This is a genomic window from Dyella flagellata (genome assembly GCF_030160275.1).
Taxonomy (GTDB): Bacteria; Pseudomonadota; Gammaproteobacteria; order Xanthomonadales; family Rhodanobacteraceae; genus Dyella_B; species Dyella_B flagellata.
The window spans coordinates 136548-194096 of record NZ_BSOA01000015.1 but is presented as its reverse complement, the minus strand read 5'-3'; the positions used below and the strand labels follow the sequence as shown (position 1 = coordinate 194096).

Here is a 57549-nt window from a genome sequence, read left to right as displayed (position 1 = left end):
GGAAGTGAGCTACACCGGTAGTCTGGTGGGTAGCACCGATGGTGCCGTCACATTGACTGCCGGTAACAACGTGCATATCACTGGCAGTGACGTGCTGAGCCAGACAGCGACCAATATCGTTGGCAAGAACGTGACCATCGATGCCGCTGTAGGTAGCCAGGATTTCACGCAAACGCAGAAGCAGAGCAGTGCCGGTATCAGCGTAGGCTTGACGGGCGGGGCAGCAACGGCTGCGCAAACGCTAGCCGCAGACGTCCATGGCGCCTCCGCCAGCAGTAGCGATTCGCGCTTGAAGGCGCTGTATGCGATGCAAGCGGCACAGACCCTATTCTCTCCCGGCGCGGGTAACGCCATGGGACTGCAAGGCCAAACCGGTGCGCAGGCGTTGAGTAGCGGTAGCACGCAAGGTATCAGCCTTCGCATCGGCATCGGTGGCGGCAGTTCCACCAGCACTGGCAAAACTCACGATGACGCTGCTTACGGTAGCAAGATCAGTAGCACTGGCGACGTCAACATCGCCGCCACCGGCGGCGACGTGAACGTGATCGGCAGCCAGATCAAGGGCAACAACGTTGCCCTGTCGGCCACCAACAATATCAACCTGCTCAGCCAGGCCGAACAGCACACGCAGAGCAACAACAGTCACAACGCCAGCGGCGAGGTGGGCCTAAGCATCGGCCAAACCACCGGCATCTACCTGAGCGCCTCGGCGGGGGAATCCATCGCTCACGGCAATGGCACCACCCATACCGATAGCGTGGTCAGCGCCCAAAACACGTTGACCATGCTCAGCGGCAACGACACCACCATCAAGGGTGCCCAGGCGACCGGCAACAGCGTATTGGCCAACATCGGTGGCAACCTCAACGTTGCCAGTGAGCAGGACACCAATGATTACGCTAGCCACAGCATCCAGGGTGGTATCACGCTGGTCTATGGCTGGGGCAGCAGTGGCGGAGTGGGCGTCAGCGGCAATCTGGCGGCCAGCAAGGCGAACAGCAACTACGCCAGCGTGACGCAGATGAGCGGTATCGGAGCCGGTAATGGTGGTTTCAATATCAATGTGGGCGGGAATACCGACCTCAAAGGGGCGGCGATCGCCAGCAGTGCCAGCGGGGAAAAAAACATTCTCGACACTGGCAGCCTGAGCTTCAGCGACATCCAGAACCATGAGAAATCCAGCGCTGAGAGCATTAGCGTAGGTGGCGGTATGGGCACTGGCGGCTTGTCTGGGATGACCGGCTTCAGCCCCGGGATAGGTATTCCACAGAACAGCAACAAGAGCAGCACTACTCAGGCGGGAATTGCGCAGGGCAGCGTCGTGGTACGTGATAATCCGAGCCAGGATCTCAGCGGGCTCAATCGCAATGTAAGCTTGGGTGACGCGAACGGGCTGACCAACACTCTTGATCCGAACAAAGTCGCGCAGAATCAGCAGGCGGGGATGTTGGCGGGACAAGTCGGCATGACCGCGGTGGGAGACATCTCCAGCTACATGGCCAATCACGCATCCACGGATGCCGAAAAGAAGGCCTGGAGTGACGGCGGTGCAAATAAGACCTTACTGCACGGTCTGGTGGGGGCTGCGACCGCAGCATTAGGCGGTGGCGACGCCCTGCAGGGAGCCCTAGGTGCGGCCGCCAGTGAGAAAGCCAGTGCAGCGATGCAGCAATATCTGGACGACCATAACATTACCGATCCGGTGCAGCGCAATCTCCTGATGCAATTGGGCAGCACCGCGATCGGTGGGGTCGTGGGTGGCGGTGCAGGAGCCTCTACAGCCCTTTCTGGCGAACTGTACAACCGAGAGCTGCATGTTGATGAAACTGCTCGACTGAAACAATTGGAACAAGGTCAAAGCCAAGAGGAAATCCAAAAGCTCCAAGCAGCAGCGTGCGCACTGACTCATTGCGCTGATGGAGTATCAACAAGCGATCCCAATTATCAAATCCTGATGGCCCTCCAGACGTTGGGAAGTTCAGATGCGCTGATTTCGGAGAGAGATTTGCTAGCCAGTCAAAGGGACGCCAGCGGCAACTTCATGTTTGGCTACAGCTTCTTCAACGGCGGGCTCTCTGACTGGAATGGTCGCAATCAAGCATCAACGCGCGCGTTAGGTGGCTTGCAAATGGTGGGTGGTAGCCTAGAGACCCTAGGTGGCGGGTTGATGGCGACAACCTGTGAAACTGGCATTGGTTGTGTGGCTGCTATGTATATAGGAGGCGCCGGTTTGGACAACGCGGCGGCCGGGGCTAACACGATGGTGACGGGGCGCTTTACCACAACCTTGGGCCAGCAAGCGCTTCAATCTCTTGGTCTATCGCCAAACGCAGCAGCTGTCATTTACGGTGCTTCACAATTGGTACCTGCCGGCGTAGAAGCTTACACCGCAAATGCTAGCGTCAATGCCTGGGCTGCTAGTAATCAAGCTGCAAAGCTTTCTTACACGTCAATTGAACAGTTTAATGCACAGGGTCTCCAGATCACGTCAGAAATCATGCAGACACCACAAGCACAGGCGATTTATAGCCAATATGTAGCCGCAGGCGTTTCTCCGGCAAAAGCTTCAGAATATACGGCGAGCTTGCTGCAAACTGGGGTTGATTTGCCAACATCAATGAATGTCGGGTCCGACTTTGAGTTGATTAAGCTCGTTCCCAAGAATGCTTCGGGCGGTGATGCTATAAGTGGACATTCCGCCTATTTCGTCACCCGAGCGCAATATGATGCTTTGTCACAACTTCCTCCGCAGCAGATAGCCAATCAACTTGGTTTGCCTGCAGAACAGGCTATTCGAGGAGGTCAACTCGGTTTTGATGTCTATGCGATGCATCCACTCCCTGGTACAGAGCAAACAGTGTTCACCAGCGAAATCGCGCCTGTGACGCAAGGTGGCTATTCAGCGTCAGGCGGAGCACAGCAAGCGTTAATTCCAAACAGATCTGGTTGGACAGACCCCAATGCCAACAAGATAGGCGAAATTTCGGGAGGCACCAGTGGACACTAAAAAATTGAAGCAATGTGCAGAACATCTCGAGGCTTCCTTGTTGTCACATCAAGGTGAGAGCAAGGACGTGGACTTCTTGATCGGTTTGACTGGTTTGAGCAAAGCAATATGCGACGCAAAAAACGAAATGATAAAAGAGCCTCGTGATCCAGGGTTGGGCATCGGTGTATGGATGCTTGAGTCCAACATCGACAAATTTGAGGACATTTCCAATCTATTGGCCGAATTCCGCATTCTTTTGAGAGGATGGGAGTTGCCCGAAAAGCCTTCTTGGGAGCATTGATCCCGGCAAAACGCGGCGACGGTAGGCCGCGCTAGCGGTTGCCCCGTCCGCGTCCGCCAAGTAGAGCGTCAAAGGGGTCAGAACCCTTTTCCGACAGGTGGCAGCGGAGTTAGCCGGCATATTTCGCGATGCACGAGGTGGCAGGCTGATCTCCCTCTCATGCTGGCAGCCTCCTCCTCATGCCACGCCAACCTCGTCTCGACATGGCAGGATTACCGCAGCATGTCGTTCAACGCGGAAACAACCGGCAACCTTGCTTCCTACGCGACCAAGATTACCGCTGCTACCATCAGCTATTGCGCGAGGCTTGCCGGCAGCAGAATTGCCTGGTGCACGCTTATGTCTTGATGACCAATCACGTACACATGCTCATTACTCCGAGTGCCAAGGGCGCGCTGTCGCGATGCATGCAAGCGCTCGGGCGACGGTACGTTACCTATTTCAATAAGACCTATCATCGAACCGGCACTTTATGGGAAGGTTGGTACAAAGCGGGTTTGGTTGATAACGAGACGTACCTTTTGACGTGTTATCGGTACATCGAACTGAACCCAGTAAGAGCTGCCATGGTTGCCAGCCCCGAGGACTATCCGTGGACGAGCTTTCACGCCAACGCCTTGGGGTTGGGTGATCCGCTGGTTCATCCACACAGCGCGTACTTAAACCTTGGGATGAACGCCGAGGAAAGGCAGGCTGCCTATCGTGAGCTATTCAAAGAAGCTCTTAGTGACGACCAATTGCTTGATATACGGACCTATCTCCAACAGCAGCGTGCACTAGGAACCAACCGTTTTCAGGTGGCCATTGAAGCCGAACTTGGCCGCGTAGCGAAAGTTCGGCCTCGTGGTAGACCTAGAAAAGTGTTCTGACCCCTTATTTCGACCCCTTATTTCTGCGGAGAGGCTTCACTATCTTTGCCGGATCGGCAAACGAGGTGATGGCCATACAGAGTGAACTAAAGTCAGTTGGCGTCGAATTTAGAATTGAACCACCTCTACCATGGTAAAAGAGCAGATTGAGCTTGGGCTTATGGCTAGGCGTCCAAATAGTGGATGGCCACGATTTCCCCGATAGGCTCATTTGATCCCTACCAGTAATCATAAGGCGTCGAATACCTCCTCCTAGGTCGTCTTTGAAGCCTCATTCTCGCAGCACGCTCAAGTTCCGCCTCAACGGCTTCACGAAACTGACGGGTTCCTAGAGTGCGTTGCAACTCGATATGTTCGCGTATCTCTTTCAGCCTTTGATCGCCGATGACCTGCCTGAAAAGCTCGCGATAGGAGGCTTGTCTTTCCTCCGGCGTTGATCCGAGTGCCAGGTACTCCTGATGAGGGCGGATCAGGCTGTCGAGCGCCCCCAATGCATTGGCGTGATAGCTGGTCCATATGTATTGCTCTGGATCGGCCACCAAGGTGGCACGCACGGGTTTGAGTTCAATGTATCGATAGCAGGTCAGCAAATAGCTTTGGATGTCGACGAAGCAGGATTTATAGCCTTCCTCCCAAAGCGGATCGTTGCGGCGGTAGGTGTGGTTGAAGTAGGTGACGTATCGATGGGCCAAGGAGCGCATGGATGCTTCTATGGCACCTTTGATATTCGCAGTGATCAGCAGGTGCACGTGGTTGCTCATGAGTGCGTAGGCATGTACCAGGCAGCCGTGTTTTTGTGTCTCCTCAAGCAGCTGGTGCAGATACCATCGATAGTCCTCCGGACGAAGAAAGCATGATTGCCCTTCGCTCCCACGTTGGACGACATGCTGGGGAACGGTTGTCATGTCAAGATGAGATAGGCTTCGCATGATGTAGGTGAAGCGGAAAGGTGGACTGAAGTCCAGTTTCTCGTCCCTTCAATCGTTTGGATGTCGGCTCTCACCGCTAATGCGGGTCGGAAAAACGACCTCGATATCTGGGTAGTCCTCAGATTACGCCTACATGTCTTTGGGACGGGACTGGAGGCGTTCCAAGTCAAACTCTCTTGGCATCGCGAAGCTTGGCGGATAGCTTCAACATTCGAGAAACGGAGAACGCTCGGCGTCGTTCTCTGCCAATGAGACCATTCGACAAACTCAGGTGTCTGGCGCCGTTCTCAAGCTTTCGGGCGGCTAAACATGGAATTTGGCATGTCTTCGTCCACTGGAAAATTTATGTGGTGGAGAATGAGCATGAGGCAAAGATCGTGTTCAGTCGCGAAAGCTCTTTGCTGCTTAATAAAGCAACGCTGCGTGTCGGCGAATTCGATGCCGCCTTTGGCGAAGCCTATGAGCACTTGGATGCCGCGTAAGAGAGAACAATTTCATAGATGGTTTCATGACCTGAGGCGTAGCGATAACACGGGGCAACACGAAATTTTCCTCACTTTTACTGGACGTCAGGTATGACAGTACGCATATCTCTCAAATCAGCCATGCTGGTAGGTGGTCGGTATCACTACCAGGGGAAATTACTTTCCGGCGTTGGCTTTGCCATCGATCAACAAGGATCGGTGGCCGCCTCGCTGATCGAAGATGGGCTCGTTGTCGGGCGTTACCGCTCCATTTGTGTGGCTGACGACCGTGGATACCCGCAAATAGATGCGCGGGGCCAGCTATTGGACTACCAGCTGATCACCTACCAAGGTGATCCTTACACGGGGGTTGCCTACGAATTCATTGGCGGTCAATGCGGAATCGAGGCCTTTGTCAGGAATGGCGTGATCTGGAATCAGGCACACTGGAGCAATGAAGGGCGCTTCATTTATCTCGATATTCCGAATGAGGAGTTTGGAGAAGCCTATCATTGGCATCCAAATGGCAGGTTGAAAACGGCGAACATATCTACCAATAGCGGATTCTTTGGCTCTATCGGTTTCGATGAACATGCCCGCATGAATCACCTGAGTGGTTACAAAGGCTTCCTCAAGTCGGTCGAATACATATCATCCAAGGCAGCGCCATTCTTCCCGTTCGAAAGCACGGCTGATATCGACCAGATGACCTTCGCATGCAAGCTGCGTCTGTCTGGCGGGGACGTGGACGATGTCTTCTTTGAATCAATAAGTCACAACAAGAGCATCGGCAGGGTTATTTCGTTGCATCTGAATAGCGTACAAATGACGTCGCCCGACTTGCGACGTTTTGTTTCCCTGGAGGAAGTGCACGTGCAAAGCACGGATCATTCGGGAATCAGCTTGGCAACGTATTTAAAGCAGGCTTATCCGACTATGCGGGTTTTAGCGGATCGAATTAAATTGTGAGCCTGGTATTGCAAGGCGGAGCCAGGTGCTACACCGTCAAGCCAAGGGGAAAGTCGAGGGGAACGCCGGGCTGGTTGAGCTGCCGGAAAGCGGCGTGACACTGGCTTGAAACTCTTCGAAGTATCGTAGGGAATGCAGCAAACGCTATGTCGTGAGCGTGTTGGGGGGATGGGGTGATCATTGGAATAGATCTGGGTACAACCAATAGCCTGGCGGCGATATGGAGAGACGGGGCGCCAGTCCTCATCCCCGAGTACTGGGTCATACGCTGACTCCCTCTTGCGTCGGATTCGCCGAGACCGGGGAGCTGCTGGTCGGTCAGGCCGCCGAGGATCGATCGCATACGCATCCCTCGCTGACCGTGGCCAACTTCAAGCGCTACATGGGTTGGCCCCGAAATATTGAGTTCGGCAAGCGGCGTGTGATCAGGATTTCGGAGCAGGTGTCGCCTGGTAAAACACGTTCTGCCATTGCCCATGGCGGTTCATCCACAGGGACGAAGCATAGTTGTCGACCTGGAATGCCTTGCCATGATCAAGTCCGTTTGCCTTGACGTGGTAGGTGATCAGCGCGGTGTCCTGGGCAACGAAGTGAACGCCGAATCCTGCCAGCTCGCAATGGTCGAAGTGGGCATCGGGGTCCATCGCGGAGGCTTCGCTGGGTACCTTACCCACTACGCCGGTACCGGTGAGGGTGAAGAAGTCCGGGGCATGCAAGGCGCGGTAGGCGACGGCATCGTGCTTGATGGCCAAATCCCAGCTTGCGCGCTCCTCGGCGACCAGGTGCTGCCCAATGGTGTCGTTTGCCGAAGCCCCGCCTGCCGTTGGTTGCCTGGCGTTGACGGTCCACGGCAAGAGCAGGCTTGCCACGGTGATGTGCGCGAAGAATATTCGTTTATTGATCATGCAAATAGAATGTGATTAGGATGGTATGACCGTCAATCGAATAGTTTTCGAAAAAATGCCCAGCGACACCGATCTGGACCGAATAGACTTCGCCATCCTGCGCCTTTTGACGAAGGATGCCTGGCTGTCGAACAAGCAGATCGCGGCCGCGGTAGGCCTTGCGCCTTCAAGCTGCCATGAACGAATCAAAGCGCTCAGGGCGCGCGGGGTACTGTTGGGTGCTCATGCCGAAGTGGATCTCCAGGCGATCGGCTTCGCTCTGCAAGCTGTGCTGTTCGTGCAGCTCGGCAAGCTGGCCATCGAGGTGGTCGATGATTTCGTCAGCGCAACCGCTGCCATCCCGGAGGTTCGCGGCGTGTTTCTAGTATCCGGCCGCACGGACTTGATTGTCGACGTTGCTGCACGAGACATGCAGCATTTGAAGGAAGTGATTTCGGAACACTTCAACCGCCATGCGGTAGTGCAGCGTGTGGAAACGTCCATGGTGTTCAATCGCCAACAACAACACGTGATCCCGCTGTAGGCTGGGATGGGAATCCCAGCATCGCGAGGCTGCAAGCATGGCAATGCGGGAACTGTCATCCCAACCTAACTGGCCTTAATGATCGTGGTGCAGGTACTCGGCTTGCCTGGGCAAGCGCAGGGCGAACAAGAAGGCAATGACCATCATCGCGACCACGTACCAATAGAAGCTGCTCTCCAACCCCAGCAGCTTGAATTTCAGCGCCACATACTCGGCGGAGCCGCCAAACGCAGCGTTGGCCACCGCGTAAGACAGGCCTACGCCTAGGGCACGTACCTGTGGCGGAAACATTTCGGCTTTCACCAGGCCAGCGATCGAGGTGTACTGGCTGACGACGGCCAGTGCCGCGGTGATCAGTGCAAAGGCCGGCAGTGGACTGGTGATGGTCCTCAGCGTAGTCAGGATTGGCACCACGCAAATCGCGCCCATTGCGCTGAACCACAGCATGGAAGCGCGCCGGCCGATCCGGTCGGACAACGCACCGAGCAATGGCTGCATGCACATGTAGCAGAACAGCGCGGCGGTCATCACATAGCTGGCAGTCTTGGCTGGCATGCCGGCGGTATTGACCAGGTATTTCTGCATGTAGGTGGTGAAGGTATAGAAGATCAGCGAACCGCCGGCGGTGTAGCCGAGCACGGTGACGAAGGCCTTCCAGTGGTGCGTGAACAAGGCCGACAGGCTGCCGGCTTGCTTGTCGCCGCGAACCTCGGCCGTAGTGGTTTCCTTCAGCGAACGACGCAGCAGCAGCGAGATCAAGGCGGTACCTGCGCCGATCACAAACGAAATGCGCCAGCCCCAGGCCTTCAGCTGGACCTCATCCAAGCACTGCTGCAGGATCACCACCACCAGTACGGCCAGCAGCTGGCCGCCAATCAAGGTTACGTACTGGAACGACGCCATGAAGCCGCGCTGGCCACGCAAGGCCACTTCCGACATATAAGTGGCGGTGGTGCCGTATTCGCCGCCCACCGACAAGCCCTGGATCAGGCGCGCCATCAGCAGCAGGGCGGGAGCCCAGGCGCCAACGGAGGCATAAGTGGGCAAGCAGGCGATGATCAACGAACCGGCGCACATCATCAGTACCGAGATCATCATCGCGCTTTTGCGTCCCCGCTGGTCGGCTATCCGGCCGAACAACCAGCCGCCCACGGGACGCATGAGGAAACCCGAGGCGAACACGCCGGCCGTGTTAAGCAACTGCACGGTAAGTTCGCGCGAAGGGAAGAACGCCTGGGCGAAATAGATCGCACAGTAGGCATAGACGTAAAAGTCGAACCATTCCACCAGGTTGCCGGAGGAGGCGCCGATGATGGCGAAGATCCGCGTGTTGCGTTCTTCACGGGTGTAGAGCATGGGCAGATCCAATCCAGGGCGGTGTGTCATGGCGCAAGTGTTGCGTCATGGATGCGCGCATTGGAATCGTCGCCCGGAGTAGGCGGGCATGGGTGCCCGCCGTCGTCTGAACCCGAGTCGGTTTCCGTTTTTCGCTCGGACGCGACCTAATGCACGCTCTCGATGACACCGCATGGCAAGCTGGGATTGTCATCCCAGCCTATGTTTTTCGATAGAACACGCTCTCAGGCGTGCGCCAGCGCAAAATCGATCGCTGCGCAAACGGCGGCCACTTGGGCAGCTATGCACTGCTCCGGACTGGTTTTCGGACTATCCGGATAAACTTCGGTGGTGGTGGTGTAGCGGGCTGGGGTAATCCCCGCGCAAAGGCCAAGCTTGCGCAGCGGGTACTCGATCACTCCAGGGGCCACCACGGGCGAGCCAATGATCTGGCCGTTCCGGTCGGCAGGGGCAATATGGGTAACTTTGGCCACGGCCGCGATCACGGCTTGCTGGAACGCCGGTTGCGGTTTCTCGCTGTCGTCGACCAGGTAAAAGCCATCCGGAACCTCGTCGGGTTCATACGCGACGCCATCGCGAGCGGCGAGCGCGGGGCGGAATTCGGATTCGTCGGTGTCGGTGGTTTCGTGCAGATCGATATGCATCAGCACTCTGTCGCGCCAATCCGCCACCAGGCGCAGCAAGGCAGCCGATTCCTGCGCCGGGCTGCCCTCGCGGAAGGAGCGGTTCGGGTCCACCGCGTGGGGATTCCAGCGATGAATCCGCTCATATGCCCATGGGCTGATGCAAGGCGCGACGACGAGATTGATGCGGCCTGCGTAGTCCGACGCATGCTGTTGTGCAAATCGCAGTGCACCGTGTACGCCGCTGGTTTCGTAGCCATGCACGCCGCCGGTTACCAGCATGCAGGGTAAATCATCCCGCCACTGACGGCTCTTGATGGCCACTAGTGGGTAGCTGTTCGGTGCGTAATCGAGCCGTCCGTATTCCACCACGTCGAAATGCGAGCGCAGTGCATCGACCACGCTCAGCACATCCTTCTCGTAGCTACGATGGCGAGTCTGCTTCGTCAGCCAGGCTGCGACCTCCGCCGAGCCCCAGGGAACGCCGGCTGTGCCGATCGGGTAAGGCGCGGGGGTCGTCATGGGAAGGCTCGCTCCAAGGCGTCGTTGGGTAGTGTTGCGAAGTGACCTAATGTAGCACTATCGAACCAAGGCACCGGGGCCGCATGGGCCGAAGGGCATGCAGATCAAAACAACGATTTTCCCCTTTTACCTAGGAGTAACTCGCTATGAAAGCAAATGCATTGACCCAAGTGTTTGCCGATCTGACCGACGAAGCGCTGCTTAAACGGTTCAACTCGGGCGCACTGACCGAGGAAGCGGAAGCGATCGCCAAAGCGGAAATTTTATCGCGGGGACTTTCGTTGCCGGGAGCGGGGGAAGCGGAGCGTACCGATGGGGAAGAAGCCCAGGAGGAAACCCCCAACGAGGACCTGATCCCGGTTGCGCGCAATTTGCTGCCCATCGATGCACGCGTGATTCAGGGCCGCCTTGAAGCGGAGGGCATCTACGCCTTCGTGGCGGACGAGAACTTGATGAGTGCGCTGCCGATCTGGGCGCACGCCGCTTATGGTGGCGGCGCGCGGGTACTGGTCAGGGCTTCCCAGGCCGAGGCGGCGGCGAAGATCCTGGCGGCCCGGCGCGCGGATGAATATCAGCTAGAGGACGAGGAAGGCGACTCTTAGGCAGACCGGGTCACGGCCTCTGTCGATTCTTTGCTCCGTGGTTCGTCGATAGGACGGGACACACCTCGGTAAGGCGGTTCAGGTCCCGAATTGGCTTTTTCCCATCGACCCTGGAGCAAGACTATGAAGAGGTTCCTCGCTGTCTATTTCGGTACCGACGCATCCATGAACGCATGGAAGGCCCTGGATGAGGCCGAGCGTCAAAAACGCGAAGCGGCAGGCATGCAGGCCTGGACCCGCTGGCTCGAAACTCACAAGGATGCGATCGTTGAAGTAGGCTCGCCGCTCGGTAAGACCTTGCGTACCTCCAAAAGTGGTGTCGAGAAGTTCAAGAACGAACTGTGCGCCTTTACCGTCGTGCAGGCCGAATCGCACGAGCAGGCGGCGAAACTGTTCGAGGGTCATCCGCACTTCACGCAGTTTCCGGGCGAATCGATCCAGATCATGGAGTGCTTGCCAATACCGTAGGTTTGCCGTCAGCGGTTGCTGGGAGTGGCGTCCTGAGCCTACGCTTGGCCGATGAATCAGCATTACAGCGTAAGCATCGGCGAAACCGGTCCTGCGCAGGCGAAGCCAACGCCTGCCCAGGCGTTCGATCTATTCCCTACGCGCATATGGCAGGTGCCGCTCAAGCAGTTGACGCCACGCTTTGCCGAATGGGTGGAGGCGATTCTCGCCATGCGGGCGGCTGCACCAGTGCCGGCGGGAAGGACCAATCGCGGCGGTTGGAACAGCGTCGACCATGCGGTCATGCACCAGCCTGTATTCGCTGATCTGCATCAGGTCGTGCGGCACTATTGCGCGCAGGCATTTGCGGAGATGGGCGTGGCTGCGCCAGCGTTTGAGTTGCAGTCGTGGGTGAATATCCATGACCGCGGCGGCTTCAATTTTCAGCATATGCACGAAGGGGCCTTGCTGAGCGGCACGTTCTACCTGCAGGTGCCGGAGGGCTCGGGTGCGCTGGTGTTCAAGGATCCGCGGGCCGGGGTGCTCAATTCCTACGCACGGGGCAATGGCGCCAACGCATACAAGGACATTCAGTTGCGGCCTTCGCCGGGCTTGCTGGTGCTGTTCCCGCATTGGCTGGAGCATTTTGTGGAGCCGCATGAGGGTCAGGTGCCGCGGATTTGTATTCCATTCAATGCGTTGAAGGCTTGAGTTCAGCTCCCTCTGCTACCTGTGCCTGATTAGCGTTATGCCTCAGCTTCGCGATGTGTAGCTCCTTCCCCTACTACACGTAGGGGAGGGAGCTGAGCTCAAGCCACTTCACAAAACCGTCATAACTGCGCCATAGTCTCTGTAACCCTCTAGCTCGTGCGTAGCCTCTTTCGGCTAATGCGGTTGAAGGAGGCTCGATGCGTGAAAGGCATGCAACGTGGTCGGCGTTGTTCGCGGAAAAGCGCGCGACGTTGAGCAGCTATTTCCTGCGCCGCGTGGCGCACCGCTGGGATGCGCAGGATCTGGTGCAGGAGGTCTACCTGCGCCTGCTGCGGATCGAGCCGGCGGATGCGGCGAACATTCGCAGCCCGGAGGCGTACCTGTTCACGGTCGCCGCCAACTTGGTGAAAGAGCACGCGCTCTTGCGCCAGCAGCAGCCTTTGGGCAGCGACGAGTTGGAGCAGGTGGTGGAGCAGCTGGTGTCGCCCACCAACCTGGAAGCGGACATGGATAGCCAGTCGCGCCAGCAGCGGCTGGGTGCGCTGATCGACCGGCTCTCGCCCAAGTGCAAGGCGGTGCTGATCATGCACTACCGCGACGAGCTTTCGTATCGAGAGATCGCCGAACGCATGTCGATCTCGACCAACATGGTGAAGAAGTACATCGTGAAAGGACTGGCAGCCTGCAGGCAGAGGATGGCCGAATATGAATGAATCGACGCATTTCGATGCGGTCCGTCAGGCTCGCCGCATCACCGAACAGGCGGTCGGCTGGTACATCGAGCAGCAGGAGCCGTTGAGCGAGCGCCAGCGCGCGGCGTTCCTGGACTGGTTGCGTGCGTCACCCAATCACGTCGCCGAGTATTTCGCCGTGGTGCAGATGCACGGCGACATGAAGGCGGCCGCTGCGCTGAAGCAGATAACGGCGACGGAACTGGTGGAGCAGGCACGGCGCGACAATCCGATCGTGATGTTCCCGCACATGGAAAAAGCCATGCCGGAGCAGCGTCCGGTGCACTCCAAGCGCAGTACGCGCAGCCGCCATCTGCTGGCCGGTGCCGCAAGCATCGCCGCCCTCGCCCTGGTCTGGCTGGGCATGGCTCATTGGCGCACGGCCGAGGTGCGCCCCCAGCAGGCGCGTATGGAGCACTACGCAGCTACCGACACAGCGCAGTCGCTGGCCCTGGCCGATGGCACCCTGATCCATCTGGATCGCAACAGCGATATCGACGTGCGTTTCGACGATCGCTACCGCCGCATCGAGGTCAGGCGCGGCCATGCCTTGTTCGACGTCGGTAAGGATCCGGCGCGGCCGATGCTGGTTAACGTCGGGGGCCATGTGCTGCAGGATATCGGCACCATTTTCGAAGTCCGGCGCGACTCCGGTGGCGATACGTTGACCGTCATCAGTGGCCGTGTGCGCGTACTGGACGCCCAGAAAGCCTCATCGAAAGGCGATGACCTGCCGTTGCCTGGCGTTGCGATCGCGGACCTTAGCGCCGGCCAGCAGATCGAACTAGACGCTTCCGGTGCGAGTCCGGTGCATCCGGCACAGATCGCCCAGACCACCGCGTGGCTGCCTGCCAACATCAGTTTCGAACACGAAACCATCGCCAACGTGGCGCGCAGCTTCAACGCCTACACCAGCACGCCACTGGAAATCGAGGGCGAACAGCTAGCCCAGAAGCGCATCAGCGGCGTGTTCCATGCGGACAACCCGCAAGCGTTCGTGGCATATCTGTCCACTTTGCCGAATGTGCGCATCATCCGTGACGCCGATCGCATTCGCGTGGTATCCGCCAATCAAACTGAAACCAAATCCGGCCACCTGTAAGAAAAGATTCACTGAAATGGCGGTACCCGGTTTGGCGCCGGGAGACTCTTGTAAAGGTATAGGCAGGCGATACGCGCGAGATATGGCGGGTTGCCTGCACCGCTTATCCTCCCAGGGGTTTTCTCCGCATGCGTAACCGTTTAGCGCTACATATCGCCCTTGTGCTCGGCACGGGCATGCCTTTGGCTGCGTTCGCGCAAGCCGCCACGACGACGCACACCACGGCCATTGCGCCGATGCCGCTGGCCAAGGCCTTGCAGACCTTGTCGCACGAGGCTGGCCTGCAGATCGTGTATGGCTCGGAGATCGCCGACAGCATCCGCAGCCCGGGTGCTGACGCGGGACTGACGCCGGAGCAGCAGCTGCGCCAGCTGCTGGCCGGCACCGGTCTCAACTATCGTTTCGTAACCCCGAACACGGTGACGATCATCTCGGGAAACGTGGCAGCCAATGCGGGCAATCCGGCCTCCGCTGCGGTAGCGACGGCCGGTAGTGCAGGCGCAGAGGCGGTCAATCGCAACACGGTCTCGACCGGCAACGACAAGACCGCCAAAGACCTCGAACGCGTGGTGGTCACGGCGCGTTCCGGCGTGGACGTGCGTACGCGAGCGCAAACCAGCTACTCCATTACCACCATCGATGAAGACCGCCTGCGCATGCAGGCGCCCACCAGCGTGACCGAGGCGGTGAAATCCGTGCCGGGCTTCTGGGTGGAAGCTTCCGGCGGCGAAGCCAGCGGCAATATCCGCGCGCGCGGCATTCCGGTCGACGGTTTCGGCTCGGTGACCTTGTTGGAAGACGGTGTTCCCGTCCAGCACGATCCGGCGCTGGGCTATCTCAACGCCGACCAGGCGTTCCGCCTGGACGAAACGATCGAGCGCGTAGAAGTGGTACGCGGCGGTCCTTCCTCGATTTTCTATTCGAACGCACCGGCCGGCGCGATCAACTTCATTCCGCGCCAGGTCGACGACATGGCCGAAGGGTTGGTCAAGTACACCGCCGGCAACTACGGCCTGGGCCGGCTCGACTTCTGGTACGGCACGCCGATCGGCGATGGCTGGAAGCTGAGCACCGGCGGCTTCTTCCGTGTCGACCACAATATCCGCGATCCTGGATTCAACGGCGACAACGGCGGGCAATTGCGCGCCACGCTGTCCAAGCAGTTCGAGAACGGCGACTTCAGCTTCGACGTGAAGCGCCTGGATGACCGGGTCTATTTCGACCTGGGCCTGCCGTTGTACCGCAACACCAGTGGCGACCTGGTGGCGGTGCCCGGCTTCAACGGCAACTACGGCACAGTGGCTGGTCCGGAAACGGAGCACATGCAGCTGCAGCAAGGCAACGGCAGCTACTACAACTTCGACAACACGGTCGGCACTGACGTGAAGCGCACCCAGCTCACGCTGAAGTTCGACTACAAGCTGTGGGGCGGCTGGAAGCTCGCCGAAGACGTGCGCTACAGCGACACCGACACGCAGCGCAATGGCGTATACCCGAACGCAATCGAGACGCCCGCGGTGCTTGACGCTTCGGCGTTGGCGCGGTTGAAGAAGTACTACCCGACCGCCACCGGTATGCAGTTGCAGTATGTGGATAGCGGCGCGGTGTTCGGCCCCAACCAGAACGGCAACGGCCTGGTGATGCTCGGCGGCCTGCGTGGCATCACCATGCCGGTGACCGAGGCGACCAGCAATACGCGCATGATGCGCAAGTTCGAATTCGGCGACCAGACCCATGACGTGACGCTGGGCTACTACCACGCGTACTTCAAGCAGAGTTTCGATCGTTACTCCTCGGTGGTGTTGCTGGATACGGAAAACAACTCCAAGCTGTTGAACTTGGAGGCGGTGAACGCTGCCGGCCAGGCGCTAGGCCCGCTGACCAGCGACGGCATCTACAACAACGGTTACGAATGGGCGCATGCGCACGGCACGTCCAAGACCGACGCGTTCTATGCCTCCGACGAATGGCAGATCAACGACAAGCTGCGCATCGACGGCGGCGCACGCTGGGAGCACGTGAACACAACTGGCTGGACCGAGTCGCCCGCCACGGTGAACCTGGGTACGCCGTGGAGTTCGAGCATCACCACCGGCAGCGGCCAGTACGCTTCCTACGATGACAACTTCCACAAGCTTGGCTGGACGATAGGTGCGAACTACCAGTTCAGCGATCACCAGGGCGTGTTCGCGCGCTACACCTCCACCTTCCGCCTGCCCAATCTCAGCTCCTACATCACCACGCCGACCGCCACGCCGGTCACGCAGACCATGCTGCTGCCGGAAGTGGGCTACAAGTACGCCAATCGCTACATCGAAACCTACGAGACGTTCTTCTACACCAAGTACAACAACGTCGGCTTCAGCAACTACGTGTTCAACCCAAACACCGGTGCGTCCACCGCGCAAACCGGCTACGCCAACACCGAGACCTACGGCCTGGAACTGGAAGGCACGATCTATCCGACCAAGTGGTTCGACCTGCAATACAGCGCCACCTTGCAAGACCCGCGCTACAAAGGCTTGCGCTACACCACCATCCAGGCGGGCGCGCCGGTGTTGCTCGACTACAACGACAACCAGCTGATTCGCGTGCCCAGGAAGGGTGTGCGCCTGGTGCCGGGCGTGAACCTGCTCGACAACAAGCTGCGCCTGCAGCTCACCTATGAGTACGAAGGCAAGCGCTATTCCGATACGGCCAATTCGGTGGTGCTGCCGCAGTACAACGTGCTCAGCTTCAGCGCGCGCTACCAGGCCTCGCAGAACCTCACGTTCTTCGTGTACGCGGACAATCTCACCAATTCGCTGGGCCTGACCGAGGGCAACCCGCGCTCGGGTGAGTTGAAGAGTTCCGATGCGGGTGCGACGGTGTTCATTGCGCGGCCATTGCTGGGGCGGTCGTTCAGGGCGTCGGTGATGTATCGGTTCTGAGGCATGTGGCTCCCTCCCTTGGGTTGGCAAGGGAGGGAGCGTTCCGTCGCAGAGGTGTCGGCAAAGCGCATGAAATCACCACTCCTACGCATCTATCTTCCCCTGCTGGCTTTGATGATCCTGCTTATGTGCCTGGCCTGCACGGCCCGCGCGGACGGCAACGCGCCCGACCTGGTATTGCAAGGCCAGATCCACGCGAACGAAAACCACACCTATCACCTGGTTCCCTTCACGGTTCCGGCCAACGTCAATCGCATTACGGTCCAATTCGACTACAGCGGTCGCAAGGACCACACCACTATCGACCTGGGCCTGCTCGGCCCGGATGGTTTTCGCGGCCAGGATGGCTTCCGTGGCTGGAGCGGTGGCAGCAAGAAGCTCTTCACCATCAGTGCGACCGACGCCACGCCATCGTTCCTGCCGGGAGCGATCCGTCCCGGACGCTGGACCTTGCTGCTGGGCATTCCCAATATCCGCCCGAATCTAAGCGCCGACTTCACGGCAAAGATCTGGTTCGGACGCCCCGGCGATCCGGCGTGGCTGCCGGAGGTGCTCAATCCACCGCTGCGCAGCGAAGCGGGCTGGTATCGAGGCGACCTGCACATGCATGGCGCGCATAGCGATGGCAGTTGTGTCAGCCAGAGCGGCAAGCAGCGCGTGCCGTGTCCGCTGTTCCTGACCATCGATGCCGCACTCCAGCGCGGGCTGGACTTCATCGCGCTCAGCGACCACAACTCGGTTTCACAAGCGAACGATATCCGCGAGCTGCAGCCATATTACGATCAACTGCTGCTGATGCCGGCACGCGAGATCACTACCTTCAGCGGTCACGCGAACCTGTTCGGCTCGGATGAGCCACTGGATTTCCGCGTCGGCAGCGCAAGTGTGCCGGATTGGAACGCCCTGCTGCGCGCAGCGGCCAAGTTGCATGGACTGGTTTCCATCAATCATCCGATCCGCCCGGATGACGAAACCTGCATGGGTTGCGGCTGGGCGCCGGACAAACCGGTCGACATGCAGCTGGTGCGAGCCATTGAAGCGGTAAACGGGGTGGACGCGATGCTGCCCGATTCGGGCATCCCGTTCTGGCAGCGCCTGCTCGACCAGGGCTATCGCCTGACCGGCGTGGGCGGCAGCGACAATCATGATGCCAAACAGGTGCTGGGCGGCCTGGTCGGCACGCCCACCACGGTGGTGCACGCCAGCGAGCTGTCGATGCCGGCCGTTCTTGCCGGCATCCGCGCCGGCCACGTGTTTATCGACGTCCAGGGTACGCGCGACCGCATGCTCGATCTGACCGCCAGCGCCGGGGCGCAGACGGCCGAAATGGGCGATGAGATCGGCGTGGCCGCCGGTCAAAAGCTGCGGCTTACCGTCACTGCCACCGCGCCGGAAGGCGCTCGTGCGGAAATGATCGTCGACGGCAAGCCATGGCAACCGGGGGCCGATCTCGCCGTGAACGGCAAGCTGAAGCAATCGTTCGACTGGCCCAGTGACGGCAAGCGTCACTGGATACGCGCCAATGTCCGGGGCGGCGGCGGGGTGCTGTTGTTGGTAGGAAACCCCATCTATATCAACCACTAATGCCCAGTCGTGCCGCGTAGGCTGGGATGCCAATCCCAGCTTTGCCTGAGGTCTACGGATGCTGAGATTGTCATCCCAGCCTACGCACCGAGACCTTTTTCTGTGACGGAGTAGGCATTTTGGCAGGACCCTTGCTTCGTACAAAGGCAAGTGGGGTTGGCCCGCCATCGAAGGACCCAAGCACCATGCTCGCCAAGCGCGATACGCATGGCCTATGGCCACTGTTCGCTGCGTTCGCCCTTTCCGGAGGCCTGTCGCTCTACGCGCTGGCGCTGGCAAGGGCGAATCACAGCCCGGTAGCCTTGTGGCTGGCCAATGGCGCGTTGGTCGGTTGGCTGGTGCAGCGTCCGCTCGTTCGCGCGTGGCCGGTGTTGCTGGCGTCCTTCGTCGGTATCTTTGCCGCCAAACTGTACCTGGACGATCCGCTATTGCAGTGCTTGCTGCTGGGCGCGTGCAACGTGCTGGAAACGGCGATCGTCTGCCACGTCATCCAGCGTCGCTTTCCGAACATCACCCCGGACACCCGCTTCACCGATCTCGCACGCGTAGGCGTGCTCGCTGCGCTAGCCGCCAGCCTGCTGTGTTCGCTGGCCATGATGTGCATCCTGAACTGGTGGACCCAGATGGATGTGTTGATGGTCGCCAATACGCTGTTTCGTGCGCATTTCGTTGGCATGGTGTTATCCGGCAGTACCTCACTGGTGATCGTCACGCCTTACCTGTGGCGTGCCCCATTGGCCAGAATCGGAATCTTGGCGCGCGACCTGGGCATGCTGGCGGCTATTACCGCAGGCGTGCTGGTCGAGCCGCGCGTACCGCTGGTCTTTCTCGTCTATCCGCCGCTGTTGTGGCTGGTGTTCCGTCATCGTTTCGTCGGCATGGTGATCGGCGTGGCGATCATTGCCTTGGGGGTCAGCCTTGCCACCACCTTGGGCATCGGGCCGTTCAACCTCGTTGTCGGCGTCACGCCGGCGTTTCGCGCGGTGATGGGGCAGGTATTCATTGGCGTCACCTGCCTGGTGGCGCTGCCGGTCGCGCTGGCGCTGTCCGAGCAGGATCGGCTGCGCAAGCAGATGCAGGAAAGCGAACTGCGCTACCGCTTGCTGGCCGACAACAGCGGGGATCTGGTGATGCGCATCCGCGCCAATGGCGATCGCATGTACGTATCGCCGTCAGTGAAGGATCTGCTCGGCTGGGAAGTGGATCAATTCCAGCGGCCACGGCCGGACCTGATTCATCCGGACGACCGCGAGCGCATTGCCGCCGAAGTGGTCAGGTTGCGCATGCATGGCGGCACCACCACCGCCACGTACCGGCTGCAGCACAAAGACGGCCACTATCTGTGGATCGAGGCGTTCGCGCGCCTGGTACCCAGTCCAGACGGCGACGGCGCGATGGACATCATCTATACCGGCCGCGACGTGACCGAGCGTGTACGCATCGAGCAAGCCTTGATGGAAAGCCAGTCGCAGTTGCGCACCGTCACCGACAACATTCCCGCAGTGATAGCGCGCATCGACATGAACGAGCGCTACACCTACGTCAATCGCTACGTCGAACACGTCTCCGGCGAAGTCCCCGCGGAGATCATTGGCAGGACGGTTCACGAAGTGCGCGGCAACGCGCTGTACGACCGCCTGAAACCGTATCTGGAACGCGCCTACGCCGGCCACACCGTGATGTTCGAGTACGAGACCACGTATCGCGGAAAGCCCATGCACTTCCAGTGCCATTACGTGCCGGACCGCGATGCGCAAGGCAAGGTGCGCGGCGTATACGCGCTGACCAACGAAATCACCCATATCAAGAACACGGAACGTGAGCTGCTGCGCATCGCGCATCAGGATTCGCTCACCGGCCTGGCGAACCGGCGCTACTTCAGCGAACGCGTGCCGGCCTTCCTCAAGCAGGCGCAACAGCACGACATCGCCGTATTGTTGGCACTGGTGGATATCGACAATTTCAAGACCATCAACGACACCTACGGCCACGCGGTTGGCGACGTCGTACTGGCCGAAGTGGGCCAATGCCTGCAAAAGCTGATACGCGAAGGTGAAATCGTGGCGCGTATTGGTGGCGACGAATTCGTGGTGCTTTGCAATGATATCAACAATATCAAGCAGGCCCAGGCATTCGTGCAGTCGCTGTGGGAGCGCCTGCACATGACGATCGATACCGGCGTTGCGCAAGTGACGGTGAGCATGAGTGTGGGTGCAGCCATCTGCATGAACGAGCTTTCCGCCGACGCGGTGATGAAATTCGCGGACGATGCCTTGTACAAGGCCAAGGAAGCAGGCAGGGATACGTACCGCTTCCTTGCTCACGGCTTCGGCGACAATGACGGTAACGACGGCAACAGCGGTAACGAGCAAATCAAGCTCCGTCGCGTGCAATAAGCGCACAAGCGCATGCTCCGAAGCTTGGATGTGTTCTTCACCTGGTTTGCACTGCCCGCTATCTGACACCTCAGCATGATGGATGCTCGTTTCTGAACATGGGAGGCAAGCATGGACAAGAATCGCGTGGAAGGCAGCAAACACGAAATCAAGGGAGCCGCGAAAGAAGCGGCCGGCAAAATGACCGGTAATCCGGCGCGCGAAGCAGCTGGCAAGCTCGAAAAGGAAGCCGGCAAACTTCAAAAGGAAATAGGAAAAAACAAGGACGAAATGCATAAGCACCACGATCACTAGCGTCGCATCGCGGCGTTGCAAATCTCCAAGGGAGCAAACTAACCCATGGATCGAGTCGGAAGAGGGCGCGTGCAGCGCCCTCTTTGTTGTGCAGCGGACTGGCTGCACCGCGAGATGATCGAATCTTGCCGTTTGACTCACGCCGCCATGGCTAACGTGATCGCACTCGACGACTGATCAGGAGATCCGCATCATGCGTGCAACCCGTGTACTTCTTGCCGCTTTCGTGCTGGCCGGGATGACGACAGGCGGACAAGCGCTTGCCCAGACCACCGGTACCGCTGCCAATCCGCAAACCAATGGCTCAGGCATGCCGCCAGGCAGCATGCAGCAGAGCGCGCCGCCCCAAACCATGCAGCCCAGCACCAGCCCACAACAAAGCATGCCGTCCAATAGCGGCGCGTCGAGTACGTACCATCATAAGCATTCGATGAAGAAAAAGCGGGAGACGACGAACTCCGATATGGGTGGCAGCAATCCCGCGACGAGCGGCACTTCGCATTGATCCCAAAAGCCTAGTATCCCCACGCTTTTCTGCTCAAGACCATCTTCAAAAGAGATAGCGGTAGTAGAGCCTATGATTTTGCGCGTCATTCCGGCGAAGGCCGGAATCCATGCTTCGTATTTGCCATGGATTCCGGCCTTCGCCGGAATGACGACCCGCTCGGAAACGGCATCAGCGAAGGGTCCAGTTTTGCGAAGGAGCTGTGGACGGCACATTGCGCCTTGCCCCTAAGTCCAATTCCGCCGACTTCTCTTTGGTGTTCTCCTAAATCAGCAACAACCGGCATGCGTTTGCCGAACACCATCCGGCTTCCAGGGGTGCCGGATGCACGCGGCTGCGCGATTCCAACCTGCGTATCTGATTTAAGGAGGGCGTCGTCATGGTGTCGAGATTCACCAGGCTTTCGATGCGAATGCTGCTGCTTGGCGTTGCGCTGCTGCTTTCTCCATGGGCGTGGGCCGCTTCCCCACTCGGCGCCTATAACATTGCGCCGTCTTCGGTCACCGTTGCCGGCATCTCTTCCGGTGGTTATATGGCCGTTCAATTGCAGGTGGCCTATTCCCAGGCCATTTTCGGCACCGCCGTGATGGCCGGTGGCGCTTACTACTGCGCGCAAAACAACGAAGCGTATTGGGGCAGCGCCTGCGCCACAGGCAATGGCGTGCCCGTGTCTTCGCTGGTGGACTACACCAATCAGCAAGCGGCGGCGGGCACGATCGATCCCACCGGCAACATCGCCGGCAAGCCGATCTATATGTTCAGCGGCATGCTGGATACGGTGAACTACCAGGCGGCCATGGACGATCTCTACAGCTACTACCAGAGCTTCACCTCCACGGCGAACATCACTTACAACAACTACACTGCCGCCGAGCACGCATGGATCACGCCTGACTCGGTGGTCGCTTGCTCGTACCTTGCCGCGCCATACATGAACAACTGCGGTTTCGATGCCGAGCAGACCTTCCTAGGCCAGTTCTACGGACAGCTCAACGCGCGCAATGACGGGACGCTCGGCGGCAGCTTCATCCAGTTCGACCAGGATGCGTTCTGTCCGGACAGCAACTGTGCCGCCATTTCCATGGATAGCAGCGGCTGGGTCTACGTGCCGCAAAATTGCGCGCAAGGGCAGTCCTGCCGATTGCTGGTGGCCTTGCATGGTTGCTCGCAAAACCAGGAAACCATCGGCACCACGTTCGTGCAGTATGCCGGCATCAACGAATGGGCTGATACCAACAACATCATCGTGCTGTATCCGCAGACCATCAATGCGACAGTGCCTTACAACCCCTATGGATGCTGGGATTGGTGGGGCTACACCGGTGGCAACTACGCGCTGAAGTCAGGCCCGCAGATGGCGGCGATCATGGCCGAGGTGAATCAGTTGGCGGGCGGTACGCTGCAGTTCTAAAAGGGCGCTTATTCGTGCACGCAGGTTGGTGGGCTGACCTGCGTGCGTAAATGCCAAGTGACGAGGAAGTGATATCAGCGCGCCATGGCATCCATGCGCGCCGCTGCAATTGAAACGTAGCGCAAACTTCACCGCGCGCTAAGCCAATGCTAAGAAGAAAGGCATAGGGTCGAGTTGGCGTGAGTGGAAACATGCCAAGGCAGTGGATGGCGTGTCGTGATTGCAGTGCTTTCTAGGCATCATTTTTGGTCGCTGGCGATATTGTGCGCAGCATGCTTGTGGCCGAACAGCGCATGGGCAGGCGGCGGCTTTCTTGGCATCGACCATCGCGTCGCGTACGACAATTCCGGCGTATGGAATCGCAATATTCAGAGCGGCGTGTTGTACGGAACCATTGCTTCCGTCGGCATCGGGGCGCTGGCCTTCGGCGACCACGACCAGTTTGGCGATACGCTGTGGCGTTCGGTGGATGCGTTGGCGTTCACCGGAGTTACCACCGAGGCGATGAAATACGCTTTCCAACGCGAACGGCCCTCGCAAACGTCCAATCCGGACCTGTTTTTCCGCGGCACGCGCGCGAAGAGCTTTCCGAGTGGCGAGGTGGCGGCGATCTCTGCCGCGGTAACTCCTTTCATGGCCAGCTACGGCGAAGAGCATCCGGCGGTGTACGCACTGGCCTTACTACCGGCTTATGACGCGGTGGCGCGAGTGAAGACGCGTGGCCACTGGCAGAGCGACGCGCTGGTCGGTGCGGCGGTGGGCGTGGGGTTCGGCATTTACGCATCGCGCCGCCAATCGCCCCTGATCATCAGCTGGCTACCCGGCGGGTTCAAGATCGGCTTCATCCACTATTTCCAGTAGGCTGGGATGACAATCCCAGCATTGCCATGCCCGCCTATCGCGGTATTGGGGCCAGTGTGCCGGGATTGTCATTCCAGCCTACGAACGCCGGCGTACTGTTGCACGCGCCCTTGTCTTCTCGTTTTGTCTTCGATTAGTTTGCGCGCGTTCGCCGCTGGGGAGCGGCGAACGATTTCGTCGAGGGAGTTCCATGCCATGCATTCATCCAAGCCTGCGTTCAAGCGGGTGGGGGAGATGCGTGCCCGGCGAAAGCAAGCTTAATCGTAGAGGTGTGTGGTACGGGTCCCGCTGAACGGTGTGAACCCTGCACGTTACGCCGTGGCGGGTACTTTCCTTATTTCACTTTTCCGAGGGGAAATACATGCACGATTACGCAAAGCGCGGCCTGCTGAAAACGATGGCAGTCTCCGCCTTGTTCGCTGTTTCAACCATGGCGGCGTCGGCAACCGACGTCGCGCCGGTCAGCAATCCATATTCGCCGGCGTATGGACATGGTTACCGCCATGGCGCGGTGCCGACCCAGGAAGCCCTGCATCGCATGAATGCGTACGAGAAATTGCAGGGCGCCAACGCGTCGACGACGACCAGTACGAAAACGCTCTCCTATGGCGGCGGCGTAGATGGCATCGGCGTCACCAGCGGTCAGCCGAAGGTGTATCTGGTGGTTTATGGCAGCCAGTGGGGAACCGCCGGTACCGATGCCAACGGCAATATGACCCTGTCCGGGGACGCGGCCGGTGCGGTGCCCCATCTACAGCAGATGTTCAAGGGCCTGGGCACCAATGGCGAGCTGTGGTCCGGCACGATGACGCAATATTGCGATGGCTCGCTGGTGGGAACCGGTGCTACCTCGTGTCCGTCGGCCGCCGCGCATGTCGGCTATCCGGCGGCCGGCACGGTCTACGCGGGCATCTGGTACGACAACTCCGTCGCTTCGCCCTCCCAAGCGACCGGTGCGCAGTTGGCGCAGGAAGCAATCAACGCGGCAGCGCATTTCGGCAATACCACCGCGGCCTCCAATCGCTACGTGCAATACGTCATCCTGTCGCCTTCGGGCACGCATCCGGATGGATTCAATACCACCAGCGGCAATTTCTGCGCGTGGCACGACTATAACGGCGACACCACGCTGTCCGGTGGCGCGGTGTCATCGCCTTACGGCGACGTCGCCTTCACCAACATGCCGTATGTGTTGGACATGACGACCAGCTGCGGCGAGAACTACGTCAATAGCGGTTCGGCCGGCGTGGTGGATGGCTTCTCGATCGTCAACGGACACGAATACGCCGAAACCGTTACCGACCAGAATCCGGCCGGAGGCTGGACCAACCATCAGCGCCACAGCCGTTCCAACGGCGAGGAAAACGCTGACGAATGCGCGTGGATCGCGCCGGGCACGGTCGGCGGTGCGGCGAACGTGGCAATGGCGACGGGCAGCTTTGCGATGCAGGCTACCTGGTCCAATGACACCAATAGCTGTGCTATCTCCCATCCAGTCGTGCAGTAGTGACTGGCAACCGCCTCTCGAAGGAGAGGCGGTTGCGTAAGCCGGATAAGCGTTCAACGTGTCACGCTCGCCTGCAAATTCGCGTCCTGCAGTGCCAACCCCAGCCGCAACGACTGCGCCCGCGCCACCGAAGCCGCCAGGGCCAGGCCAAGCCCGGTATGCACGCCGGCCTCCTTGCCCTTGCGCCAGAACCGCTGCTTCATGTGGGCGACATCTTGTTCGGTCAGCTCAGGCGCTGGATTGGTCACCGACCAGCTGAGCGCCGTACAGCGCAGCATGATGGTGCTGCCGGCGGGAGCGTAAGCTAACGCGTTGCCGAGCAGATTGCCCAGCAATACATCCAGCAAGGTGGCATCGGCTCTCCACATGACCTGCGGCTCGATTTCCACCTGCAATTGCAGCGCCCGTTCGTGCAAGCGCTGCCGATACCGATCGAGCAGCGCGTGGGTAAGAGCACCAACATCCACCGGTTGCAGGGAGAGCTGCTCGATGCCCGCTTCGATACGCGTCAACAGCAACAGGGCCGTTACGATGCGTTCCATTTTTGCGCCGATGTCGCCGAGATCCGCCAGCACTTCCCGCACGTCGCGGTCGCTGGGATAGCGCAGTTCCACTTCGATGGCGGTACGCAGTTCCGCCAAGGGCGTGCGCAATTCGTGCGCCACGCCGCTGGCGAACTGGCGCTCGCGCAGCAAGCCTTCCTCCATGCGCGATAGCACCGCGTTGAAGCGTGCGATCAGCGGCGCGAGTTCGCGAATCCTGGTGCTCTGCAGCCGCATGCTCGGCGTATCGGGACCGATCTGGTCCATCGCCAGGGCCAGGCCCGCCAGCGGGCGCAGGCTGCGCGTAACCAGCAGGGGCGTGAGAATGGCGACGATCAGGAAGCCCAGCACCACGCAACCGAATTCAATGTGGTCCAGGGAGCGTTGGAAATCCAGCGCTTCGCTACGATCAGCCGCCAGTCCCAGCAGGCAATCGGGCGCAGCCGTCGATTCATTCGCCGCAGCGCCGGAATCGGCGGGCGCATCATGCATGGCGTCGAGGTCGGGAAAAAAGCGCAGGGCGATCGCGCGTAGCTTGGTGCCGTGATGATCGGCCGCGTCCGCGAACGCCATGGACTGGCCCTGCGTGGGCGTAGGCCAGGCGAGCGATGCGACTTCGTCGGACGACATAACATGCTGGCCACGGCAGTCGATGCGGAAATAGAGGGTGCCGTCATCGGCCAGGAACGAAGGAATCCAATGCGAAGGAAAGGTTTGGCCGGAGGCCTTGGTGCGCGCGGTGAAGATGTCTGCCAGCGCTTGCGCATGCTCCAGCAGGTCGGTATCCGCGCGCTGCGCCACCTCGTTGTCCACGCGAATGTCGATCACCAGCGTGGCGGTGCCCAGCACCACCACGATCGCCGCGATCACCAGCAGGGTGGTGCGAAAGCGCAGCGATGTCCTGCGCAGGGCGGTGGCAGGGTGCATCGCTCAGCCTTTGGGGATCAGATAGCCGAAGCCGCGGCGGGTGTGGATCAGTTCGCCAATGCCAGCATGCTCCAGCTTGCGCCGCAGACCGAATACCAGCACTTCCACGCTGCGGTCCGAGGCAGTGGATTCGCAGCCGGCCAGGCGTTCGAGTATTTCGCTGCGCGAAAACGCCCGGCCGCGATGGCGCATCAGCAATTCGAGCAGGGAAAATTCGCGCGGCGTAAGCGTCACCGGCTCGTCTTGTACGTGCACGGTGCGCGTGACCGGGTCCAGGCTGAGCGTGCCGATGGCCAACTGCGGCGTCTGGGCGTCCTTGGACCGGCGCGCCAGTGCATGCAGCCGCGCCACCAGTTCGTCGAAGGAAAACGGCTTGACCAGGTAATCGTCTGCCCCGCGATTGAGCGCATCGATGCGATCGGAAAGCTGGTCGCGCGCCGACAGCACCAGCACACGAGGGCGTGAGCTGCGGGCCTGGATATGGCGCAGCACGCCAAGCCCATCCATGCCGGGCAGCCCCAGGTCCAGCACGATCAGTTCGTAGTCGTAGGTATCCAGGTGCTGGCAGGCCAGGATGCCGTTGGCCACACTGTCCACGGTAAACCCGGACGCGGTCAGGCCCCGCCCGAGTGACTCGCGCAAGCGCATCGAATCTTCAACGACAAGTATGTTCAGAGCCGCTCCCTTCGATGCATGCAGGGCAGGCTCGCCGGGGCTGTATGCCTCCGGTTCCGCGGCCTGCCTTTCAATAAGCTGGCGGCGTGCTTTGCGTTCGAGGTCGCCGGCAGCACCAGGGTGTGCGGCGAATATAGCAGTGAGCGCGGCGCAGCCAAGTCAAGCGGAACGGGCACTCACAGTCGGCAAAAGTGACGGAATGTCTGCGTTCGTGAATGAATCACAGAATTATAACGTACGCATAAGTATCACCTAAGTTTGTGCTTCCACACTCTTTAATTCCACCACCAGGGATGGCCGCGGCGGACTTTGAAACCCCCACTAGCCACGCCTGGAGGTATCCCATTGGGCGCGTTCACTGCCGATCCTTGCGGCGAAAGCCTTCCTCGCGAGGGGATACATCGCATCCTGGTGTGCCGGCCTAATCATCGGCTGGGCAACATGCTGCTGATGACGCCGCTGATCGCGGAGCTGGAGCGCCTGTACAAGGGGGCGGAAATCGACGTCGTGGCGGAAGGCCCGCTGGCCGCCGACGTGTTCGCCACGTACTTCAGTGTCAAGCACATCTATTGCCTGCCGCGCCGCGGCTTCAAGCACCCGTTGAGCTTCCTTTCGCTGATCTTCCGCATTCGCCGGACCCGCTACGACCTGATCATCGATCCGTGCCTGCGCTCCGGTTTCAGCCGCACCCTGGCGCGCGTTTTCCGCGCACGCTACAAGCTTGGTTTTGACGCCCAGCAGTCATCGACGACGCTCACACACGTCGTACCGGAGAGCATGGCCCCGCATCACATGGCGCAGCGGCCGGTCGCGTTGGCGCGCTGGCATGCGTCGCCGGCGCCGGACGCAAGCCCGGGCTTTCCCGCCATGGATATCCGTCTCAGCGAGGATGAGCGCACCTGCGGCAAGACCGTGGTGCGTGAACTGTTGGCGGAGCAGCCACAAGGAAAGGCGCGCTGCACCGTCGGCATCTTCGCCGACGCCACCGGCGACAAATGCTACCCGGCCCCATGGTGGAGCGAATTTCTGGCGACCCTGCGCGAATCTTCGCCGCGCTGCGCGATCGTGGAAATTGTCCCCATGCACGGCCGCTCGATGCTCGGCTCGCGCTGGCCCAGCTATTACTCCAGCAGCATCCGCCGCATGGGCGCGGTGATGGCGGCGATGGATCTGGTGATCAGCGCCGACTGCGGCGTGATGCATCTGGCGGTGGCCTCACAGGTGCCGACGATGGGCCTGTTTTGCGTGACTGACGCGAAGGTGTACGGACCGTACGGTACGCGTAGCGGCTCGCTGCTCACCCATGACCTGTCGGCACCCGAGGCCGCGAGGCGGGTGGCGGCGGCCTTCCCGGATTTGTTCGGTGCGCCCGCGCCGCAGCCGGGGGGCGTGGTTCCAGCCCCGATGCGGTTGGTGGGACGGTAGGCTGGGATGACAATCCCAGCTTTCGCGTAGCTTCCTGATGCTGGGATTGTCATCCCAGCCTACGCGAGGGTGAGGGAGTCCGGCCCTCCCGTCGCTTACAATCTCCTCAGTGACCCTTGCGCCCAGCGCGCAGAACCCCAGACCACCACCTCCGTCTGCCGGTACCTCCACGGCAAGCGGCGCTTTATCCGGACCCTCCCATGCCGAACGACCGCACCCAGGAACATCGCCTGCGGCCCAACGCCACGCACACCTCGCGCTGGCCGCTCATCGCCCTGATCTGTTTCGGGCTGCTGCTCGGCTTTGCGTTCCAGGGCACGCGTGGCCTGTGGAGCCCGGACGAAGGGCGCTACACCGTAGCCGCGCTGCAGATGCTCGATACCGGCAACTACTTGGCGCCGGCCTACAGCCCGGACGAGGTCAACTTCTCCAAGCCGCCGACCACCTACTGGGTGATCGCCGCGTCGATCAAGCTGTTCGGCCGCAACAGCTGGGCGGTGCGCGTGCCGTATGCGCTGGCCTTCGTGCTGACCCTGCTGCTGCTGTACGTGGCCGGCCGCCGCATGGTCCCGGAAAAGCCCTGGCTGCCGGGACTGGTCTACGGCTGTGCGGCGGCGCCGTTCATGGCCGGCAACATCGTCAGTACCGATGCCTTCCTCACGCTGTGCGAAGCGCTGGCCATGTTGGGCTTTCTGCGCGCGGCCTTCGATGAAAACGAACGTGGCCGCCAGCGCTATGTGCTGCTGATGTGGCTGGGTTGGGGACTGGCCTTTCTTACCAAGGGGCCACCCGGTCTGATCCCGCTGCTGGCGGTGATCCCGTTCATCGTGCGCCGCGATGGCTGGCCCGGACTGCGGCGGTTTTTCCCGCTGAGCGGCATCGTGCTGTTCCTGGCGGTTGGCTTGTCCTGGTATGCGGTCGTGGTGCTGCGCTACGCCGGGTTGCTGCACTACTTCCTGCACCAGGAAGTGTACAACCGCGTGTTCACCGCCGCGCACAAGCGCAATGCGGGATGGTTCGGCTGGATCAAGATCTATCTGCCCGTGCTCGGCCTCGGGCTGCTGCCGTGGTGGCCAGCGACCGGCCGCTTGATCCGCCGCTGGGTGTCCGCCGAGCGCTGGGGCGCCAAAGCCAGCCCCAGTGTCGAGTTATTGCTGGTGCTGTGGTTCCTGCTGCCGTTCGTGCTGTTCTGCCTGGTGCAGTCGCGCCTGCCGCTATACATGCTGCCGCTGTTCCTGCCGCTGTCCTTGTTGATCGCGTTGGAACTGCGCGATCGCGTCGACCTTCACCAGACCCGGCAGCAGGTGTTGTTGGCGCTATGGGTCGTGGTGCTGCTGGGAGTAAAGGCCGGGGTCGCGTATGGCTGGCACCCCAAGTACGACAACCGCCAGATGGCCGCCGAATTGCGCGCGGCCACCTCCCCAGAGCAATACCAGGCGCTGATCTTCGTCGAGAACACCGACGCGGACTACACCATTGAGGAGGCCACTCCCTGGGGCTTGCGTATGTATCTGGGCAAGACGGTGTATGGCATTCCCTGGCTGGCCCCGCAGGGCGCCGAAGCGCTGTGTCATGCCTTGCACAACGAGGGCCGGGCGCTGGTGGTGATCGATCCCGCGCTTGGGCCGGAGGCGATCAAGCCAGCCCTGCAGCGCTGTCCCGGACACGTGACCGACGTGGGCACGTGGCGAGGGAACGCCTTGAAACGGGTGGAGTTTTAGCCGGCTTCACACCCTGTCGAGCCCTGCCTCCACCCCCTTCCTTTACAATGCTCCGTTGGGCTGCCACGCCCCCCGGAATCGATCAGAGCCCCTACATGTGTGGAATTTGCGGAATCTTGAGTCGGGATGCAGGACACCCGCAGCCGCACCTGGAACAGCAAGCGAGCATGATGCTGGACGCCCTGGCCCATCGCGGGCCGCATGGCGATGCCTTCGTTTCGCGGCCCAACCTTGCCATGGCCACCAATCGCCTGGCGATCCGCGGCGTGGATCAGCACCAGCCGCCGCTGCTGGAATATGAAGCCGGCGTGGTGGTGGCCTGCAACGGCGAAATCGACAATCACCGCGAGCTGCGCCGTTCGCTCGCCGAGGCCGGGCACGCCATCACGCACAGCACCGACGTTGCCGTGCTGGCGCCGCTGTATCTGGAACACGGGTTGTCCTTCCTCGAACACGTACAGGGCGTGTTCGCACTAGCGTTGTGGGACAGCCGCCATCAGCGGCTGATCCTGGCACGCGATCGCGCCGGTGAGCGTCATCTGTACTATGCCGTGATCGGCCAGACCGTGTATTTCGCTTCGGAGCTGGCTGCATTGGTGAAAGCGTGCAAGCCTGACATCGAAGTCGATGCCGCCGGCCTTGCCCACTATCTGCGCTCCGGCTACTGCCCCGCGCCGAGCAGCCCGCTCAAGCACATCCACAAGCTGTGCCCGGGCGAGATGGTGGTGATCGAGCCGGCGGGTATCCGCCATCAGCGTTACTGGGATATGCCGGCGGAAAAAGCCGCCAGCGTGCCGTCGCTGCACACGTTCGATCCGATCTTCCGCGAAGCCGTGCGGCGGCAAAGCGATATCGACGTGGATTATGGCGTGCTGCTCAGCGGCGGCATCGATTCCGCGCTGATGACGGCGGTGGCGCGCAGCATACGGCCGGAAAAGAAACTCTCCGCTTATTGCATCCGTTTCTCCGAAGCATCTTTTGACGAAGGACAGCACGCGGCTCAGCTTGCCCGTCAGCTGGGCTGCGACTTTGTCGAGGTGAACGTATCCGCGCAAGACGTACCGAGCACGTTGCGCGAATTGATCCGCGCCAACGGCGAACCGCTCGCCGATCCGGCGTGGATTCCGCTTTCGCTGGTGACCAAGCGCGCTTCGCAAGACGTGCGCCTGTTGCTGGCGGGCGAGGGCGCGGACGAATTGTTCGGCGGCTACCCCACCTATCTGGGTGCGCGTTGGGCGAGTCTTTACGCCAACCTGCCGCCGCCGGTGAAAGCACTTGCGCGGCGGGCGATTGAAGCGCTGCCCACCAGCGACAAGAAGGTCACGCTCTCGTTCCTGTTGAAGCGTTTCATTCGCGGACAGGAACTGGACGGCCTGGCGCGGCACCTGTTGTGGACGGCGAGCATTCCGCCGATATGGCAGCGGAAGCTCGGCATCGCCCCACCCGTCGATGACACCCGGCACGATGCCTCGCGCCTGATCGATACCATCCAACGCTACGACTTCGGCCACTCGCTGCCGGATGCGCTGATGGCGAAAGCCGATCGTGGCGCGATGCTGCATGGCGTGGAAATCCGCGCGCCCTTCCTGGACCAGAGCGTGATCGAATTCGCGGCCGGCTTGCCGCTGGAAGCGCGCGTGCGCGGTCTTACCACCAAGGTGTTCCTCAAGCGTTATGCGCTGGATTACCTGCCCAAGGAAGTGGTGACGCGCCGCAAGCGCGGATTATCGGTACCGCTTGCCGCGTGGTTGCGTGGACCTTTGCGCGATTGGGCACAGGCGCATCTTGCCAGCGCCGGTCTTGCCGCGGTGGGCATCGATACCCAAGCCGCACAAGCCTTGTTTGCCGAACACCAGGCGCGCGCCAGCGATCATGCGCGCGCGATCTGGACGCTGGTCGTGTTGAGCGAGTGGTTGCAATGGCTCGATAGCGAGCGTGTGGCTGCGGCGGTGAAGGAAGAACCGGTGCTAGTGCCGGTGCCGCAGCCCTGATACGAAGTTAAGCGCCCCTCTCTTTGGGAGAGGGGCGCTTGCGTCAAGCGTGCCGCGAGCTCAATGCCCCAGCAACTCGTTCACGATCAAGCCCGTCGCTATCGCAACGAGTACATACTGCCCATCATCGCCTTGTATCCATACATAGCCGGGCGGCGGCGCGTACAAGTGGTAGCGGCCGTAATCCTCCACGTAGTACTCCCGTACGCGATAACGCTCCGGCAGATATTCGCCACGGCGATAATGCTTGTCCCAGCCCTCGTGGCGGCCATGATCATGATGATCGTCGTCGTGCCAGCCATGATCGTGGTCACGATGGTCGCGATCCTGCCCACGATCATCGTCATGCCGGTCCCAGCCATGGTCGTGGTCGTGATAGTCCTGCGCAAAAGCGGCAGTCGTAGTCATCACCATGGGTAGTCCGGACAGCAGGGCCAATACAAAAAGATGTCGTTTCATACGGGTTGCCCGTGTAGGTGACTCGGCCTTAGTGCCGCAGGAGAAAGACTAGCCGGATCACCTGAACGGCCTCCGTCCCGGGCTTTGCTGCAGTTGCGAACGGTTTCGCAGTTTTCGGGAATGCGCGGAGCCGCCCCCCCCTGGCGGTACAGGGGAGGGGCGGTTCGCCGCAAACATGAACGATTCACTCCTGGTCGAAATCGAACGGCGGCGTCAAGCCGGTGAAGTCGCCGATCTGCTTGGCGTCATACGGGCCGTTGAGGTCGTTGAAGCCATCGCCCGCGATGTTGGTATCGCCCTGGTGGAACACGATCTTGCCGGCCGGCGTAACCTCGATCACGCGATCGTTGAACTGGTCGCTGATCAGCGTATCGCCATTGTGCAGGCGTATCGCGCGCGTCGGCAGCGGAGCTGGATTGCTGTTCGGCTGGGTATTGGTGACGTACTTCCACACAATATGATCGTTGCCGTTTACCTCGATGGCGCGATTGTTGTTCGAGTCGGTGATCAAGGTATCGCCGTTCGGAAGACGACTGGCGAATGCCGCGCCGCTGACCGTTCCACCAGCGGTGAATTGCTTGACCAGTTGCCCATTGGGGCGGATCTCGATCACGCGATTGTTGTTTTCATCGGCGATTAGGATGTGGCCGTTTTCCAGCGCTTCGGCGCTGTTCGGGTTGTTGAGCTGATTCGAGCCCATGCCGCTCATGCCGGTGGTGCCGTACTGCCATACGATCTGGTGATGCAGGTTGACCAGGATGATGCGCTCGTTGACCTGGTCCGTGATCAGCACGTGCGGTCCGGGGTGCCCGGGGAAGTTGATCAGGAACAGCGCCTGCACCGGCGTGTTCAATTGATTCGGACCCGATCCCCCGACACCGGCCTGGCCGTACTGCCAGATGATATTGCCGTCATGATCCACAATGAACACACGGTTGTCCGGGCAGCCGTTCATCTGGTCGCCGCATCCCGGCAGACCCGGCGGGGTGCCGGTACCGGAAATCAGCGTAAGCGAACCAAAGCGTTCCGCATCGTTGGTGCCGACCACGCTATGCGGGCCAGGCAGATCCGAACCGTTGCCGAAATGCCACACGATCTGGTGCGTCGCGCGGTCGACTTCGATTACGCGATTGTTGAACTGATCGGCGATCAGAATGTGGCCAGTGTCGCTCTGCGCAGCCGCGGCCTTCGGGTACAGCAGGCCGACCGCGACCCCCGCGACGACCAAGCTCGCGACGATGGAATGAAGCAGCTTCTTTTTGAACAGAGTACGTCTCATGTCAACTCCCTCCTAAGGGATGAACGATGCGCCCGAAGACGCGAATCCCCCTGCTTCCCATGCAGGGCATGGGAAGTACGTGCGCCGAAGCGCCTGCCATTCAGATCAGCCCGATGCCCACGCCCATAGCATCACCACGCGTACGAGATGCTCAGAACCCAGGCGTTGCGGTTCGCGTTCGCAGCGGATGGGTAGTCGAATGCGGCATCGGGCGCGCCGCGCGTCGTGGTCCAGCTCAACTGGAAATTCCACGGCGGCGGGGCAAACCCGATGCCGGCCTTGAAATCGGAACGAAAGCGGCTGGCTTGGTACTCGGTCACGTTGCCCGCTCGCCGCAGGCAACCGGCATGCGCGAGCGCATACCACTGCCCGGACAAAGCGAAGCTGTCGTTGACTTCGGCGTACCACACCGCCACGCCGCCATTGAAGTAACTCGGCGCGTAGTAGATGCGGCCGACCAGCTGCCGGAACGTGAGGCCGGTATAGGCTTCCGCGTAGGCATAGGATTCGTGGCCGGTAAAACGCGAATAGCGCACGCCGCCTTCCCAGCTGATGTCCGCATTCAAGCGATGCACGTAGCCGGCATAGCCGAGCAGTTGGGCAGCGTGGCGCGAATCGGCTCTTACATTGGCCATCATGCCTCCCGCATACCAGCCGCTGGCCGGCCAGTCGTAGTCGAACGACAGCTGTGCGGACGGCCGGTCATCGCTGAGCGATACACCGCGAAAGCGGTAGTCGGAAACAAAGGTCGCGCTGCCGGTCATCTGCGCCCGGGCCTGTACCGCGAACAAGGCGAGAAGGACTGCCATGGCGACTCGCAACGCTAGGCCCACTCATTGGCGCGGCACTCCCACGGAAGCATGCGCCACGGCACAGTCGCAGGTACACCGATGACTCACCCGCGCTACGGCGGCGCATGCATCGATCGACATCGGCCGCATTGTGGCCAAGCCTAGCGCAGTCCTTGCGAGCAAAGCGTCATGCAGCTGCGCCAGCGTAATGCCAGGTGACATTTCACGCAGCAGCGCAGCCAGGCCACTGACTTCGGCTGCCGCAAATGACGATCCGTTCACTAGGTTCCAGCGCGCGCCGGGCTGGGTGGTGGGAATATCTTCGGCCGGCGCCAGCCACGCGTTGGCCGGATGGGTCGTGCTGTGTTCACCAGCCACCGCCAGCACCCCGGGATAGGAGGCCGGAAAGCCGCCGTCGGCAGCACCGTCGTCCACCGCGCTCACTACGGTAGTGCCCCGTGCCAGTGCTGTGTCCAGCAAACGTTGCAGCAGACGGTCATTTGGCCCGGCCAGGCTCAGGTTGATGATCTGTACGTGCTTTTCCACGGCGTATTGCAGCGCCTTGGCCAGGGTGAAGCTGTCACAGGCCGACGCCGCGCTACCGTCGGCAAGCTGCCAGCAAGCACGCAAAGCGAGCAGGCGCGCTTGCGGCGCGACACCCACGATACCCACACCATTGCCTTCGCGGGCGACGATGATGCCAGCCACTTCGGTGCCGTGCAGTTCGGCGCGATACGCGCCGTCATCCACGAAATTGCGTTGCTCAACTACCTGGCCGGCCAGATCCGGGTTGGTCGTATCCACGCCGCTGTCCACTTCGGCGATCACTACGTTTCGTCCGGTCGCCATCGCATGCAATTGGACGAGATGCCAAAGTTTGGCGGTCGGTTGCAGCGAATACAGCGGATCGTCGTTGGCCAGGGTGTGAAACGTTTGGCGAGATTCGGCCGACTCCACTCGCGTGTCGTGCGAAAGCGCTTGCACAACGTTGCTTGCCGACATGCCGGACGGAAGCCGCATGACGAAACAATCCAGCCCGAGTGCCGGCATCGGCCAGCTGTCGACAAGTTGCAGGCCGTATTGCCGCGCAAGCGAACGCGCGATGTGCCTGCGCGCTGCTTCGCCAGGCGAAGCGGTATAGCCCACCGCATAACCGTCAGCGCCACGCAAATGCGGCGCGGGTGCGCGCAGCATGACCAGCACTTGCGAAGGCTGTTGCGTTTCCGCACACACTGCAGTGCAAAAGCCCAGTGCGCTCAGGACGGCAACGAGCAGCCAGGTGCGCATCATGGATTGCCACCCGAGCTTAAATCTTCCACCAGCGTGACCTGTGGCGAGCTGGCCAGCATTTTGCGGGCGGCCGCTTCGTGCGCATCGGCTACGCGCAGTACGTAAGCGCCTTCCGCCGTAGGGCCACCCACGATGCGCGCACCGCTTTCGCGCACCAGTTCGCGCATTTGCGCTTCGTGGGTTTGCGCATCGAAGACCACCACCAGCAGGGCACCCTTGTCACTGGGCGCGCTCAAGGTGTGGTAGGGCACGTGCTGCTGATGGAGCAGTACTACGGCCAAGGCGAGAATGACGGCCGCCTGCAATGCCGCGAGCCAGGCCAATCGCCTTTCGCGCCGGTGCCAGGCGAGAGCGAAGGATGATGCACCGCGCCGCTTTTGCATGCGGCGATGCAGATGCCGCATCTTCGGCGATACATCATCCTGCTCGGCTTGGGTGGCGAATTCTTCCCGCACCGTGCGCAACCATGCCAGTTCCTGCTGGCAGGCTGCGCACTCCACCAGGTGCCGTTCGACTTGCAGGCGCTCATCGTCCTGAAGCGTTCCGTTCACGTACCACGGCAGCAGCCGGTCGGCTTGCGCGTGGACCGAACCTTCGAACTTGATGACATGACCGTTCATATGGCCTCCCGCTGCGCTGCCAGTGACGATCTCAGCTTGCGCCGTGCGTAGAACATGCGGGTTTTCACTGTATCGACGGGACAGCCCATGATTTCAGCGATTTCCCGGCAGGCGTAACCAAAGTAATAGGTCAGTTCCATCACCGCACGCTGCTCGGGCGACAGCTTGTCGAGCGCATGCTCCAGATGCTCATGCACCTCCTGCTGCTGCAGGGCGTCGTCGGGACCGGGCACGGCAAGATCCTCGCGCTCGCAGAACTCGGCATCCTGCCGTTGGCCCAGGCGCTTGAGCGCCTTCAGCGACTGGCGATAGGCAATGGCGAGAATCCAGGTGGATACCTTCGAGCTTTGGTTGAAGGTATAGGCCTTGCGCCACACCACCATCATGGTGTCGTCCAGAATCTCTTCCACCAGCGCCGGCTGCTTGGTCACGCCATGTACAAAGCGCTGCAGGCGTGGGTTGTACAGGCGATACAGCGCCTCGAAGGCGTCCTTCTCTTCAGCCGCCACACGGCTGAGCAAGGCGACTTCCTCGTCCGCCGGGACGCCGCCCACTTCCCCTGCCGGATTCGCCCGCTTCTGGCGCATGGCTGTGCCCCAAATATTGGTGCTTATGGCTGTTCATACCCCGCCAGGGTGGTTCGGTTCAATTGCCGCGAGGCCCGTAGGCTTAAGTTGCCAAACCCAGCACTGCCATGTGAGCCCCACGTGATGCTGGGATTGTCATCCCAACCTACGCAAGTTTCAGTAGGGAGGGGGTAAATTTCACGGTTCACGCCGCTATCTCGCGCTGTTTCCGCCGCGTTATAAATTAGGGAAACCAGGCTCCTCAGGATGAAACGATGGCAAAACACTTGATCGTTGTGGTCGGCATGGCGGCATGGCTCGCGTCAGCGGCATCTATCGCCACCGACCAAGCTTTGCGCGTCGAAAAGAGCCGTCCGGGCGATTTCGTGGATGTGGGCAGGGCGATCCCGTCCATGCAGTTCGATATCCGATACGACTCCGCACACAACTTCGTCGGGCGCAGGATTCATGGCTATGAACAGGCGGCATGCCTGCTCACCGAACCGGCGGTTGCCGCCCTCAAGAAGGTCGAGGACGAACTGCTCGCGATGGGGCTTACGCTCAAGGCGTACGACTGCTACCGCCCGCAAAGCGCCGTCGATGATTTCGTCAGCTGGGCCGCCGATGCTAAGCAGTTGCGCATGCAGGCGGAGTTCTATCCCAGCGTGCCCAAGGATCGCCTGTTCGAGCAAGGCTATATCGCTGCGCATTCGGGCCACAGCCGTGGCAGCACGATCGACCTCACCATTGTTCCGGTGGACAGCGTCGTCTCCAGCGTTGCGGCAGACGCACCGTTGCAAGATTGTGCCGCGCCGAAGGAAAAGCGGGCGCCGGACAACAGCCTGGATTTCGGCACCGGCTTCGATTGCTTCAGTCCGGTTGCGCATCCGTCCTACCAGGCGATATCACCGCAAGCAAAGGCCAATCGGCTGTTATTGCAAACGCTGATGACGAATGCCGGCTTCGTGCCGCTGGAAACGGAGTGGTGGCATTTCACGCTGAAGAACGAGCCTTATCCGCGGACGTATTTCGATTTTCCGGTAAGGCATGGTTCGCCATGATGGCCAAATATGACAGCGAATTTGAGCTGTTATAACGTCACCCCCACTCCCGAAAATCGGGAGTAGAATGCGCGCCATCCAAGGTCAACCGACTGGCCGACATGAACCACATCTTTCAGTGTCCCACCCAACCGGACGCATCGCGAAAGACCGCTAGCACCTAGCGTCCTGTTCAACAGGGGCAAATCCTCCACTCCTTTCATGAAGCAGGTACGACTGCAGAGCGTTCGCTCGCTCGTGGTCATCGCCATGTTCACTGCCTTTCCCGCGTTTCCCATGACAGCTCGGCGGTTGCCGGGTGGATGGCGTTCGGATCGACGACGACCTCCCTAGCCGCACGCGTCACCTGCCACTCAAAACCCATCACCAACAACCCGTTACACCGGGTTGCGGCTTCTTGCGACCTAAGAACGGCCCTGACCCAAGTGTCAGGTTTCTTTTCATCAAGGATATGCAGCAATGACCATGCTGATTGCTTTGGCAGTAACAGTAGTTGTCCTGGTGGCGTTGACTTACGTCTCCAACGCCATCGTCTACATCCCCAACGACCGTGTCGGTATCGTGGAACGGCTGTGGGGTGCGCCGTCGCTCAGCCGCGGCCTGATTGCCCTGGACAGTGAAGTGGGCTTCCAGCCGTATGTCCTGCGTGGTGGCTTGCATTACTTCTTTCCGTTCCAGTATCGCGTGCACAAGGTCGACCTGGTGACCATTCCGCAAGGCGAACTCGGCTACATCTTTGCGCGCGATGGGCATGAGCTGGTGGATGGCCAGACCCTGGGCGGGATTGTCGATGCAGGCGTTGAAGACGCTGCGGCGTTCCTGAAGGCCGGCGGCCAGAAAGGCCCGCAACGCGCGATCCTGCGTGAGGGTACCCACGCCATCAACGTAGCGCAGTTCGCCATCATCACGGCGGCCCGCGTGCACGGCTTGCTGCTTTCCGACGAGGAAAAGGGCACTATCGACCAGATGGGTAAGGTGCTGCGCGATCGCAACGGCTTCCAGCCGGTGGTGATCGGTGGCCAGGCATCCACCGTTGCGATGGAGAAGCCTGACCAGCCGGAGGGCGATCCCCGCGATGTGCTCGGCGTGGTGACTGTGCACGATGGCCCGGTCTTGCCGCCGGATGAAATCGTGGCGGCGCGCGTGGGCGATGATCCGCTCAACAAGGCCACCTTCCACAACAACTTTCAGAACATCAATGCGTTCCTGCGCGCGGGCGGCCGCCGTGGCCGGCAGCACCAGGTGCTGGTTGAAGGCACTTACTACCTCAACCGCTTGTTCGCAACGGTCGAGTTCATTCGCAAAACGATGGTGCCGGTGGGCAGCGTAGGTGTGGTGGTTTCGTATTTCGGCAAGGCCGGCGCCGACCGCTCGGGCGATGGCTATTCGCACGGCGAACTGGTAGACAACGGTTGCCGTGGCGTGTGGAAGGAGCCGTTGTTGCCGGGCAAGTACGCGTTCAACACTTACGCCGGCAAGGTGCTGCTGGTGCCGACCACCAACTTCATCCTGAAGTGGTCGACGGAAGTCACCAACGCGCACAAATATGACGAAAACCTGTCCGAGGTCGCGCTGATCACCAAGGATGCGTTCGAGCCGTTGCTGCCGCTGTCGGTGGTGGTGCACATCGACTACCGCAAGGCCCCGCTAGTGGTTCAGCGCTTCGGCGACATCAAGCGTCTGGTCGACCAGACGCTTGATCCGATGGTTTCGGCTTACTTCAAGAACACCGGACAAACCAAGACGCTGATCGAACTGCTGCAGGAGCGTTCGGCGATCCAGGAGAAATCGAGCATCGACATGAAGGAACGCTTCGCCGCCTATAACCTGGAGCTGCAGGAAGTCCTGATCGGTACACCCCATGGCGAGCCGGGAGCCACCTCCGGCCAGCGCATCGACACTATCCTGAACCAGTTGCGCGATCGCCAGGTGGCGAAGGAACAGATGGAAACCTACGACCAGCAACAGCAGGCGGCCATCAAGGAACGTACGCTGCGCGAGGCGCAGGCCAGGAACCAGATCCAGACCGAGCTGACCAAGTCGGAAATCAACGTGAAGATCAAGACCAACGAAGGCGACGCCGCCATCGCCGCTGCTGTCAAGGAGGCGGAAGTGATCAACATTAACGCCGAGGCGGAACGCAGGCGCCAGATCGCGGTGGGCGAAGGCAAGGCTGCTGCCACCGAGGCGGTCGGCAAGGCCGAAGCCAACGCAATCCGCGCCAAGGCCGATGCGCTCACCGGCGAAGGTGCCCGAATGCAGCTGGTCAACGATCTCGGCCGCCAGTTTACCGATGCCTTGCGCGAAGGCCAGATCGCCATCGTGCCGAAGATCGCCCTGGGCTCGGATGGCGGCAACGCGCTCTCCACGCTGGCCCAGCTGGCGAACGCGTTCATGGCGGAAAAGCTCGAAGGACCGGCCGGCGAGATTGGGCAGAGCTGGTTCAACGGCCAGCGTCCCGAGGATCATGCCTAAGCGCTCGGGGGTGATGGAGCGCCCCTACCCAGGTTGTAAGCCGAATCCCGTTATCCCGGCTCTGCGCCGGGATAACAGGGAATTTGTCAGTTTTGCGACAGTTTAGCCGCCTTCCCTCGCCGGCAGCAGGCGCGTGTCAAATGAACGCCACAGGCCATCCTGCCCTTCGATGCTGATGATCGCGTTGTTCGTTAGCAGCCTTTCGTCGCGAAAATACTCCATCACGAAGGTCAGCGCGGCCTTCCGGGAAGGAAAATGCAAGGCTTGGTCGCCGTGCACCAGGATGCTGTCAGGGGCATTGTCCCTGGAGTAGGGGAGATAGAACTTAGGCAAGGCGCTGCAACTTATGTGCGTAACCTGCCGGGTACTCTGGCAATGGGCTTATCGAACCCTTGTGAAAACCACGTGTTTCGCAAACGAACGAGCTGAACCGTAAGCCCTCGCTACGGCGAGGCAGCACGGGGACTTTCGATGATCTCGGATCTTTGCGGGATGGTGCAGACGACGCGATAGGTATTCGCTGCGACCTGCTTGTACACACAGCTGCCATCGCGTGCGGCCAGCTGTTCCACGATTCGACACCAGGTACTGCCCTTCCTGGCCGGCGCGGTGGCCACCCTGCAGGCCAGCTTGATGCCTTGCCGAAGTCCCTGGATGCCTTGCAACTCCGGCATTTCATCCATCGTGATCTCAAACAGGTGGCGGCCACCATGATTGAGGAATTCATCGAAACGCAGCACGTTTGTTAAATGCGTGACTGTCACTCGTGCACCCCGCGTCATCACGTTGTTGATCTGTCGAGAATACAGTCACAAGGTTTACACGCAGATTAACCATGAAAATCCCTAGTAGCAGACGGTTCACGTAAATGAACCTGTCGCGTCACGTTCACCCATGCCATCAGGATCAAGCGAACGATCACGTCACTACGACACGACACTGGTAAAGGTATTCGTCACCGAGCTTAGGCGTCGTCCGCAAGACTCCGTTTGGACCTCGGAAGCGGTTCGGGCATTCGCGTGATTGGCCTTCCCTTGGCAGAGAGTCGTCTTCGGGGACGCATGTTGTATGGACATCGATTTGGACGTGGGCCTACATCCAACCGTCCACAAGGCGGTCTCCGCCCTGCAGGCTGGCGATAAGCTGACGTGGCTGACTTGCTTCACCGCCTCGGCCAAACTGTTCGACAACGGCAAGCGCAGCAGCTTCCACCAATTCGCGCGCGACAACGTTGGCGTGATGTACTTCACCACCATCGAGCATATTGACAGCGATGGCCGTGGCATACGCGGATGGCTTCGCCTTGACGGCCATGAAGAGGTCGTCGCCTATTTCAAATTCCGCATCGATACCACCGAGATGTGCAGCCGGCTCGATGTTGCGCGCCTGGAGGGCGGACAGCATCTTGCCTTGCAGGAAGCAAGGTAGTGCCCAGTAGGCTGGGATGACAATCCCAGCATCGGGATGCCATGAAAGAAAGCTGGGATTAGCATCCCAGCCTACGCGCTATCGGCAGACGGCAAACTTTGCTCTTTCCGCGCTAATGCTCCAGCGAGCGCAACCAATACCGCAGCAAATGACGACTAGGCTCGGCTTGCCCTAGTTCCCGCCAGGAAAGTTCGCAGAACAGGTCGTGCTGGCGGCGATAGCCGCGCTTGGCCCAGAACGCGTCATTTGGGCGGTAATCGGGCGGGCGGCGCGGATCATGCTCGTCGCGCTCTACCGCGCAGAATGCCGCGAGCTTGAAGCCATTGCGCCGCGCATGTGCTTCGCGTTCATCGAAAAAGCGATGGCCGATGCCTCTTCCTCGATAGGGGTGCAGCAGCACCGATTCGCCGAGGTAGAAGATCTGCTCCAGCGCCAACCCCTTTTTGCGGAACGGCAGCTGGAACGCGGTCTGGTCGTCCAGCAATGGCATGCCGGTGGCTGCGCCCACGACCTCATTGTCATCCAGCGCCAGCACGAAGATGCTGCGCGGCGAGCGCGCGTAGGCGGCGAGATAGTCGCCTTCGGAATCCGTGCCGCCCTCATACAGATAGGGATAATCGTGGAACACCGTGCTGCGCAGTCGCGCAAGATCCTCCAGGTACGGCTCCACCGCTTCGCCGGCGCAGTTGATGATGTGCAGCGTCATCGTTTCATTCCCGCATTCAGGCGAAGAATTGAGTGATCCGGTAGCTAGCTTAAAACATCGTGCCGTGCATGTAGCGCGTGAATTTGTGCCTGAATCCACTGCCGAATCGTCCCGATTGATCAAGACGTCGCCGCCTGCCTTGCACTAGCTTGCGAGGTTGGCGATTTCGAGTGACTGCTGCAGGCCTGGGAGGGACTGCTCATGTCCACTTGCCGATAAAGCATCGAAGGCGCCAGCGGGGACCAGCTGACAGCTTATCGCAAACCATGCGGGCCACGGGCCGGTATGGAGGGGCGCTTGTTACCTCCAGTGCTGCATGGATGTGTCGCCTCCTCGTTCCATCTCAATACTCACAAATCACGAGGGAACACCCATGAGACTATCCAGACTCCTGCCCGGACTTGTGTTGCTTGCCTTCTGGGCAAATGCGGCCGTCGGTCAAACGTGGACGCCGCTGAATAACGCGCCGCCGATCGACATCGGCTACATGGCGTTGGCTACCGATGGCAGCGTGCTGGCGCACGCCAGGACTTATTCCGCCGCCGATGCGCAGTGGTACAAGCTCACGCCCGACATCAACGGCAGCTACGTCAACGGCACTTGGAGCCAGCTCGCCTCGATGCCTACCGGCTATGCACCGATCGACTTCGCCGGCGGCGTGCTGGCCGATGGCAAGCTGCTGGTCGAGGGCGGCGAGTACAACAACGCGCAGGACGTGGAGTCGAACCTCGGCGCCATTTACGACCCGGTGGCCAATACCTGGACCTCTGTTTCGCCGCCCTCCGGCTGGAGCCAGATCGGCGATGCGTCCGGCGTGATCCTGGCCAACGGCACGTTCATGATGGGGCAGCAAGGGCTGTTCAACGCTGCGTTGTTCAACGAGGCCAATCTCAGCTGGAGCATTACCGGCACCAACAAGCCCGATTACAACATCGAGGAAAACTGGATCCTGCTGCCCAGTGGCAAGGTGCTGAACGTCGAAATCTATGCCTACTCGCTGTACAACCCCACCGGCACCGGATCGGAGCTCTACGATCCGAACACCGGGCAGTGGAGCGATGCCGGCAGCACCGGCGTGCAGCTGTGGGATTCCGCCGCCAGCTGCGGCGGTGCGAACTCCGCCAGCTATGAAATCGGACCGATGGTGCTGCGACCGGACGGAACCGTCTTCGCCACCGGCGCCAACTCATGCGGCGCCGGCCACACGGCGATCTACAACACAGCCACTGGCACCTGGACAGCAGGCCCGGACTTCCCCAACGGCCTGGATATCGCCGATGGCCCGGCGGCAGTGGAAACCAATGGCAACGTGCTGATGATGGCCAGCCCCGGCGCCTACAATACACCGTCGACCTTCCTTGAGTGGAACGGCAGCACGCTGAGCGTGGTGCCGGCACCTTCCACTGCAAGCGGCGATTCCTCCTGGTATGGCGCGATGCTGGAATTGCCGAACGGCCAGATCCTGTTCTCCGACCTCAGTCAAAACCTGCAGGTGTGGACCCCGACCGGTACCTATCAAGCCGCGTGGCAACCCACCGTCAACTCTGTCGCCACCTCATTGATGCCGGGCAGCACCTATCCCATTTCCGGTACGCAGTTCAACGGCCTGTCCGAAGGCGCCGCCTATGGCGACGATCAGCAGATGGCGAGCAACTATCCGCTGGTACGCATCGTCAACACGGCTACCGGCCACGTGTTCTATGCCCGTACGCATGACCATAGCAGCATGGGTGTGGCTACGGGCAATGCCACCGTATCGACAAACTTCGACGTGCCTGCAAATATCGAGACGGGTGCCAGCAAGCTGTATGTCGTAGCCAACGGCATCCCGTCAAACCCCGTGGCGGTAGTCGTCGGCGGCGGCAGTTCCGGTGGTTCTGCAGCGCTAAGCCCAAGCAGCATCGATTTCGGCAACGTAGCCGTCAATGGATATAGCAATTGGCAATCGCTGACGCTGACCAACAACGGGAACGTCCCCGTATCGATCAGCAGCGTCGCGCTTGATGGCGCAGCCTATACCGATGTCAGCTATTGCACGGGCGCAATTGCACCCGGCGCGCAGTGCGTAATCTATGTGTCGTTCCACCCAACGGCGAACGGAGCGTTCAATGGCACCGTTACCGTCAACGATGACGCGTCCAACAGCCCGCAAGTCGCCACCTTGACCGGCAACACGGGTACTACTGGCGGCGGCAACATCAATTTCTCCGGCAATATGGCGGCCCAAGGCGACTATACCTTTACGTCCAATTTTACGAGCGCCGCGGGAACGGTGACGGCTACGCTCAACGTTCCCGCCGGAACCAACTGGCGATTCGTGGCGGATGATGCCACCACCAATCAGTCCATAGCCGAGCAAGACGGTAGTGGTCCGCTAACGATCACGTACACGGCCAAGGCGGGGGACAATTACAACTTCTTCGTGCAAGCCACCTCGGGATCGGGGGCGTGGTCGATCACCGGCTCGCATCCCTGAAACCTCGTCGGTCACGATCTGGCGGCACCCTCTCCGGCTTGCAGGGGAGGGTGTTGTTTCCGGTTCGACTGCCGCGCCGCTGCAAAGCTTGCTTGTAAAGCAAATGCGCCGCTTCTCTTACGCCAATGCCGTCGCCAGGCTGCCATTCCCGGTATCGGCAACGACACGATTGCGCCCATTTCGCTTTGCCTTGTACAACGCCGCATCTGCATCCCTGCACAGCCGATGCAAGTCATAACCGGATGGATTGATACTCGCCAAGCCAAAGCTCGCCGAAAAAGTTACGACTACGCCGTCGATGTCCAGCAGTGTCGCTTCGATGGCCATGCGAATGCTTTCGGCTAGCGCGATGCCCTGGTCGCGGTCGCAGTCCAGCAGCAGGATGCAGAATTCTTCGCCGCCGAGCCGGCCGAACAGGTCGGACCGGCGTAGTTGCTGTTGGCAAATGGCGACAGTGCGCCTCAGCACGGTGTCACCCAGCGCGTGGCCGTGGGTATCGTTGATCTGCTTGAAGTGATCCAGATCGATGGCGATGAGGCAGGCGCTGCCGCCTCTTTTTTCCAGCAGCTGCAAGGCACCTTGGGCCTCGCCGATGAAATGCTGATGGTGGGAGATGCCAGTAAGTCCATCCAGGCAGGACAATTGCTTGAAGCGCAGCTGTGAGCGCTTGATCCGCAACAGCCAGAAGACCACCGAGATCAGTACCACCAGCAGCAAGGCGATGGACAGCCGGCCGCTCTCGATCGCCTTGGTCGTCAGCGACTGCTGCAACTTCAGGATGCTGTTCTGCTTGCTCAGGCGCTCGGCCTGCATCTTTTGGACCAGGAAGTGTTGCTCGGCCATGTCGTAGGCCAGCGCCTTGGTGCGCAGGTCGTCGAGATGACTCTTCTCCTGGGACGAGTAGTGTTCGTAGTAGGCGAGGGCGGCAGCGTCATGCCCCTGCTGCTTCTCCACCTGATAGAGCACCTGATAGTCGTCCGTCAGCCACTCGCCGGTGTCGTCGGGCTGGCTGATGGCCAGGGCCTCCAGGGCGGCCTTTTTGGCCTCGCTGACATGACCCAGCTTGAGGTAGGCCTGGGCGCGCTCCACGCGGGAGGACAGCATATGGGGGTAGTAATGATTGCTGCGCACGGAGGGCGCGACCCGATCGAGCAGAGCAAGGGCTTGCTCAGGGTGGCCTTCATCGATATAGAGGCTGCCAAGCATAAGCCGCATGGAATTGGCGAGGACCGGGTCGTGGTCCGCCAGGCAGGCATCGATGGCTCGTTGCAGTTCCGGGCTGGCCGAGGTCAGTCGTTTGCCGTTATAGAGCGCCGCGGCTTCCGCGGCGAGGGGCCGGCACGGGCTCTCGCCGGCAGGAATGGCTTCCTGTGCCATAAGCGCGTACTGCACCGCCAGATCGGTCTGGCCGGCGAAATCCAGCATCTGGGACAAGTTGGTCAGCAGGGGGAAGCGAACTTGTGGATTCTTGATCGCGCTCAGATTCGATGCCAGGCGGTTGGCCAGCGCAAAAGCTTCCTCATAGCGGCGGTTGATCGACAAGTTGCTCAACAGCAGGCCCGATGCCTTGGCGATCAGGACCGGGTCGCCGGACTGCTCGATGATCTGGTGAAACGCCGCCTCGGATTTCAGGTAATTCCCTTCGAACATGGTTTCCCACGCGTCGAGGTAGCGCAGATGCCACTGCTCGGCTTCGGACAGCTGTGGCCCTTCGCGGTGGATCCGCTCCAGCATTTGCAAGAATTGCGGATGGTCCTTGGTGCGCAGCCGTTCGGCCTGGTCGAGGAACTCGCCAGGATGCGCGATCGAGGTCGCCCCGTGGACAACCGGCACGAGCAGGCACCACGCCATGGCCAGCCATGCGCAGAGGCGGCTTGGCGCATTAACGCGAGCTTGCGCGCATCCCGGCTGGCTGGGCTTCGGCTGGATCAACATGCTCCCCACTTGCTACAAGCCGGTTGCGTCCAGTCCGTTTGGCCCTATAGAGCGCCGCATCCGCATCTTTGCTCAGGCGCTGCAAGTCATAACCGGATTTATGCGTACAGGCCAGCCCGAGGCTGGCAGAAAACGATATGAATGCTCCTTCGGCGTCCACCAGCGTTGCTTCGATGACCGCGCGGATGCGCTCGGCCATGGCCATGCCCTGCTCGCGCCGGCAATCGACCAGCAGGATGCAGAATTCCTCGCCGCCAAGCCGGCCGAACAAATCATATGGGCGCAGTTGCTGCCGGCAAATGGCCACCGTGCGCTTGAGCACGATGTCACCTAGTGCATGGCCGTGCGCATCGTTGATCTGCTTGAAATGATCCAGATCGATGGCTATCAGACAGGCGTTGCCCTGTCTTTTTTCCAGCGACTGCAAGATACGTTCGGCTTCACCGACAAAGTGTTGATGGTTGGAAATGCTGGTGAGCCCGTCCAGGCAGGACAGCTCCTTGAAACGAAGCTGCGAGCGCTTGAGCCGGAACAGCCAGAACACCACCGATACCAACAGCACCAGTAGCAAGGCGATGTAGAGCCGGCTGGTCTCGACCGCCTTGCTGCTCAGTGCCTCACGCAACTTCAGGATGCTGTTCTGTTTGCTCAGGCTTTCTGCCTGCATTTTCTGCAGCAGCAAGTTTTGCTCGACCATATCGTAGGCGAGAGCCCGGGTATGGATGTCGTCGAGATGACTCTTGTTCAGGGCGGAATAGTGTTCGTAGTAGGCGAGTGCGGCGACCGTATGGCCTTGATTCTTCTCGACCTGGTAGAGCACCTGATAGTCGTCCATCAGGCGCTCGCTGAGGTCGTCTGGCTGGCTCATGGCCAAGACTGCCAGTCCGGCCTTTTTGGCCTCCTCATCGTCGCCTAATTTGAGGTAGGCCTGCGCGCGCTTTACCTGGAAGGACAGCATGTGCTCGTAATAATGAGCAGTCTGGATAGAGGGGGCGATCTGGTCGAGCAAGGCCATGGCCTTCTTTGGCTGGCTTTCCTCCAAATAAAGGTCGACCAGGATGAGCCACATGGCATTGGCGACCACTGGTTGCCGGGCGTTCGTGCAGACATCGATGGCTTGGCGCAGTTCCGAGCTGGTTGATGTCAGCCGTTTGCCGTTGTAGAGCGCGGCGGCCTGGAATGCGAGTGGACGACATGCCGTCTCTCCAGGTGGGATGGCTTCCCCCGCCATGCGTGCGTACTGGACCGCCAGATCGGTCTGGTCGGCAAAATCCAAGGTCTGTGACAGATTGGTCAGCAGGAGGAAGCGTATGGATGGGTCCTTGACCTCGGGCAGGATGGAAGCCAGGTGATTGGCCAGCGCAAAGGCTTCCTCGTAGCGCCTGTTGGTCGACAGGATTTTCAACATCAACGAGGACGCTTTGGCGATCAGCGCCGGGTCACCCGAGCGGTCGATGATCTGGTGAAGCTCAGGCTCCGATTTGCCAGAGCTGCCCTCATAGATGGATTCCCATGCATTGAGGTAGCGCAGATGCCATTGCTCGCTTTCGGACAAAGCATGGGCTTGGGGCTGGATCTGTTCCAGCATCCGCACAAATTGCGCGTGGTCTTGCAGTCGCAGGCTTTCGGCCTGGTCGAGAAACTTGGAGGAGTCCGTTATCGGGGTATTCGCGTATCCAGGTTGCGCGAGCGCGCACCATGCCACAGCCATCATGGTGGGCCAGAAGCGGGTGCGGCTCGGCAATCCGGGCACGTGCGTGTCGCCTATTTTTGGGACGGCAATGGGTTTGCGTCGGGAACCGGTGCTTCCAGCGGGTCTTCTTCTTCCGGTTCGTCCTCGCGTGCCGGGGACAGGATGCCTTCCGGAGTTTTATTCTGCATGAGTCCGAATTCCGCGGACAGGCGTGTACTGTCCCCCGACGCCACTGCTGCGGTCAGCGCCTCGGATGCCTGTGCCTGAGCCAGCACTTTGCCCAGGTCTTCCGCCGAAGCATGGCGCAACGAAGCATCCTGGCCGATGGCTTCCAGTAAATCGATTGTGTCAGTCATGACATTTCTCCCCTGTTTTTCTATTTGGTAATGGTGGTGCAGCAGGACAGCGCACGCAGGTGCTTGCTGTCATGCCTAGGCATCGCCCCCAGGCCATTATCGCGCCTGATTATGGCGATGCGCACATCGGGTGCCGCGATGCCACGATGCACGGCGGCCTAAGCAAATATCATTCCTCGGCAAAGCACTTAGGCTTGCACCTCCTTGCCTGCTTTCTCCAGGGCGTCCAACGCATCCAGCCGCTCCCGCATCGCCAGGTTCAACCTCAAGGGTTCCGCCGGGGGCAGGACGACCGTTTCCTCGACGGTCAACGGGATATTGGGTAGGTCACACAGGGCGACGCGACGGACGCGCGGCTTCTCGATCGGCAGGGTTGCGCCTCGGTAAACAATCACCTCGTGATCGAGCGGGTAGTCCTGACTCAACCGATCCACCAGCACCTGGCGGTACGCGGGTCCCGTCTGGAACCGCGCCAGCGACCAATCACCTACCAGTCCGACCTGCCACAGCACCAGGTAGCCGGCCGGATCGATGCGCCGCTCATAGAACAGCAACTGGCTAGCCTCGAAGTGCTGGCAGCCGAAGCGGCCGGGGTCGATCCCCAGGTCGGCATAAAGGCAGTCCTCGGCGGAGATGCCCGGCTCCATATGTGCCTCGTAACCTTCCGCCCGCGCCATCTCGATGGCCTTGTGCGGCGACCACGCAAAGATGCCGGGATGACCGTAGAACACGCCGCAAACCCGTTTGCCGGCACGCACCTCGGCCATTATCAGAGCTACCCACTCCCGATAGGTTTTCAATCGGGACTTGCCCTCCTGGTAGTAAGGCTGAAGGCTGCGCACATCCGGATGCAGGCGTTGCAGCCACTTTTCCACGATCCCATCCGAAAGCGCCGCGAACACCACATCCGCGCGCTCGATATGGCTGCGCGCCAACGGCGTGAGATGGGAGCCCAAAGTCATACCCATGCCGACGCAGGCCAAGCTGCCGCGGCAGGTATTGTTCGAATGTGTCAAGGCGGAAGTATCCATGGCAGATGCCTGTGCAGTTTGTAAAGTGGCGTGCGAAAACAAACCAAGAGCAAAGCAACATACATGCCCAATGTTAAGAAGCAGGTGCTTTGCCACTTATGGGGAGTCGCGTCTCCTGCCCACGGGTGTATACATGTCATGAGTTCCAAGCCGGGCAGAGTCGATGAACACCAATCCCTTTGTGCGTCCCAGTGCCTTGGTCCCCGTGCTGATGTCCTTGGCCGCCTTGGCCATGGTGCTCGGTTATATCGCCCAGTTTGGCGCGGCGCACCAAGCCGATGAAGGCGCCGCCGCTCATCTATTCCAGCTGCTGATGGTCTGTCAGCTCCCCATCATTGCGTACTTTGCCATCCAATGGCTGCCCCGCATGCCCAGGCGTGCGCTGGCCGTTCTGTCCACCCAGGCGCTCGCCGGTTTGGCAGCATGTGCCCCGGTTTGGTACTTCCATTTGTAATACGTCACCCGCAACCCCTCGTGCGACCAACCGCCGTGTCCGTCTTAAGTCCGTAGGACTTCGTTGAGCGGGAAGCTGCCGAGTTGGTGACAGGCCACGCGTCAGGCCATCAGGAGCTTTCAACCGGCCGCACCACGCCGTCGGCGCAAGTGAGTGAATTCCGAAAACTCCCAGCGGCGGAAGGCTACGATCGCGCTGCAGCCGTCGCGAACCGTCAGGGGGAGGCGGGCATCGGCGCGCGCCAACTGCTCGAACTCCTCGATCAGGTGAGCCATGGCAGCCTGCATGCGTGCCCGTGACCCTTCCGACAGGGTGGCGCCGACAAAATGAAAAGCATCGCCCGCGCCGTCGAACCGTTCACCGAAAAATTCGGGCAGCACGCGCGCCATGAAGAACCGATGCACCGGCCCATCCTTGCGCCAGGAGAAGTTGCGTGCCGTCAGCTTGCGGATGCGGGTGGGTGGCCGGTAGTCAATGATTTTCAGGGCATCGAGCTTCAACAACAGCGAAACCAGTTCGTTCTCGTCGATGCGGAAGGTCGACATGATTTCGCCGAAGCGCCAGTTGTTGAGGATGAGATAGGTCGTCAGCAGCAGCTTTGGATCGGCGATCAGCGAGGATTCCTGCTTATGGCTGAGTTCGGTGATCGCGGTGGCGGCGGAGCGCTCGGCCTTGATCAGGTCTTCCAGGCTCAAACCCAGCACGTCACAAATGCTGTCCAGGCGCTGCAGGGTAAAGCCGCCACGGCTGAGATCACGTTTGATGGTGGGTTCGCTGACTCCGAGCATGGCGGCCAGTTCGCGATAGGTGATTCCGCGCTGACGCAACTCGGCGCGAATGGCATGCACGAGTAGGGCGGACGCCGACATTTCATTGGCCTTGATGCCTGATTGAAAGAAGGTATCACAATTTGATACCTGTGGTTTCGTGGTGCGACCGCTTGGAATCAGTGCATTGCTCGCAGAAAGCGCCTGGCGCAAGCTGATTTCCGGCGCTGGTTCGCCAGGCCCACAAAGAGGGGAAGTCAATCTCCATGCCGTCAATCCCGGCCCACGGGACGGATGAGCGTGTGCGTAGCAAACCATCAAAAGGAGCACGGAAGATGTCTATGCTTGCCATCGTAGCGACGTTTTTTCGGATACGTGGCCGCATCACGCGCAGTGAATGGCTGTCACGACTCATTATGGCAGCACTTTTTTGCAGCGCGTTCGGCGGTTTGTTTGGCCATTTCTTCGGCGACTTTGGATCCGGATCGTTCGCTGTCCTGTTCATCGGGTGCGCGATTGCCCTGGCGGTGCGACGCCTGCATGACGTCGATCGATCGGGTTTGGCTGTAGCCGCGGCAATCGTGCCGGTGATAGGGCCGATCTGGCTGTTCATCCAATTGCTACGGCGTGGTGTGGCGCACGAAAACCGATATGGCGTCGATCCGGCCAGCCATGCGGACTATCTCAAAGTCGATATCGCAAGGTGACCGGCCGATGGCTACCGTCAATGACGTCACTCAGCTCAACCGTATTGCGGTCTTCTCCGTAGCCACGCCAACCACCACGCAAGAGGTGGTCGACGTACTGCGTCAAACGCAGCTCCCGATATCCATCGGTGGCGGCCACTTCAGCATGGGCGGGCAAACCGCCAGCCCAGGCAGCCTGCATCTCGACCTGCGCCAGCTCAATCGTGTACTTCGTTTCGATCCCGTGGCTGCCGTCATACGTGTTCAGGCGGGCATCCGCTGGTGCGACATCCAGCGCTTCATCGATCCGCATGGGCTGGCCGTAAAGATCATGCAAACCTATGCCAACTTCACGGTCGGTGGCGCTCTGTCGGTCAATGCACACGGCCGCTACATGGGACTTGGTCCGGTCGTTCTGTCCGTTCGCGCGATTACTCTCGTACTTGCCAATGGCGACGTCGTCGAGGCAAGTCGGCAAGAGAACGCCAAGTTGTTCCATGCCGCCATCGGTGGTTACGGAGGCATTGGCATCATCGTCGAGGCTGAGCTCGAACTGGTGCCGAACACGCGCGTCGCAAGGACGGACGTGAAGATGCCCATGGCGGACTACAAAGCCTGGTTCGAGGCCAACATTCGCGCACGGCAAGAGGTCGTGTTCCATAACTTCGACCTGTATCCGCCGACTTACTCGCGTGGCCGGGCCGTCAGTTGGACGATTACCGATAAACGCGCCACGGCACCTCGCTTGCAGCCGCTGAAGCGCGGCTTCTGGCTGGCCAAATACCTGCTCTGGGCGATCACGGAAACACCGCTGGGAAAATTCCGGCGCGAGTTTCTGTATGACCCGATCCTGCACTTGGGGAAAAAGGTCCACTGGCGAAATTACGAGGCGGGCTATGACGTTGCCGAGCTGGAACCCTTGGGCCGTTTCGATCGCACCTACGTCTTGCAGGAATACTTCGTGCCAGTCGTCGCCGTCGCCGAATTTGCCGCGGCGATGGGCAAGGTGTTGTCGAGGAACAAGGTAAACGTCGTCAATATTTCCATTCGCCACGCCTCGGCGGACGACGGCACGGTGATGGCATGGGCTCGCGGGGAGACCTTCGCCTTCGTGCTGTATTACAAACAGCGCACGGACGACGGCGCCAGGGACCATGTGGCGGTATGGACGCGCGAGCTTATCGATGCCGTGCTCGCCGTGGGGGGCACCTACTACCTCCCATATCAACTGCACGCCACGCCGGAGCAGTTCCATCAAGCCTACCCGCGAGCGAAAGAAATGTTCCGTTTGAAAGCGGAGCTGGACCCGCGTTACCGGCTGCGCGGGGCTCTTTGGGACCGTTACTACACGCCGATGCTCGAATTTGCCGTCCCCCCCTCGCCGTCCCCCGCCCAGGCCTCGCAGTTCAAGAGAGTCTATGGGGATGAGCGCGCTGCTGATCGCTTCTATGCTTTCCTGCAAAACATCTTCCACGTGCTGCCGGAAGAGCGACTACACGCCCTCATCAAATCGCAGGTGGCCAAGCATGGCAACGACGAGGCTGTCTATCGAAGTATCCAGGCGGGTCTGAGGTCGATCACGCCGGTCCTGGCGATGCTGACGCATGCGCTGCCTTCGCTCGCCGCGCAGAAGGAAGAAATGGCTCGCCAAACGGCTACGCTGATTGGCAGCGCTTCCCTGCGCGACTATGTGGAAATCGGCACGACCGGCCGCTATGCGCGTGCGTTGCGCAAACATCTGAAACTCAAGGGCAACCTGAGCCTGGTGCACGATGTGGCTCCAGGTATGAGCCCGGTGGATATCGTGGAGCGCGGACAGTTGCGCAAGCTGGGCGACTTTGTGCCATTGAAAGACTACGCCCCGATTGCGTTGCCGCCGAAGAGCGCGGATCTGGTGAGCTGCTTTGTGGGTCTGCACCATATGGCGTCCGACAAACTCGCGCCGTTCCTGCAATCCATCGCGGACATCGTGCGTCCGGGAGGGTTTTTCGTCGTTCGAGACCACGATGTCACCACGCCGGAAATGGATGCATTCGTTTCGCTCGCGCATACCGTCTTCAACGCAGTCCTGGGTGAGACATGGGAGACGAATCAGCGGGAGCTGCGCAACTTTGCAAGCATTGAGCATTGGATCGGGTGCATCGAGGCAGCGGGCTTTCGTCACACGGGGCCGCGTCTGCGACAGGCTGGGGACCCCTCCGACAACCTGCTGTTGGCGTTCCAGCGGATAGGAGATCAAGCATGAAGCGCAAAGTCCAATGCATGCTGCTTGCCTTGCTGGCAGCGGTGGCAGCCACGGTGGCGACAGCCGGTGTCCTGCCAGCTGAAAGCGCCGTACCGCCGGACGCTCGACGCGGTGCCGAGCAAACCCTGCTTACGTTTCCAGAATGGTATCTCGTGCATAGCCCGGCCGAGTACGCGCGTATCGTGCAGGCCCAGCCTTCGCATGTGTTTCCCTTTTTGCAGCAGATCGGCCAGCTCTGGTCGAGTTACGCAACGGTCAGCAGGGAGCAGATCCGCGAGCACTACCCGCTCAACCCTGGTTATCACGTCATGATCTGGGTCATCGCCTCCAGCACCACCGTGGAATACGCTCTACGTTCGGCCTATGAGAATTCGATCGGGCGCGCGAGCTGGTTGCTTGGCGGCCGAAAACTTACGGACGAGGACCGCTATGCGGCCAGGGCGGCGCAGGAGTACGTCGACTTCATCAGGCAGCAACCCTGGTATCTGTTTGACTTCACTTCGAGGCTGCGGCATCTATGGACCGACGTGCCGCTGTCAGGCCCCTGCCTGCTGCGCAAGTGGGAGCGCCGCTACGTACTCACAACTGAATATGCCGTCAAGGCTGTCTATGCCAAGCTCATCGAGAAGGCGACGCGCGCGGCTTATACGCCAGCTTTGATGACCACCGATGTAGTCGTCGATCACCTGCCTGAAAACTGGAAAGCGCCGCCCGAAGTCACGCTTATCCAACGATTGTCGAATGGTCGCGCGCTGCTCGCTTTGCCGCGCTATTACGACTTTCGCATCGCCGCAACCGCACTGGCGCGACAAGACATTCGACTCGAAGACATCGCCGGCAATGCTTCGACGATACTCGTTTCCGTATGGGTACGAGGCACTGGTCCGGAGCCTCCTGGCAACTGGAGGCTGTTGTTCGAGCAGCCGCTTACCATGCCCGCGCAGACACGGCGACTTGCCTTGCTGGTGCCGGTCCGCCAGTTATCGAAGTTCCTGGTGGATGCGCCGGCCAAGGGAATGACCGTGGAGCATGTCTATGACTATTAAGCTCAATCCGGCGGCAGCCTCGCCGGCCGAATCACCTTAGTGCGAACCGAGAAGATAGAAAAAGCACGCCAGGCTGAAGCAGCCGAAGGGAATCACGATCAGCCAAAACAGCACTGGATTCCTTGCTCGCGAAAGCATGGTGCCCCTGACATTTATCTGGCCACTGTAGACGCCGCGCCCAACCCAGGAGGCGAGCATGATGCCCAAGAGCGCGAAAGCCAGTTTGGGTGGAGGAGTGTGCCCGCCTCCTGAGATCTGCGCTATCAAGATCAGTACGAAGACACCCAAGACGGCAACGAGGATCAGTCCGTCGTTGATCGTGCCCCATAGTTTGTCCAGCGGCTTTGGCGCTTCGTCACTTTCATTCTTCACTACACCACCCTCGGGCATCAAGGCGAGCCACCAAGCATGAAGCCCGGCCTGGTGCCGGGCTTCCCTTTTTTTGCGGATCGGCGGAACGGAACGAGCGGCTAGTCGTCCTTGCCGAACAGCCCGCCGAGCACCGAACCGATCACGCCGCCGGCAATGGCTCCGCCGATCGAATTGCCGGAGTCGCCGCCGATAATGGGCGAACTCGACCCTGCCTCACGTGCAAGATAAGGTTCCAGCGAGTGTGCCAGGTTCGGCATGGTAAGGGTCTGTAGCCAGATCTGGCCCGGTCCGGTGAGGTTCGCGATGAACAGGCCATCCCCGCCGAACAGCTTGTTCTTCAAGCCGGGCAGCAGGGTGATTTCGAAGTTCACCGAGCCTTCGAACATGCCGATGTGCCCGGGGTGCACCTGCAGCGTTTCGCCGGGGGCCAGCGTGTAGTTGACGATTTCGCCGCCCAGCTCCACCCAGGCCCGGGCGTTGCCGGTGAGCTTTTGCAGCACGAAGCCTTCGCCACCGAAGATGCCGGCACCGAGCGAGCGCTGGAAGCCGATCGCCAGCTCCACGCCTTCCGTGCCGCATAGAAAGCCATGGCGATGGATGTAATAGGTCTGCCCGGCGTTCACCTGTACTTCCACGATCGATCCGGGCACTTTCGCCGCGAAGGCAACCATGCCCGGCGAGCCCGAAGTCTCGTATTCGTTCATGAACAGGCCGCCGCCCGACAAGGCGCGCCCGACCACGCCGAGAAAGCCTTTCGCACCTGCGGTGCGCGCCGAAGTCTGCAGCACGACATTGCGGGTCATCCAGGAAAACCGGCCCGGCTCTGAAATGATTCTGTCACCCTGCTCCAGGCCCACTTCCAGGACCGGCAAGGTCGTTCCCACCGTACGAGTCTTCATTGCATTGTTCCCCTACATGGATATGTATCTGCCGGGTACGCCGGCAGGGTCTTGCTGTGCATCCATTCTTGCCGAACAAGCTCCCTTGGGCGAGTGCCATCA

52 protein-coding genes and 1 pseudogene (1 of these 53 cut by a window edge) are annotated in these 57549 nt (G+C 60.4%); 31 read left to right on the top strand and 22 right to left on the bottom strand.

Annotated features, from left to right (window positions below):
* From QQJ96_RS09845 to QQJ96_RS09835, 3 genes are all read left to right on the top strand, one after another.
* Positions 1 to 3007 carry the end of a beta strand repeat-containing protein gene (locus QQJ96_RS09845; RefSeq protein ID WP_284331818.1) on the top strand. The gene continues 11069 nt to the left of window position 1, outside the view, so 3007 of the gene's 14076 nt are visible here — the last part of the coding sequence; its start codon lies off the left edge, out of view; the stop codon is at positions 3005 to 3007.
* Positions 2997 to 3290, top strand: coding sequence for a hypothetical protein (locus QQJ96_RS09840; RefSeq protein ID WP_284331817.1), 294 nt, complete (start codon positions 2997 to 2999; stop codon positions 3288 to 3290). The genes QQJ96_RS09845 and QQJ96_RS09840 overlap by 11 nt, the downstream gene beginning before the upstream one ends.
* Before the next feature lie 179 nt (positions 3291 to 3469).
* On the top strand, positions 3470 to 4159 hold the full coding sequence (locus tag QQJ96_RS09835) for a transposase (protein WP_284331816.1): 690 nt from the start codon (positions 3470 to 3472) through the stop codon (positions 4157 to 4159).
* Between the two features lie 218 nt (positions 4160 to 4377).
* On the opposite strand, the gene QQJ96_RS09830 is transcribed toward QQJ96_RS09835, so the two are convergent.
* A complete protein-coding gene (locus QQJ96_RS09830; RefSeq protein WP_284331815.1) occupies positions 4378 to 5064 on the bottom strand; it encodes a transposase in 687 nt (228 codons plus the stop codon).
* Between the two features lie 272 nt (positions 5065 to 5336).
* Between QQJ96_RS09830 and QQJ96_RS09825 the strand changes: the two genes are divergently transcribed.
* From QQJ96_RS09825 to QQJ96_RS09815, 3 genes and pseudogenes are all read left to right on the top strand, one after another.
* Positions 5337 to 5570, top strand: coding sequence for a hypothetical protein (locus QQJ96_RS09825; RefSeq protein WP_284331814.1), 234 nt, complete (start codon positions 5337 to 5339; stop codon positions 5568 to 5570).
* 93 nt (positions 5571 to 5663) lie between these two features.
* A complete protein-coding gene (locus tag QQJ96_RS09820; protein ID WP_284331813.1) occupies positions 5664 to 6521 on the top strand; it encodes a hypothetical protein in 858 nt (285 codons plus the stop codon).
* Positions 6522 to 6741: 220 nt separating this feature from the next.
* Positions 6742 to 6906: pseudogene (locus QQJ96_RS09815) on the top strand (Hsp70 family protein); the annotation flags it as partial.
* Between the two features lie 40 nt (positions 6907 to 6946).
* Here the strand turns inward: QQJ96_RS09815 and QQJ96_RS09810 are convergent.
* Complete coding sequence (locus tag QQJ96_RS09810; RefSeq protein ID WP_284331812.1) at positions 6947 to 7426, bottom strand: nuclear transport factor 2 family protein; 480 nt, start codon at positions 7424 to 7426, stop codon at positions 6947 to 6949.
* A gap of 25 nt (positions 7427 to 7451) precedes the next feature.
* On the opposite strand from QQJ96_RS09810, the gene QQJ96_RS09805 reads away from it, so the two are divergent.
* Positions 7452 to 7949: an Lrp/AsnC family transcriptional regulator gene (locus QQJ96_RS09805; protein ID WP_284331811.1), complete on the top strand. Its 498-nt coding sequence runs from the start codon at positions 7452 to 7454 to the stop codon at positions 7947 to 7949.
* Between the two features lie 75 nt (positions 7950 to 8024).
* Here the strand turns inward: QQJ96_RS09805 and QQJ96_RS09800 are convergent, their stop codons facing one another.
* Both QQJ96_RS09800 and QQJ96_RS09795 read right to left on the bottom strand, forming a co-directional pair.
* Entirely contained in the window at positions 8025 to 9305 is a 1281-nt protein-coding gene (locus tag QQJ96_RS09800; protein ID WP_284331810.1) for an MFS family transporter, read from the bottom strand.
* A 224-nt stretch (positions 9306 to 9529) separates the two neighbouring features.
* Complete coding sequence (locus QQJ96_RS09795; protein WP_284331809.1) at positions 9530 to 10450, bottom strand: M14 family metallopeptidase; 921 nt, start codon at positions 10448 to 10450, stop codon at positions 9530 to 9532.
* A 146-nt stretch (positions 10451 to 10596) separates the two neighbouring features.
* On the opposite strand from QQJ96_RS09795, the gene QQJ96_RS09790 reads away from it, so the two are divergent.
* The 13 genes from QQJ96_RS09790 (at position 10597) to QQJ96_RS09730 (ending at position 25531) form a co-directional block, all read left to right on the top strand.
* Positions 10597 to 11052: a putative signal transducing protein gene (locus QQJ96_RS09790; RefSeq protein WP_284331808.1), complete on the top strand. Its 456-nt coding sequence runs from the start codon at positions 10597 to 10599 to the stop codon at positions 11050 to 11052.
* 123 nt (positions 11053 to 11175) lie between these two features.
* A complete protein-coding gene (locus QQJ96_RS09785) occupies positions 11176 to 11520 on the top strand; it encodes a hypothetical protein (RefSeq protein ID WP_284331807.1) in 345 nt (114 codons plus the stop codon).
* Positions 11521 to 11571: 51 nt separating this feature from the next.
* A complete protein-coding gene (locus tag QQJ96_RS09780; protein WP_284331806.1) occupies positions 11572 to 12210 on the top strand; it encodes a TIGR02466 family protein in 639 nt (212 codons plus the stop codon).
* 197 nt (positions 12211 to 12407) lie between these two features.
* A complete protein-coding gene (locus tag QQJ96_RS09775) occupies positions 12408 to 12923 on the top strand; it encodes an RNA polymerase sigma factor (RefSeq protein WP_284331805.1) in 516 nt (171 codons plus the stop codon).
* Positions 12916 to 14043 carry a FecR family protein gene (locus tag QQJ96_RS09770; protein WP_284331804.1) on the top strand — a complete coding sequence of 376 codons (1128 nt, stop codon included), beginning with the start codon at positions 12916 to 12918 and terminating at the stop codon, positions 14041 to 14043. The genes QQJ96_RS09775 and QQJ96_RS09770 overlap by 8 nt, the downstream gene beginning before the upstream one ends.
* 128 nt (positions 14044 to 14171) lie before the next feature.
* Positions 14172 to 16973, top strand: a complete 2802-nt coding sequence (locus tag QQJ96_RS09765; protein ID WP_284331803.1) for a TonB-dependent receptor — start codon at positions 14172 to 14174, stop codon at positions 16971 to 16973.
* Between the two features lie 69 nt (positions 16974 to 17042).
* Complete coding sequence (locus QQJ96_RS09760; RefSeq protein WP_284331802.1) at positions 17043 to 18557, top strand: CehA/McbA family metallohydrolase; 1515 nt, start codon at positions 17043 to 17045, stop codon at positions 18555 to 18557.
* A gap of 185 nt (positions 18558 to 18742) precedes the next feature.
* Positions 18743 to 20953: a sensor domain-containing diguanylate cyclase gene (locus QQJ96_RS09755; RefSeq protein ID WP_284331801.1), complete on the top strand. Its 2211-nt coding sequence runs from the start codon at positions 18743 to 18745 to the stop codon at positions 20951 to 20953.
* Between the two features lie 111 nt (positions 20954 to 21064).
* Positions 21065 to 21247: a CsbD family protein gene (locus tag QQJ96_RS09750; protein WP_284331800.1), complete on the top strand. Its 183-nt coding sequence runs from the start codon at positions 21065 to 21067 to the stop codon at positions 21245 to 21247.
* Positions 21248 to 21440: 193 nt separating this feature from the next.
* Positions 21441 to 21752 (top strand): hypothetical protein, encoded by a 312-nt coding sequence (locus QQJ96_RS09745; RefSeq protein ID WP_284331799.1) that lies wholly within the window; start codon positions 21441 to 21443, stop codon positions 21750 to 21752.
* 379 nt (positions 21753 to 22131) lie between these two features.
* Positions 22132 to 23163: an extracellular catalytic domain type 2 short-chain-length polyhydroxyalkanoate depolymerase gene (locus tag QQJ96_RS09740; RefSeq protein ID WP_284331798.1), complete on the top strand. Its 1032-nt coding sequence runs from the start codon at positions 22132 to 22134 to the stop codon at positions 23161 to 23163.
* A gap of 276 nt (positions 23164 to 23439) precedes the next feature.
* Positions 23440 to 24024, top strand: coding sequence for a phosphatase PAP2 family protein (locus tag QQJ96_RS09735; protein ID WP_284331797.1), 585 nt, complete (start codon positions 23440 to 23442; stop codon positions 24022 to 24024).
* Between the two features lie 361 nt (positions 24025 to 24385).
* Positions 24386 to 25531: a hypothetical protein gene (locus tag QQJ96_RS09730; RefSeq protein ID WP_284331796.1), complete on the top strand. Its 1146-nt coding sequence runs from the start codon at positions 24386 to 24388 to the stop codon at positions 25529 to 25531.
* Between the two features lie 53 nt (positions 25532 to 25584).
* Here QQJ96_RS09730 and QQJ96_RS09725 read toward each other — a convergent pair whose 3' ends face one another.
* The gene (locus QQJ96_RS09725) at positions 25585 to 27000 is read right to left on the bottom strand and encodes a histidine kinase dimerization/phospho-acceptor domain-containing protein (RefSeq protein ID WP_284331795.1); all 1416 of its coding nucleotides are present in this window, start codon (positions 26998 to 27000) and stop codon (positions 25585 to 25587) included.
* 3 nt (positions 27001 to 27003) lie between these two features.
* Positions 27004 to 27669, bottom strand: a complete 666-nt coding sequence (locus tag QQJ96_RS09720) for a response regulator transcription factor (RefSeq protein ID WP_284331913.1) — start codon at positions 27667 to 27669, stop codon at positions 27004 to 27006.
* 351 nt (positions 27670 to 28020) lie between these two features.
* Between QQJ96_RS09720 and QQJ96_RS09715 the strand changes: the two genes are divergently transcribed.
* The 3 genes from QQJ96_RS09715 to asnB all read left to right on the top strand — a co-directional run bounded on the left by QQJ96_RS09715 (position 28021) and on the right by asnB (position 32812).
* Positions 28021 to 29100: a glycosyltransferase family 9 protein gene (locus QQJ96_RS09715; RefSeq protein WP_284331794.1), complete on the top strand. Its 1080-nt coding sequence runs from the start codon at positions 28021 to 28023 to the stop codon at positions 29098 to 29100.
* Between the two features lie 200 nt (positions 29101 to 29300).
* On the top strand, positions 29301 to 30821 hold the full coding sequence (locus tag QQJ96_RS09710) for an ArnT family glycosyltransferase (RefSeq protein WP_284331793.1): 1521 nt from the start codon (positions 29301 to 29303) through the stop codon (positions 30819 to 30821).
* Positions 30822 to 30868: 47 nt separating this feature from the next.
* Positions 30869 to 32812 (top strand): asparagine synthase (glutamine-hydrolyzing), encoded by a 1944-nt coding sequence (gene asnB, locus QQJ96_RS09705; protein ID WP_345782704.1) that lies wholly within the window; start codon positions 30869 to 30871, stop codon positions 32810 to 32812.
* 60 nt (positions 32813 to 32872) lie between these two features.
* On the opposite strand, the gene QQJ96_RS09700 is transcribed toward asnB, so the two are convergent.
* The 6 genes from QQJ96_RS09700 to QQJ96_RS09675 form a co-directional block, all read right to left on the bottom strand.
* On the bottom strand, positions 32873 to 33271 hold the full coding sequence (locus QQJ96_RS09700) for an RcnB family protein (protein WP_284331791.1): 399 nt from the start codon (positions 33269 to 33271) through the stop codon (positions 32873 to 32875).
* Positions 33272 to 33455: 184 nt separating this feature from the next.
* On the bottom strand, positions 33456 to 34550 hold the full coding sequence (locus QQJ96_RS09695; protein ID WP_284331790.1) for an NHL repeat-containing protein: 1095 nt from the start codon (positions 34548 to 34550) through the stop codon (positions 33456 to 33458).
* A 131-nt stretch (positions 34551 to 34681) separates the two neighbouring features.
* Complete coding sequence (locus tag QQJ96_RS09690; RefSeq protein WP_284331789.1) at positions 34682 to 35359, bottom strand: TorF family putative porin; 678 nt, start codon at positions 35357 to 35359, stop codon at positions 34682 to 34684.
* 24 nt (positions 35360 to 35383) lie between these two features.
* Positions 35384 to 36631, bottom strand: coding sequence for a S8 family peptidase (locus QQJ96_RS09685; RefSeq protein ID WP_284331788.1), 1248 nt, complete (start codon positions 36629 to 36631; stop codon positions 35384 to 35386).
* Complete coding sequence (locus tag QQJ96_RS09680) at positions 36628 to 37251, bottom strand: zf-HC2 domain-containing protein (protein WP_284331787.1); 624 nt, start codon at positions 37249 to 37251, stop codon at positions 36628 to 36630. The genes QQJ96_RS09685 and QQJ96_RS09680 overlap by 4 nt, the downstream gene beginning before the upstream one ends.
* Positions 37248 to 37838 carry an RNA polymerase sigma factor gene (locus QQJ96_RS09675; protein WP_284331786.1) on the bottom strand — a complete coding sequence of 197 codons (591 nt, stop codon included), beginning with the start codon at positions 37836 to 37838 and terminating at the stop codon, positions 37248 to 37250. The genes QQJ96_RS09680 and QQJ96_RS09675 overlap by 4 nt, the downstream gene beginning before the upstream one ends.
* A 254-nt stretch (positions 37839 to 38092) precedes the next feature.
* Here QQJ96_RS09675 and QQJ96_RS09670 point away from each other — a divergent pair, with 254 nt between their 5' ends.
* Together QQJ96_RS09670 and QQJ96_RS09665 are read left to right on the top strand one after the other, a co-directional pair.
* Positions 38093 to 38878 (top strand): M15 family metallopeptidase, encoded by a 786-nt coding sequence (locus QQJ96_RS09670; protein ID WP_284331785.1) that lies wholly within the window; start codon positions 38093 to 38095, stop codon positions 38876 to 38878.
* 459 nt (positions 38879 to 39337) lie between these two features.
* Positions 39338 to 41353, top strand: coding sequence for an SPFH domain-containing protein (locus QQJ96_RS09665; RefSeq protein WP_284331784.1), 2016 nt, complete (start codon positions 39338 to 39340; stop codon positions 41351 to 41353).
* A 102-nt stretch (positions 41354 to 41455) separates the two neighbouring features.
* On the opposite strand, the gene QQJ96_RS09660 is transcribed toward QQJ96_RS09665, so the two are convergent.
* Both QQJ96_RS09660 and QQJ96_RS09655 read right to left on the bottom strand, forming a co-directional pair.
* Entirely contained in the window at positions 41456 to 41686 is a 231-nt protein-coding gene (locus tag QQJ96_RS09660; protein ID WP_284331783.1) for a hypothetical protein, read from the bottom strand.
* A gap of 110 nt (positions 41687 to 41796) precedes the next feature.
* A complete protein-coding gene (locus tag QQJ96_RS09655) occupies positions 41797 to 42093 on the bottom strand; it encodes a hypothetical protein (RefSeq protein WP_284331782.1) in 297 nt (98 codons plus the stop codon).
* Positions 42094 to 42421: 328 nt separating this feature from the next.
* Between QQJ96_RS09655 and QQJ96_RS09650 the strand changes: the two genes are divergently transcribed.
* On the top strand, positions 42422 to 42781 hold the full coding sequence (locus tag QQJ96_RS09650; RefSeq protein WP_284331781.1) for a hypothetical protein: 360 nt from the start codon (positions 42422 to 42424) through the stop codon (positions 42779 to 42781).
* 112 nt (positions 42782 to 42893) lie between these two features.
* Here QQJ96_RS09650 and QQJ96_RS09645 read toward each other — a convergent pair whose 3' ends face one another.
* The gene (locus tag QQJ96_RS09645; RefSeq protein ID WP_284331780.1) at positions 42894 to 43487 is read right to left on the bottom strand and encodes a GNAT family N-acetyltransferase; all 594 of its coding nucleotides are present in this window, start codon (positions 43485 to 43487) and stop codon (positions 42894 to 42896) included.
* A 373-nt stretch (positions 43488 to 43860) separates the two neighbouring features.
* Here QQJ96_RS09645 and QQJ96_RS09640 point away from each other — a divergent pair, with 373 nt between their 5' ends.
* Positions 43861 to 45963: a choice-of-anchor D domain-containing protein gene (locus QQJ96_RS09640; RefSeq protein WP_284331779.1), complete on the top strand. Its 2103-nt coding sequence runs from the start codon at positions 43861 to 43863 to the stop codon at positions 45961 to 45963.
* 117 nt (positions 45964 to 46080) lie between these two features.
* Here the strand turns inward: QQJ96_RS09640 and QQJ96_RS09635 are convergent, their stop codons facing one another.
* From QQJ96_RS09635 to QQJ96_RS09620, 4 genes are all read right to left on the bottom strand, one after another.
* On the bottom strand, positions 46081 to 47796 hold the full coding sequence (locus QQJ96_RS09635; RefSeq protein ID WP_284331778.1) for a tetratricopeptide repeat-containing diguanylate cyclase: 1716 nt from the start codon (positions 47794 to 47796) through the stop codon (positions 46081 to 46083).
* Between the two features lie 49 nt (positions 47797 to 47845).
* Entirely contained in the window at positions 47846 to 49651 is a 1806-nt protein-coding gene (locus tag QQJ96_RS09630) for a GGDEF domain-containing protein (protein WP_284331777.1), read from the bottom strand.
* Positions 49652 to 49662: 11 nt separating this feature from the next.
* The gene (locus QQJ96_RS09625) at positions 49663 to 49947 is read right to left on the bottom strand and encodes a hypothetical protein (RefSeq protein ID WP_284331776.1); all 285 of its coding nucleotides are present in this window, start codon (positions 49945 to 49947) and stop codon (positions 49663 to 49665) included.
* 188 nt (positions 49948 to 50135) lie between these two features.
* Positions 50136 to 50978, bottom strand: coding sequence for an SAM-dependent methyltransferase (locus tag QQJ96_RS09620; protein WP_284331775.1), 843 nt, complete (start codon positions 50976 to 50978; stop codon positions 50136 to 50138).
* A 163-nt stretch (positions 50979 to 51141) separates the two neighbouring features.
* Between QQJ96_RS09620 and QQJ96_RS09615 the strand changes: the two genes are divergently transcribed.
* Positions 51142 to 51432 carry a hypothetical protein gene (locus tag QQJ96_RS09615; RefSeq protein WP_284331774.1) on the top strand — a complete coding sequence of 97 codons (291 nt, stop codon included), beginning with the start codon at positions 51142 to 51144 and terminating at the stop codon, positions 51430 to 51432.
* 119 nt (positions 51433 to 51551) lie between these two features.
* Here the strand turns inward: QQJ96_RS09615 and QQJ96_RS09610 are convergent, their stop codons facing one another.
* Positions 51552 to 52412: a helix-turn-helix domain-containing protein gene (locus QQJ96_RS09610; protein WP_284331773.1), complete on the bottom strand. Its 861-nt coding sequence runs from the start codon at positions 52410 to 52412 to the stop codon at positions 51552 to 51554.
* 53 nt (positions 52413 to 52465) lie between these two features.
* Here QQJ96_RS09610 and QQJ96_RS09605 point away from each other — a divergent pair, with 53 nt between their 5' ends.
* From QQJ96_RS09605 to QQJ96_RS09595, 3 genes are read left to right on the top strand one after another with little or no spacing between them, the layout of a single operon-like run.
* The gene (locus QQJ96_RS09605) at positions 52466 to 52906 is read left to right on the top strand and encodes a DUF805 domain-containing protein (RefSeq protein ID WP_284331772.1); all 441 of its coding nucleotides are present in this window, start codon (positions 52466 to 52468) and stop codon (positions 52904 to 52906) included.
* A gap of 7 nt (positions 52907 to 52913) precedes the next feature.
* The gene (locus QQJ96_RS09600) at positions 52914 to 55130 is read left to right on the top strand and encodes an FAD-binding protein (protein ID WP_284331771.1); all 2217 of its coding nucleotides are present in this window, start codon (positions 52914 to 52916) and stop codon (positions 55128 to 55130) included.
* Positions 55127 to 56176, top strand: coding sequence for a hypothetical protein (locus tag QQJ96_RS09595; RefSeq protein WP_284331770.1), 1050 nt, complete (start codon positions 55127 to 55129; stop codon positions 56174 to 56176). Before QQJ96_RS09600 ends, QQJ96_RS09595 begins: the two co-directional genes overlap by 4 nt.
* A gap of 36 nt (positions 56177 to 56212) precedes the next feature.
* Here QQJ96_RS09595 and QQJ96_RS09590 read toward each other — a convergent pair whose 3' ends face one another.
* Both QQJ96_RS09590 and QQJ96_RS09585 read right to left on the bottom strand, forming a co-directional pair.
* Complete coding sequence (locus QQJ96_RS09590) at positions 56213 to 56548, bottom strand: hypothetical protein (RefSeq protein WP_284331769.1); 336 nt, start codon at positions 56546 to 56548, stop codon at positions 56213 to 56215.
* Between the two features lie 98 nt (positions 56549 to 56646).
* Complete coding sequence (locus QQJ96_RS09585; protein WP_284331768.1) at positions 56647 to 57447, bottom strand: AIM24 family protein; 801 nt, start codon at positions 57445 to 57447, stop codon at positions 56647 to 56649.
* Between the last annotated feature and the right edge of the window lie 102 nt (positions 57448 to 57549).

Bases quoted from the DNA above. Each gene is read 5' to 3' on its own strand.
- QQJ96_RS09835 (WP_284331816.1), top strand. From the start codon at position 3,470: ATGCCACGCCAACCTCGTCTCGACATGGCAGGATTACCGCAGCATGTC.
- QQJ96_RS09830 (WP_284331815.1), bottom strand. From the start codon at position 5,064: ATGACAACCGTTCCCCAGCATGTCGTCCAACGTGGGAGCGAAGGGCAA.
- QQJ96_RS09825 (WP_284331814.1), top strand. From the start codon at position 5,337: ATGAGACCATTCGACAAACTCAGGTGTCTGGCGCCGTTCTCAAGCTTT.
- QQJ96_RS09820 (WP_284331813.1), top strand. From the start codon at position 5,664: ATGACAGTACGCATATCTCTCAAATCAGCCATGCTGGTAGGTGGTCGG.
- QQJ96_RS09810 (WP_284331812.1), bottom strand. From the start codon at position 7,426: ATGATCAATAAACGAATATTCTTCGCGCACATCACCGTGGCAAGCCTG.
- QQJ96_RS09805 (WP_284331811.1), top strand. From the start codon at position 7,452: ATGACCGTCAATCGAATAGTTTTCGAAAAAATGCCCAGCGACACCGAT.
- QQJ96_RS09800 (WP_284331810.1), bottom strand. From the start codon at position 9,305: ATGCTCTACACCCGTGAAGAACGCAACACGCGGATCTTCGCCATCATC.
- QQJ96_RS09795 (WP_284331809.1), bottom strand. From the start codon at position 10,450: ATGACGACCCCCGCGCCTTACCCGATCGGCACAGCCGGCGTTCCCTGG.
- QQJ96_RS09790 (WP_284331808.1), top strand. From the start codon at position 10,597: ATGAAAGCAAATGCATTGACCCAAGTGTTTGCCGATCTGACCGACGAA.
- QQJ96_RS09785 (WP_284331807.1), top strand. From the start codon at position 11,176: ATGAAGAGGTTCCTCGCTGTCTATTTCGGTACCGACGCATCCATGAAC.
- QQJ96_RS09780 (WP_284331806.1), top strand. From the start codon at position 11,572: ATGAATCAGCATTACAGCGTAAGCATCGGCGAAACCGGTCCTGCGCAG.
- QQJ96_RS09775 (WP_284331805.1), top strand. From the start codon at position 12,408: ATGCGTGAAAGGCATGCAACGTGGTCGGCGTTGTTCGCGGAAAAGCGC.
- QQJ96_RS09770 (WP_284331804.1), top strand. From the start codon at position 12,916: ATGAATGAATCGACGCATTTCGATGCGGTCCGTCAGGCTCGCCGCATC.
- QQJ96_RS09765 (WP_284331803.1), top strand. From the start codon at position 14,172: ATGCGTAACCGTTTAGCGCTACATATCGCCCTTGTGCTCGGCACGGGC.
- QQJ96_RS09760 (WP_284331802.1), top strand. From the start codon at position 17,043: ATGAAATCACCACTCCTACGCATCTATCTTCCCCTGCTGGCTTTGATG.
- QQJ96_RS09755 (WP_284331801.1), top strand. From the start codon at position 18,743: ATGCTCGCCAAGCGCGATACGCATGGCCTATGGCCACTGTTCGCTGCG.
- QQJ96_RS09750 (WP_284331800.1), top strand. From the start codon at position 21,065: ATGGACAAGAATCGCGTGGAAGGCAGCAAACACGAAATCAAGGGAGCC.
- QQJ96_RS09745 (WP_284331799.1), top strand. From the start codon at position 21,441: ATGCGTGCAACCCGTGTACTTCTTGCCGCTTTCGTGCTGGCCGGGATG.
- QQJ96_RS09740 (WP_284331798.1), top strand. From the start codon at position 22,132: ATGGTGTCGAGATTCACCAGGCTTTCGATGCGAATGCTGCTGCTTGGC.
- QQJ96_RS09730 (WP_284331796.1), top strand. From the start codon at position 24,386: ATGCACGATTACGCAAAGCGCGGCCTGCTGAAAACGATGGCAGTCTCC.
- QQJ96_RS09725 (WP_284331795.1), bottom strand. From the start codon at position 27,000: ATGCACCCTGCCACCGCCCTGCGCAGGACATCGCTGCGCTTTCGCACC.
- QQJ96_RS09710 (WP_284331793.1), top strand. From the start codon at position 29,301: ATGCCGAACGACCGCACCCAGGAACATCGCCTGCGGCCCAACGCCACG.
- asnB (WP_345782704.1), top strand. From the start codon at position 30,869: ATGCTCCGTTGGGCTGCCACGCCCCCCGGAATCGATCAGAGCCCCTAC.
- QQJ96_RS09700 (WP_284331791.1), bottom strand. From the start codon at position 33,271: ATGAAACGACATCTTTTTGTATTGGCCCTGCTGTCCGGACTACCCATG.
- QQJ96_RS09695 (WP_284331790.1), bottom strand. From the start codon at position 34,550: ATGAGACGTACTCTGTTCAAAAAGAAGCTGCTTCATTCCATCGTCGCG.
- QQJ96_RS09690 (WP_284331789.1), bottom strand. From the start codon at position 35,359: ATGGCAGTCCTTCTCGCCTTGTTCGCGGTACAGGCCCGGGCGCAGATG.
- QQJ96_RS09685 (WP_284331788.1), bottom strand. From the start codon at position 36,631: ATGATGCGCACCTGGCTGCTCGTTGCCGTCCTGAGCGCACTGGGCTTT.
- QQJ96_RS09680 (WP_284331787.1), bottom strand. From the start codon at position 37,251: ATGAACGGTCATGTCATCAAGTTCGAAGGTTCGGTCCACGCGCAAGCC.
- QQJ96_RS09675 (WP_284331786.1), bottom strand. From the start codon at position 37,838: ATGCGCCAGAAGCGGGCGAATCCGGCAGGGGAAGTGGGCGGCGTCCCG.
- QQJ96_RS09670 (WP_284331785.1), top strand. From the start codon at position 38,093: ATGGCAAAACACTTGATCGTTGTGGTCGGCATGGCGGCATGGCTCGCG.
- QQJ96_RS09665 (WP_284331784.1), top strand. From the start codon at position 39,338: ATGACCATGCTGATTGCTTTGGCAGTAACAGTAGTTGTCCTGGTGGCG.
- QQJ96_RS09650 (WP_284331781.1), top strand. From the start codon at position 42,422: ATGGACATCGATTTGGACGTGGGCCTACATCCAACCGTCCACAAGGCG.
- QQJ96_RS09645 (WP_284331780.1), bottom strand. From the start codon at position 43,487: ATGACGCTGCACATCATCAACTGCGCCGGCGAAGCGGTGGAGCCGTAC.
- QQJ96_RS09640 (WP_284331779.1), top strand. From the start codon at position 43,861: ATGAGACTATCCAGACTCCTGCCCGGACTTGTGTTGCTTGCCTTCTGG.
- QQJ96_RS09625 (WP_284331776.1), bottom strand. From the start codon at position 49,947: ATGACTGACACAATCGATTTACTGGAAGCCATCGGCCAGGATGCTTCG.
- QQJ96_RS09620 (WP_284331775.1), bottom strand. From the start codon at position 50,978: ATGGATACTTCCGCCTTGACACATTCGAACAATACCTGCCGCGGCAGC.
- QQJ96_RS09615 (WP_284331774.1), top strand. From the start codon at position 51,142: ATGAACACCAATCCCTTTGTGCGTCCCAGTGCCTTGGTCCCCGTGCTG.
- QQJ96_RS09605 (WP_284331772.1), top strand. From the start codon at position 52,466: ATGCCGTCAATCCCGGCCCACGGGACGGATGAGCGTGTGCGTAGCAAA.
- QQJ96_RS09600 (WP_284331771.1), top strand. From the start codon at position 52,914: ATGGCTACCGTCAATGACGTCACTCAGCTCAACCGTATTGCGGTCTTC.
- QQJ96_RS09595 (WP_284331770.1), top strand. From the start codon at position 55,127: ATGAAGCGCAAAGTCCAATGCATGCTGCTTGCCTTGCTGGCAGCGGTG.
- QQJ96_RS09585 (WP_284331768.1), bottom strand. From the start codon at position 57,447: ATGAAGACTCGTACGGTGGGAACGACCTTGCCGGTCCTGGAAGTGGGC.